Below are 57,671 nucleotides of genomic sequence, written 5' to 3' on the forward strand. Positions count from 1 at the left end.
GGGGGGGGGGGGGTTGGGGGGGGGGGGGGGGGGGGGTTTGGGGGGGAAAAACCAAAACCCCCCCCCACGACCCCCTCGCCGAACCGTGCAAATCACCCAAGTCGGACACTGTCACCGCGGAAAAAGTCCGTTATGAACAGTTGGAAGGTGCCTGGTCGGCGAGTCCCGCTCCTGCCGCCAACTCCGGAACGCCACGTTTGCCTTACCCCTCTATAACCGTCCTTAACGCTCACGAGTACATGAAGGCCAGGGGCGACCGCCGCAGAATCCGCGTAGGTAGCCAAGACACCTTGGTCACCACTCACGACCTCTGAACCGGCTACGAAAGTCGTGTCTTGTTGCTCCGATCATGCAGCCCGCGGGCGGAACCCTTGAACGGATCAGCACCATATGCTTCTATCTGCTCGATAGTCGCCGAAAAGGTGCAGTTTCGAACACGATCGACCGGGTTCAACGCCATTCCGGGAGGGCTCCGTGCGCCGTCGTACCCTGCTGAAAGCCGCTGGTGCGGCTTCCGCTTTCACCTTGCTCCCGGCGAGCGTCCGGCAGGCGCTCGCCGCCGAGGCGCCGACGGGCGGGCTCGATGTCATCGAGCATGTCGTGGTGTTCATGCAGGAGAACCGGTCGTTCGACCATTATCTGGGGACGCTGCGCGGTGTGCGGGGATTCGCCGATCCGGCCGCGATCAAACTGCCTTCCGGGGCCTCGGTCTTCCAGCAGCCCGACGGCGCGGGAACGCTGCTGCCGTACGCGATCGACGACCAGTTCATGGCCGACGTCGACCACAGCTGGTCCGGCGGGCACCGGGCGTGGAACAAGGGCCGCCACGACGCGTGGCGCGCGGCCAAGGGTGTTCGCTCGCTGACTTATCACCGGCGTTCGGCGCTGCCGTTCTATCACGAACTCGCCGACGCGTTCACGGTCTGCGATGCCTACCACTGCTCGGAAATGGGGCCGACCAACCCGAACCGGATGTATCTGTTCACCGGCAAACTCGGCTTCGAACCGGACGGCACGACCCGCGCGATCGGCAATGACGCGTGGCAGAACCCCGGGCACACCGGCTACACCTGGAAGACCTACGCCGAGCGGCTTCAGGCCGCGGGCCGCAGTTGGCGGGTGTATCAGGAATGGGACAATTACGGCGACAATTCGCTGGACTATTTCAGCAGTTTCCTTGCCGTCGGTACCAAGGCCTTGTCGAAGGTGAAGGACTCCGCGGGCAAAGCCTTCCCGAAGCTGGAGTACTTCTACTACGCCCTGGATTCGGCCTCGGCCGCCGAACGGACCCGGCTGCTCGACGGACTGGCCGCGGGGGTGGCGACCTTGACCGCGACCGAGCGCGCTCTGTACGACCGGGGCCTGGCCAGGGTCGCGCCGAAGCAGTTGCCGGTCGCCTTCAAGGCCGATGTCGACGCGGGCAGGCTGCCGTCGGTGTCGTGGATCGTCGCGCCGGAATCGCAGACCGAACATCCCGCGTGGGGGCCCAACACCGGGGCCGAGCTGGTGAAGTCGATCCTCGACACGATCGCCTCGAAACCCGGCGTGTGGAACAAGACCTTGTTCCTGCTGACCTACGACGAGGACGGCGGCTTCTTCGACCACATGCCACCGCCCGCCCCACCCGCCTCGGACGACGAGGGCAAGAGTTCCGTGGCCACGACCGACGAATTCGTCTCCGGTGAGCCGATCGGGCTGGGGGTGCGGGTGCCCATGTTCGTCATCTCGCCGTGGAGCCGGGGCGGGAAGGTGTGCTCGGAGGTCTTCGACCACACCTCGGTGTTGCGGTTCCTGGAACGGTGGAGCGGCGTCGCCGAGCCGAACATCTCGCCGTGGCGGCGCACCGTATGCGGCGACCTGACTTCGGCGCTGGACACCACGGCGCCGAACGCGACCTATCCGGCGCTGACCGAACCGGTGCCGACGAGCGGGCCCTGGAACACTCAGCCGCAGCCGCCTTCCGTGCAGAAGCTTCCGGTGCCGGAGACCGGTGTCCGGCCCGCAAGGCCCTTGCCTTACCGGTTGGCGGTTTCCGGACGAGTGACGGCCGAGCGGTTCTGGATCGACTTCGCCAACACCGGAACCGCGGGCGCCCATTTCTCCGTGTACGCCAACGCGCACCGCACCGATGGGCCTTGGCGCTACACACTCGGCGGGAACGCGACGCTCTCGGATTACTGGCAGGTGGGTTCCCCGGAGGGCGCGTACGACCTCACCGCGCACGGCCCCAACGGTTTCCTGAGGCGGTTCGCGGGCAATCGGATCACCGCGACCACCGGCGGCGCGCCGAATCCGGAAGTCGTGCTGCGGCCGGGTTCCGGCGTCGTGTACCTGACGATGACCAACGCCGGCGCGGCGTGCGAGCTGACCGTGCGCACCGGCAACCGGGGTGGCGGACCGTGGACGTACACGGTCGCCCAAGGCGCGACGGTCGAGGACTGGTTTAGCACCGAAGGCGGCATGGGCGGCTGGTACGACCTGGCCGTTCAGGGGCCGGATGGCTTCTTTCGCCGCTTCGCGGGGCATGTCGAGACGGGCGCCGAGAGCATCAGCGACCCGGTGATGGGCTCCGGGCCGCTCGCCGCCACCGTCCGCTCGGCCGACAGCCAGGAGACCGTGGGCGAGTCCGGCGCCGCCACGAACGCCGTCGACGGTGATCCCGCCACCCACTGGCACACCAAGTGGTCCGGCGGGGAAGACCCGCTGCCCCACGAAATCCAGCTCGATCTGGGCGCCGCCCGCACCGTCACCGGCCTGGCCTACCTGCCGCGCCAGGACGGTTCCGGCCACGGCCGCGTCGGTGCGTACGAGGTCTGCCTGAGCACCGACGGGTCCGCCTGGGGAAGCCCCGTCGCCACGGGTACCTTCGCCGACGACGCCGCCCGGAAGACCCTGCGGTTCTGGCCTACTCGGGCGCGCTATGTGCGGTTCCGTGCCCTCACCGAGGCGGGCGGGCGCGGCCCGTGGACATCGGCGGCGGAGGTCACCCCGCTCGGCTGGGCGTGACACGAACGGGCCCCGTCTACTCTCGATCCTGAAGCCTGCCGAGGGTTCTGGCATGTGGAAGCCGACGCGGGTGACGACCATTCCGCCGGGCCGGACCCAGCCGCTCACCGCGAACTGGCCGCCACGCATCCGGGACTTACGTGAACGGAATCCTCGCCGACCCGGCGTGAGACTTCGGCCCGGCTACGCGGTGGCTGGGTGTACACCGCCCGCGCCGAAGTCACTCCAGTGACGTGTCGCCGAAGTGTTCGAGCAGCAGCCGCAGGCCGCCGATCAGTTCGGCCCACTGCGCCGGTTTCAGATCGGGCAGGAGGTCGGCTTCGTTCTCCAGGTGGAGTACGAAGACCTCGTCGACGACTTCGCGGCCTTTGCCGGTCAGCCGGATCTTGACCGAACGGCGGTCGTCGCTGTCGCGCACCCGCTCGACCAGGCCCTTGGCCTCCATGCGATCGATCCGGTTCGTGATCGCCCCCGAGGTGACCATCGCGGCCTTGAGCAGCGCGCCGGGTGTCAGGCCGTCGGCTTCGCCTGATCGGCGGAGCGTGGTGAGCACGTCGAACTCCCACGACTCCAGGTCGTGCCGGGCGTTGAACTCCTTGAGCTTCCGGTCGAGGATCCTGGAAAGCCGCTGAACGCGGCCGATCACCTCGGCGGGCCAGAGCTTGTCTTCGAGGTCCGGCCGCTCGTGCCGCCACAGCGCGATCACCGCGTCCACCGCGTCGGCCATGACGCCTCCAATCGTCTCAACATTAAGAGACTTGACATTGACAGAAGTCACTGCTGTTATCTCAACGTTGAGATTATCAGTGAGGAGACATCATGGCGGTCATCGCCGAACGGCCTGTCGCTCCGACCGAGCAGGCGGCCGCGAAACCGACGCTCCGTGACGCCGCGCTCGCCGCACTGGCACCGGCCAGCTGGGGCACCGTGTACGTCGTCACCGCGACCCTCCTGCCCCCGGACCGGCCACTGCTGGCCGCCGCGCTGCGGGCTCTCCCGGCCGGGCTGCTCCTGCTGGCACTGACCAGACGGCTCCCGCACGGATCCTGGTGGTGGAAGACGACCGTGCTCGGAATGCTCAACTTCGGTGCCTTCCTGCCGTTGATCTTCCTCGCCGCGTATCGCCTTCCCGGCGGGGTCGCCGCGACCCTCGGCGCCCTCCAACCGCTGCTGGTCGCCTTGCTCGCGCTGCCGATGCTCCGCGTCCGGACACCGGCGCCGATCCTGCTCGCCTCGATCGTCGGCGCCGGTGGTGTCGCCCTGCTGACCCTTTCGGCGGAAGCCCGCCTGGACCCGCTCGGCCTGGCCGCCATGCTCGGCGCCGTCGGGCTCATGGCCGTTTCCCTGATCCTGACCAAGAAATGGGGCCGTCCCGAGCATCCGCTGGCGATGACCGGCTGGCAGCTGACCTTGGGCGGCGTCGTCCTGGCCCCGGCGACGCTCCTGTTCGAAGGTCTCCCGGACTCGCTGACGACCGCGAACCTGCTCGGCTACGCCTACATCGGCATCGTCACCACCGCGCTGGCCTACCCGCTGTGGTTCCACGGCATCGACCGCCTCGCCCCGGCGTCGGTCTCCCTGCTGACGCTGACCAACCCCCTCGTCGCCACGGCCGCCGGGTTCCTGGTGCTCGGCCAGACCCTCACCGGTTGGCAGCTCACCGGATTCGCCATTGCCCTCACCGCTTTGACGCTCAGCCAAACACTCAGGAGCCCCAGGTGACCGGCAACTCGTGGACGCCGTAGATGTTCATGTCGGTCTTGAGCCTGACCTCGCCGGCGGGGACGGCGAGCGCGAGCGTCGGGAAGCGGCGCAGCAATCCCTCGAAACCCGCCTTCATCTCGATCCGCGCCAGCTGCTGGCCGAGGCACTGGTGGATGCCGTGCCCGAAGGACAACAGGCCGCGGGCGTTGCGACGCAGGTCCAACGCGTCGGGATTCTGGAACCGCCGCGGGTCACGGTTGGCGGCCAGCAGCGAGATGATGACGGTCGACCCCGCGCGGATCGTTTCACCGCCGAGTTCCAGGTCTTCCGTGGCGTAGCGGAAGAAGATGTCGGCGACGGACAGGTAGCGAAGCATCTCTTCGACGGCGCCGGGCAGCAGCTCCGCGTCGGCACGCAGTTCGGCCAGCTGTTCGGGGTGTTCCAGTAGCGCGAAAGTGCCCAGCGACAACATGTTCGCGGTGGTCTCGTGGCCCGCGAGCAGCAGCAGGAAAGCGGCTCCCGTCAGCTCCTCGATGGTGAGGTCGTCGTGGCGGCCGAGGTCGGACAGGATGTCGTCGCCGGGCGTCTCGCGTTTGCGGGTGACCAGTTCGGTGAGGAAGGTGTTCATCCCGATGAACGCGGCCATCTTCTCCTCCAGCGTCTGGTCCCTGACCATGAGCTGGGCGGAGTCGGCCTGGAAGTTCTCCCGGTCCTCGTAGGGGACGCCGAGCAGTTCGCAGATCACCAGCGACGGCACCGGCAGCGCGAACTCCTTGACCAGATCGACCGGCGGGACCAGCGCGGCCATCGCGTCCAGCTGCCGTTCGGTGATCTCGACGATGTGGTCTTCGAGCTGCTTCATCCGTTTGACGGTGAAAGCGCCGGTGAGCCGCTTGCGCAACCGGCCGTGGTCCGGCGGGTCCATGGCGACGAACATGCCCGGCATCGGCGGGGAGGGCTCGGTCGGGGTGGGCATCCCCGGCGTCTCGTACGGCGCGTGGAGGATGCCGATGTCCTGGCGCGAGCTGAACCGGGTGTCGGCCAGCAGCTGCCGGGCCTCGTCGTAGCCGGTGACGAGCCAGCCCTCGTGGCCGTCGGGGAAGACCATGGGACTCACCGGGCGGGCCTCGCGCAGCCGGGTGATCTCGCTGGGCGGGTCGAAGGGGCCCGCGTCGCGGTCCATCGGGAGGCCCTGCGGGATGGGAACCGTCTGAGTCATCGCTTCGCCTTTCGTGGTGGTTGTGACCACCACTGTCGTCGCGAGCCCTGACATCGGGCTGACACGGCGCTGACACCACCCGTGTCAGCGTCGTGGCGGGGGCGTGTCAGCGTGGCCGCCCAGAGTAGTGCCCATGACAGAAACAGCGATCGCGGTTTCGGGACTGCGAAAGACCTTCGGGGACAAGGTCGTGCTCGACGGTATCGACCTGGAAGTCCCCGCCGGCACCATTTTCTCCCTGCTCGGCCCGAACGGAGCGGGGAAGACCACGACGGTGAACCTGCTGACCACACTGATGAAGTCCGACGGCGGGACGGCGAAGGTCGCCGGCCACGACCTCGTGACCGAGGCCAAGGCGGTGCGCGCGGCGATCGGGGTCACCGGCCAGTTCGCGGCGGTGGACGAACTTCTGACGGGCCAGGAGAACCTGCAGCTGATGGCGGACCTGAGCCGCGGAACCGCGGGCAAGCGGGTCGTGGCCGACCTGCTGGAACGCTTCGACCTGGTGGAATCGGCGCGGAAACCGGCGGCGGCCTACTCCGGCGGTATGCGCCGGAAACTGGATCTGGCGATGACGCTCGTCGGCGATCCGCGGATCATCTTCCTCGACGAGCCCACCACGGGACTGGACCCGCGCAGCCGTCGCACGATGTGGTCGATCATCCGTGAGCTGGTGGGCGGCGGCGTCACCGTCTTCCTCACCACCCAGTACCTCGAGGAAGCCGACCAGCTCGCCGACCGGATCGCGGTCCTCGACCAGGGCCGCCTGGTCGCACAGGGCACGCCCGACGAACTCAAGCGCCGGATGCCCGGAACGCATGTCCGGCTGCGGTTCACCACCGTCGCCGAACTCGACGCGGCCGCGCGGATCTTCCCCGGGGCCTCCCGGGACGACGAGGCGCTCGCCCTGCGGGTCCCCAGCGACGCCGGGACGAAATCGCTGCGCTCGCTGCTGGACCGGCTCGACGAGTACGCGGTCGCCGCCGAAGAGTTCTCCGTCCACACCCCTGATCTCGATGACGTTTTCCTCGCCCTGACGGGCCACAGCACGGAGGCAGTGAAGTGAAATCCGCGTCCACGGTGATGTTGCGCCGTAATTTCAAGCACCTCGTCCGCAACCCGACCTCGGTGTTCAACGCGATCCTGATGCCGGTCGTGATGATGTTGATGTTCGTGTACGTGTTCGGAGACGCGTTCAGCGTCGGCGTCGATTACGTCGACTACGCGACGCCGGGATTGATGCTGCTGGCCGTCTGCTACGGGCTCGGCGCGACCGCGACCGCGGTGAACTCCGACATGACCAAGGGCATCATCAACCGGTTCAAGGTCATGGACGTCTCCCGCGGCGCGGTGCTGAACGGGCATGTCGCCGCCAGCGTGCTGACCAACCTGCTCGCCATCGCGGCACTCACCGGGGTGGCCTTCCTGCTCGGCTTCTCCCCGGCGGCCGGTTTCCTCGACTGGCTGGGTGTGGTGGGGATCGTCGTCCTGCTCGGTTTCGCGGCGGCCTGGCTCACGGTCGCGCTGGGGCTGTCGGCGAAATCGCCGGAAACCGCGGGGATGGCCTCGGTGCCGCTGGTCATGCTGCCGTTCTTCAGCAGCGCGATCGTGCCCGCCGAGAAGATGGGACCCGGGCTCCGGGAGTTCGCCGAGTACCAGCCCTTCACGCCGATCATCGAGACCCTGCGCGGGCTGCTCAACGGGGCACCGGCCGCGGGCGACGTGCTCCCCGCCCTCGGGTGGTGCGCCGGGATCGCGCTCGCCGGATACCTGTGGGCGTCCTCGACGTTCAAGAAGCGAGCGTGACCTCGGCCAGCCGCTTCCAGTCCGCTTCGGTGCCCTCTCGCGCCGCCTCCGCGAATTTCGCTTCGCCGAGGCGGCGCAGCACGGTCTCCTCGATCCGGGTCACGTCCGGACGGGACCGGTCCGGCAGCCCGCGCAGCTCGTCGGCCGCCCCGAGCAGCCGTGCGGCCTGCTCGGGATCGTCCTGGCGCAGGGCCAGATCCGCGATCCCGACGAGCATGTGGGCGATCAGGGGCACGTGCCGCACCTCGGCGGCCGCGTGCCAGGCCGCCTGCCGGTGTTCACGGGATTTTTCGAGCTCCTCCGCGAAATAGCCGAGAAGGTCGTGGCTGATGGCGCGAACGTGGCCGAGGCCGGCTTCGTCGCCCATCACGGTCGTCGCGATGTCGAGCTGCCGCGCCGCCTCCTCGGTTTCCCCGCGCCAGTGGGCGAGTTCCGCGTGCGCGAGGGCGAGCATGCCCAGCGCGCCCGGCCAGGTGACGCGTTCGGCGTACCGCTGCGCTTCGGCCACCGCGGCCGCGCTGGCCTCCTCGTCGCCCATCAGCCAGTACAGCTGCGCCTGCCGCGACCGCAGCCGGATGAGGTCCTCCATGGAGCCGACCTCGGTCACGACCGTGACCGCCTCTTCGTAGTACGCGCACGCGGTGGCGAACTCGCCGCGAGTGGCGATGCGGTCCGCCAGTTCGGTCAGGGCGAACGAGATCCCGAATCGTTCGCCGATCGCCCGGAACTCGGCGAGCGCCTGCTCGAGATACTCGTCCGCCTCCCGGCCGGGATGGCCGAGCGTGATCCGCATCTTGCCGAGGTGCAGCCTGCCCAGCGCGCGGACCCAGTCGTTCTCGTCCTCCAGCACCGGTTCCCACGCGGACAGCGCTTCGTCCCCGGCCAGCATGCGTTCCAGCGGGACGACGAGCCCGAGCAGCGGGTGCTTGTTCTCACTGCGCGTGCCCAGCCGGTACGACTCGTGGATCCACTTCGCCGCGGTGTGTTCGTCGGCGAAACCGGAACTCACGAACAGCGAGACGAGCCCGTACACCACGGCCGCGACGTCGTCGGACACCTCGCCCGGCGTCCTGACGGCCGCGCTGACCAGCTCCATGCCTTCCGTGCGGTGCCCGCTGAGCCACCAGTACCAACCGCAGGCCGCCGCGAGCCGCATCGCCTCCGGTCCCTCGCCCGCGGTGAGGGCGCCACGCATCGCGGACGTGATGTTGTCGTGCTCGGCCTTGAGTTTGGCGAGCCATTCCAGCTGCTCGGCGCGACGGAGCATCGGCTCCGCGGCCTCGGCGAGCTCGGTGAAATAAGCGAGATGCGCGTGGCGCGCCACCACCGTTTCGCCCGCCTCGGCGAGCCGTTGCGCGGCGTACTCCTTGATCGTGCCGAGCATCCGGTAGCGCGGCGCTTCGTCGCCCGCCGCGATCAGCAGCGACTTTTCGGTCAGCGTGGTGAGCAGTTCGAGGACCTCGTACTGCTCGACCGCCTCGCTGACGCAGACCCGCTCGGCCGCTTCGAGGCTCGCCCCGCCCGAGAACACCGAGAGCCTGCACAGGACCGTCCGTTCGGCGTCGGACAGCAGCTCCCAGCTCCAGTCGACCATGGCGCGCAGCGTCCGGTGCCGGGGCAGCGCGGTCCGGCTGCCGCCGGTCAGCAGGCGGAACCGGTCGTCGAGCCGGTTCGCGAGCTGCTCGATGGACATGGTGCGCAGCCTGGCCGCGGCCAGTTCGATCGCCAGCGGCATCCCGTCCAGGATCCGGCACACGCGCGCCACGGTGGACAGAGTCGTCTCGTCAGCCACGAAATCCTTGTGTACCGCGCTCGCCCGGTCCCGCAGCAACCGGACGGCGGGGGAGGATTCGATCTCGGCGGCGCCGGCGTGCCGGTCCGGCACCGCCAGCGGCACGACATGCCACAACGTCTCGCCGGTGATACCGAGCGGCTCCCGGCTCGTCGCCAGTATCCGCAGACGGCGGCATTCCCCGAGCACACGATGGGCGAACGCCGCGGCCGCCTCGATCACGTGCTCGCAGTTGTCGAGGATCAGCAGGACTTCCCGGTCCCGGATCGCGGCGATGACCCGTTCGACGGGCTCCGCGTTCGACGAGTCGCCGAGCAGGGCGTCCCGCAGCCCGAGCGCGGCGAGAGTCGCTTGCGCGACATCATCTTCCGGGCCGATGGCCGCGAGTTCCACCAGCCATGCCCCGTCCGGCAGATCGCCGAGCAAGGTGCGCGCGGTTTCCGTGGCCAGCCGGGTCTTTCCCGAGCCGCCGGGACCGAGCAGCGTGGTGAGCCGGTGCCCGGCGACGAGGTCGCGGACCTTGGCGACGTCGGCGTCCTTGCCGACGAAGCTGGTCAGCTCGGCGCGCACGTTGGTCTTGCGGTTCTCTTCACGCCGTCCCAGCTCGCCCCGCAGCAGCGCGACGTGTACCGCGGACAGCTCCGGCGACGGATCGACGCCGAGCGCGTCGGCCAGGGCTTCCCGCGTGCGCTGGTACACGAGCAGCGCTTCGGTGTCGCGGCCCGTCGCCGCGAGGGCCCGCATCTGCGCGGCGACGAGCCGCTCGCGCAACGGATGCGCGGCCACCAGATCGGTCAGTTCGGTGACGAGGTTCGCGCCGTGGCCGAGGTCGAGTTCAGCGTCGAACCGATCCTCCAGCGCCGTCAGACGAAGCCCTTCGAGCCGGGTGACCGCCGCGTCGAAGGCGCCGCTGTCCTGCAGGCCGACGTCCTGCATGGCCGCGCCGCGCCACAGGGCGAGGGCCTCACGCAGCCGCTTCGGCTCCTCGTCGCCGCGGGCCTGGCCGACGAGACGCTCGAACCGCACGGCGTCGACGGCGTCGGGCGACACCTTCAGCCGGTAGCCGTCGGTCTGGCCCTCGACGACCCCTTCCGGCAGCACCTTGCGCAGCCGGGAAACCAAGCGCTGCAAGGCGTTCGTCGCGTCGGCGGGAGGTTGTTCGCCCCAGATCCAGTCGACGAGCGTCGCCTTCGGGACCACCCGGCCCGGTTCGAGCGCGAGCGCGATCAGCAACCCGCGCAACCGGGCACCCGGCACGTCGGCGAGACCGCCGTCGTCCGTGCGCACCTCGAAGGGCCCCAGCATCCCGATCTGCATTGGGCCGATTTTGCCACGGGTGACCAGGGGACTTACGACTCGCCGGAGATCCTCGCCGAGCCGATCGACGCCGCGGTGATCGCCCTGGCGGCGGTCCGGGTCGACGAACCGGAGTTCAGGCCGGTGAGCGACGTCTGGTCGAGGGCGTGCACGACGAACTCGTAGGTGTTCACGGTGGAGGGCGAGCACGGGCCCTGGTAGCCGTAGAGGCTCGCGCTCCCGCGGTAGTAGACCTGCCTGGAGCCGACGGGCACCGGTGGCCGGTAGACGTGCTGGACGTTCTGGGGGAGCGAGGCCGTCGTCACCGGGATGTCGTAGATGACCCAGTGGATCAGGCCGGCGTTGTCGAGGTCGCGCATGACGATCGCGTAGCTCTTGGCCCCGGCTGGAGCGCCCGACCAGGCCAACGGCGGCGACTCGTTCTTCTTGGCCGGGTCCTGCCCGCCGCCGCTGGTGCACTCGTGGACCTTGGGCATGAGGCCGCCGTCGGCGAACGCGGAACTGGACAGGGTGAACGCGGTTTGCTCCGCCGCAGCCGTCGGGGAAAGGCAGGCGGCGCCGAGGGCGAACAGGGCGCAGAACACGATTCTCGTTGCTCTCATCGGAGACTCCCGAGGACGTTTGTGGTTCCCGTGCGCGGAATTCAGCGTAGGCAGCCCGGAACGGGGCGGCTAGCGCACTTTTCCGGCCTATCGAGGTGTTTTCGCCGGATTCAGCCCGTCTCACGCGTGCTTGAGTGGCGAACTCGCGTGCTTGAGCGGCGAACTCGCGAGTTCCGGCTCTGGACGGGCGGTTCCGGTCGCTCGCCCTGTCGTGTGGTGATGCCGGCGCGGCCGACGGAGCCGATTTTACCGTGAGGAAAGGAGAAAAAGACAAAGGGGGAGCGAGTCGTGCGAAGCTCAACCGCTCGGCTGCTTCTCGACGACCCTCCTGCGGCGGGTGCGGGCGGCGCGCCACCGGGACGGATGTACTGCTGTGTCTCCCGCGCGTCTTCACGTCTCGACCTCGATCTCTGAGCCGGCGTATACGGAATGTCGGCGCCCGGTCGCTAGGCTCGCGCGGATGGTGGAACCCGCATACGATCCCGAACTCGCCGCCGTACTGCCCGTGCTCGCGGGGAATGTGCCGGTCGGCATGACGGCGGATCAGCTGGAGCGCTACCGGGCGCTGCCTTTCCCGACGATCGAAGAGCAGATCGGCGACCGTCCGGTCACCTGGACCGACCACGAGATCCCCGGGTACGACGGCGCGGAGATCACGGTCTCGGTCATCGCACGCCGGGATCATCGCGGCGGCGGGCCGGGGATCTACCACGTGCACGGCGGCGGAATGGTGATGGGCGACCGGTTCGCGTCGGTGCATCCGCTCGTCGACTGGGCCATGAAGTACGACGCCGTCGCGGTCACCGTCGAATTCCGCCGTGCGCCCGAACATCCGCATCCGGTGCCGGTGGAGGACTGCTACGCCGGACTGGAGTGGATGGCCGCGCACGCGGACGAGCTGGGCTTCGACCCTGGCAAGCTGATCATCTTCGGTGGGAGCGGCGGAGGCGGTCTCGCCGCGGGGGTCACGTTGCTGTCGCGCGACCGCGGCGGGCCGGTGCTGTCCGGTCAGCTGCTCCAGTGCCCGATGATCGACGACCGGAACGAGACCGTGTCCGCGCGCCGGTACGACGGTGTCGGCGTCTGGGACCGGACCAGCAACCTGACGGCGTGGACGATGGTCCTCGGGGACCGGCGAGGCGCCCCCGATGTCTCACCGTATGCCGCCCCGGCCCGTGCGACGGATCTCAGCGGATTGCCGCCGACCTTCATCGACGTCGGCGCTGTCGAGGTGTTCCGGGACGAGGCCGTGGCGTACGCGAGTGCGATCTGGGCCGCCGGGGGAGAGGCGGAACTGCACGTCTGGAGCGGCGCCTTCCACGGCTTCTACGATCTCGCGCCGGAAACGGCCGTCGCCCGATCGTGCCTCGCCGCCAGGGAGTCCTGGCTGGAACGGCTGCTCGCCGGACGTGAACGAATTTCTCCGAATTGCCGCGGGAACGGGGCGGTGTAACCCTGGTCATACCGAACGACACCACCACCACGAAGTACAGGAGTCGTTATGACCACCACCGAAATGCCCGCTGTCCACGAATGCACGGTCAGCGGATGCTCGTACAACCACGACGGCTGTCACGCTTTCGCCATCACGGTGGGTGGCGGCAATGGATCGGCCGATTGCGGAACGTTCGTCCCGCTCAACACCAAAGGCGGACTCGATCGAGTGACCGCGCAGGTGGGAGCCTGCTCCCGGTCCGATTGCCGCCACAATTCCGCATTGGAATGCACCGCATCGAGTGTCCGGGTAGGGCCGGGCGAGGGTGACCATGCCGCCAACTGCCTGACCTACGCACCGTAGCGGGTACGGCTGGCCCTGAGTGGCGATTCGTGAGTGAAAAGGGTCGTTAGAACGACCCTTTTCACTCACGACCACCTGACCCGACCGCGCACCCCGCCTCCGTCACGTTGCGAAAGAGGCTTTCGCAACATGCCACCTTTGCCCCCTCAATAAGCCCGAATCGCCACTCACGACCGTTCGCGGGCGACGTCAGCTCCCGGCCTGGTCGCAGGTGGCGGCGTCGGTGCCGAGCACCGGGTCGGTCACCGGGCGGTTGGTGATCGGGATGGTCTTCTGGGTGGTCAGCGCGCCGTCGCGAAGGGTGTAGACGGTGCGGGTGCCCGAGTAGGTGAGAGGGTCGGCGCCGACGTCGTCGGCTTCGGCGGCGACGGTTTCGAAGGTGCGGCCGCCTCCTTCGAGCGGGGTGCACCGGTAGCCCAGGTGGGCGGCGACGCCACCGCCTTCGGCGATCGACAGCGGCTTGCTGTCGTTGTCGACGACCTGGCTGAGGTTGCGGCCGTCGTAGTGCAGAGCGGTGAAGAAGGTGGTGTTGGCGCCGACGGACTGGGTGACGATCAGTTCGGCACGGCCATCGCCGTTGAGGTCGGTGACGCGCGGGGCCTTGAGCGGGACGGAGCTGTCGGCGCCGAGGTGGATCGAGGTGAAGGTGCCGTTCACGGTGGCGGAGACGACCTGGTCGTTGTCGCCGGTGAGCTGGGCGGTGACGGTCTCGATCTCGCCGTTGCCGTCGAGGTCGGCCACGGTGGTGACCGGGTCGCCGGAGGGCGGGGTCAGCGGATTGTTCAGCGGGCTCGCCAGCGCCGGGACGATGGCGGCCAGGCTCAGCGCGGCGGCGACGCCGGTGATGGTGGCGGTACGGACGATGCCGGTGTGCTTCATGGTGTTCTCCCTCCACGCTTTCGGTGAACGTTTCACCGAAAGTGCTCTCATGAGGGGAGACGGTTGCGGCGCGGGAGCGTGCAGTGAGAGTGTGATGTGCCACACGAAAGCAACCCGGGTGGCCCGCCCCCGAAGGAGCGGGCCGCCCGGATCAGCCGATCGACCACGACTGGAGCGCGGAACCGGTGTCGGCCCGCTGTGTGACGGCCGCACCGTCCGAAGTGGACGCCGTGGTCAGGAGCAGGCCCGAACGGACGCTGGCGAGTTTGTAGGTGCCGTCGGGCTGTTTCGCCGCGGTCCAGCGTTGGTTGGACCCGCCCGTGCACGTCCACTGGATGACGCGCGCGCCCGCGGTGGTGGCTCCGCCTTCGACGTCGGCGCACAGTTTCGAATGCGTGTTGGTCAGGGTGTAGGAACCGTCGGTCTGCCTGGTGAACAGCCACTTCTGGTTGGCGCCCTGGTTCGGCGTCCAGGTGACCAGAGGTGTGCCGGAGGCCGTCGACGAGTCCGGGTCGTCGAGGTTCTTGCCTGCCGCGGCCAGGGTGTGGACCCCGCCGAGAGTGCCGGCGCCGGCGTCGGTGAACTTCAGCGTCTGCTCGGCCGCGGTCCGGCCACCTCCGACGGCGTTCCCGGTGGTGTCTGTCCAGGAGCGCAGCGGGGTGGTCTCCGCCAGCCGCGAGGCCTTGCCGGAAAGGCCGAGCACGAGCCCGCTGTAGCGGTTCACCAGCCGGAAGGTTCCCTTGTCCGCAGTGGACGGGATGACGAACCACTGCTGCCCGACCGTCGAGGACGACGTCACGGTGGGTTTCGCGCCCCACGTCCGGCCCGCCTGCACGGCGTCGACGCCGAGGAGCTGGCCCGTGGCGGCGTTGGTGACGCGGTACGAGCCGTCGCCGTCGGACGAGAACTGCCACGCCTCGCGGTCGGAGCCGGTCGTGCTCGCGACGGACGTCGTCGCGGTTCCGGTTCCCTGCGCGAGAACCCGGCCGTCGCCGAGGCCGATGCGGTACTTGCGTGAAGTGTCCACAGGGGACGGTGCGGGCGCGGACGACGTGATGGTCTGGGTGGTGTATTCACCGCCCGCGTTGTTCGAGCACGCCACCGCGCAGTACGACCGGAACTGCTTGCCGATGATGGTCGAGTTCGTCTTGTTCGCGGCGTCCACGAACCAGCGGTACCACGACTGGTTGGTGTAGCTCCCGGTGTCGCCGATCAGCCGCCACTTCTGCGTCGTCAGATCGTCGGTCACGTAATACCGCTGGGGGACGACGCTGTCCACGGCCTCCGGCGCGCCGATGTAGAGACCGAGATGCGCGTTGTAGGCGATGTTCATGATGAACAGATCCGATTTGCGCGGCAGTTGTCCCGCGGCGATCTGCTCGCTGACGTTGCCGGTGTTGGCCGGGTCGTAGTCGTCCGCGACGGGTGTGTAACCGGTGTCGCCCGGGGCGGACACGGGGACCATGTTGCTCTCGCGGCCGCCGACACCGGGCTGGGTCCATCCGCCGTCGAACCACTTCTGCCACGAGCCGGACGCCATCTTGGCCGAGATCGGCGAGCGGGCGACGTGCGCCAGCCCGGTCATCGGGCCGCCGGCGCCCGCCTTCGGCACGATGCGCGAACCGTAGTAGACGTAGAAGTACCCGGAGGCGGTGTCGACGAACAGGCGCGGGTCGCCGTCGCCGTAGTCGAACGTCTGATGCGGGAAGGTCGACGTGTCACCGCGTTCGGTGCTGTAAGGCGAGGTGATCACGTGGTCGGAGATGGTCCAGGTCTTGCCCTGGTCCTTCGACACGGCCATGTCGATCGCGTCGTAGTGGGAGAACGAGTAGGCGCCGAACGGCTCGGGCGTGAACTCGTTGTGGATCAGGCCGTACCAGTCGCCGGTGTCCGGATCGACCCAGGTGCCGACGAGGTCACAGAAGTTGCGCTGCGAGTAGCCCGACCCGGCGGGCGGGTAGGTGGACTCCTTGCCGGTGGGGCTGTTGTTGCAGCGCCAGGTCGTGTCGTCGTTGCGGTCGGCGGGGTTGGCCGGGTTCACCGCTGTGCTGATGGGGTTCTTGGTGAAGCTGTCGAAATCGCGCCCACTGTAGAAATCCCACTCACGCGGCTGGTCCGCGCCGTAGAGCGCGGCCGCCTGCTGGAAGTAGAACGTGCCGTCCTTGTCGACATAGCTACTCGCCGGGGTGTCGGTGGTCGGGCTGAACGACTTCTTGGCGTCGACCGTGATGGTGTACGTCGCGTCCGGCGGTGCGGCGTCGGACGACACCGGTACCACCGTGATCGCCGCCACGGCCAACGCCGCGGCGCCGAGAAGAGGCAGGGTCCGCATGACTCTCTCCCAAGGGTGACCCGCACCACAGTTGGCGGGGCGGTCGCCGATGTTATGAACGTTATTGCGCGTAAGTCAACGCGTTCACTCAACTTCAAGCGTCGTTCATGCACTTATTGCGCGGAAAGTCCAAGCGGTGCCGCACGGAAGTCCAAGCTCACTCCGGCTCGTCCGTCGGCACCAGCGGCGGATCGTCGGGCGAGGGGATCCGCGAACTCCAGCCACCGGGGACGGCCTGGACGCGCGACTCGCGGAAGCGCCCGGGCGAGACCCCGACCCGGCGGGTGAAGAGCCTGCTGAAGTAGGCGGCGTCCTCGTAGCCGATCGCCTGGGCCACCTCCTGAACCGGCATCCGCGTGGTGGTCAGGAGTTCCTTCGCGCGGTTGAGACGGAGGGTCAGCAGGTGGTCCTTCAAACCGGTCTCGGTGCTCCGGCGCACGGCGGCGCGCAGTTCGGGCAGCGTCATGCCGCGGCGGGCCGCGATCTCCGCGACGCTGATCGGCAGCAGGGCGTCCCGCGCCAGCGCCTCCAGCAGGGATCCGCCGCTCGGTGTGCTGTCGGCGCCGGCCCGCCGCAAGGCCACCAGCAGGTGATGCACGGCCGCCGAAGCGTCGACCTGTGCCAGCGGGCTGCCGCCTCGCGCGCAGCGCACGATCCGGCTCACGATGTCGCGGACGACCTCGACGTCGCCCAGCGGCACCACCGGCGTCCCGGGTGTGACGTAGCCGAGTTCCACGTAGGCGTCCACGGCGCCGCCGTCGAAGTCGACGAAACATTCTTCCCAGCCGTGCGCGGGGTCGGGCGCGTAGTGGTGCCCGACCCCGGGGACGAGCCACAGCAGGGCGGGCGCGACGACCTCCTGCCGTTCCCCGCCCGCCACGGCGAACCACCCGCGCCCCTTGGACACCACGACGGCCACGTAATGGTCGAGCACGCGCGGCCCCACCACGGGCAGGACGCCGTGCTGCAGCCCGACACCGAGGCACACCAGGCCCAGCCGTCGGTGCACGGCGGACGGTGTGAAGTACCGCATCCAGGTCCGGTAACCCATCCCCGCATCTTCGCGCAATCACCCCAGAGCGGCGTCGAGGGTGACCGCGGCGTCGATGAGCGAGAGGTGAGTGAAGGCCTGCGGGAAGTTGTCGAGTTGCTCGCCACTCGGCGCGATCTCTTCGGCGTAGCGCAGCGCGCCGAAGACCGACGGTGAATCGAAGCGCGGGCTGCGGAACCAGTCGATCGACCCGCCGGTGGTGACCAGTGCGGCGGTCTGCAGATCGCCGATCAGGCCGTGATCGGCGATCGCGGTTTCGGGCATGGTGCCTCCTCGGGTATCGGGTGCGGTCTCGATCACCGCCTCATCCGTCCGGGGTGAAGTGGTTCTTATTGAGGGGTAAGGCAAAGGTGGCCTTGTTGACGAAGGCGGGGGTACGTGGTCGGTCCCCGCCCGGCCACGCCATGATCGTCCCGCCCTTGGCCCTCGCCCAATACGTAGCCGGCTACGCGGCGACGACGATGACCGTGGCCGTCAGCGTGCTCGCCGCGGACCTCGGCGCCGGACGGCGGTCACGATCACCCGCAGGGCGATGCTCAGCACCACCAGGTTCGCCACCGTCTGGACCGTCGCCAGTATCCGTGCCGTGGCCGAAACCGGTCCTATGTCACCGAAACCCACCGTGGTGAACATCGTGACCGTGAGGTACAGGGCATCCGTCCGCGTCAGCTCGGTGCCGAACGAGCCGGGCTGGTCCTGGCCGAGCACGTAGTAGCCGTCGGCGAACAGGAGCAGGAACAGCGGCACGATCAAGGCCAGCGCCTGGATCCCTTGCAGGGCGGCGAACGGTGAACGCAGGATCATCCGTACCTCGCCGACGACGATCAGTACCACGATCGCGAGGCCGCAGGCGAAGGCGGCCACGGTCCAGGCGTGCAACCCCTGGTCGACCGGGAGCAGGTAGTACAGGCACAGCAGCGCGGTGACCGTCAGCAGCGGCCGCAGCACCGCGAGGTGGAAGAACCGCCATCCGGACGCCGACGTCAAGACGAGAGCGCCTTCCGCTTGAGGACGCGGAATTCCTCCTCGTCGATGGCTCCTTGGTCCAGCAGGCGTTTCGCCTCGGCGATCCGCTCCGCGGCATCTTTGCCCACTGTGGACGAAGACCGCGAGTGCCTGCCCTGGGTGCCCAGGTAGAGCAGGACACCGACGAAGGGCAGCAAGAACACCAGCACCGTCCAGCCCGCCTTGGCCCAGCCGGACACTCCTGGCCTGCGGTAGAGGTCGCTCAGGACGAGGAACAACAGCCAGAACCAGGCGACCCAGCAGAAGAACACCAGCATCGTCCACATCAGCTCGGAGAACGGGTAGTCCGTGCTCGCCAAGGCCATGATCTCTCCTCACACCGGATCGGTCGGGTCCGCTTCACTTGACCGGAGCCAGGGCCCGCTCGCCTCACCCGGGACAGGTGAGGCGAGCGGGCGTCAGCCCGGGAAATCGGTGACCTCGATGTCCAGCAGACCGCGCCGGAGCGCGATCGCCACGGCGTCGCGCCTGGTGCGGACGTCGAGTTTCGTGTAGATCCCGCGGACGTGGGTCTTGACGGTGTTCGGCGAAACCGTCAGGTCCTGGGCGATCTCGTCGATCGACCGCTGGGTGGGCAGCAGGCGCAGGACATTGCGTTCCCGTTCGGTCAGCGGCGCCGGCATCGGCGGAGTGCACGCTTCGCGTCGCCAGGCGAGCACCTGGCCCGCGAACCGCTCACCGGTGCCCAGTTTGCCGAGTCGCGTGGTCAGGAACGCGATGACGTCGGAAGGAGCGAACACGAACGGGAACCGGACGTCACCGGGTTCGGCGGCGCGCAGGGCGTCGTCCAGCGACCGCACCGCCCGCTCCGGCGCCCCGGCCGCCAGCGCCGCCCGCACGCCGACCAGCGACGCTTCGACCCCCGCCCACGGCAACAGCATCGGCGCGTCCTCTTCCGACAGTGACCGCAGCACGGAACTCGCCGCGCCCTGTCTGCCGAGCCGTAGCTGGGTCCGGGCCCGCATCAGCAGCAGTTCGCCCGAACCGGCGATGACCGGCTGGGCCCAGCGGAAGGTCTCCCTCGCCTGAGCCGCAGCGCCGAGCCGCAGCGCCGCCCGGTGCTCCAGTAGCGCGCACCACGCCGCGTGTTCGGCGGAGAAACTCCGCCCGGTGCCAAGGCGCGTGCGTGCGCGGCGCATCCGCCGCAGTCCCGAGTGCCAGCCGCCGAGCTCGAATTCGGCCGCACCCCGCAGGGTTTCGGCGATCAGGCCCAGGTTCCGGGCCGCCCGGGCGGGTGCGTCGCCGAGCATCCGCCCGATCTGCTTCGCGTGTTCGACGCATTCGGCGGCCTCACCGCGCAGCAAGGAGCCGTAGGCGAGCTGGGCGGACACCTGGGCTCCTTCGAGCGAGCGATGCGGGTCGTGTGCCACGTGGCGGGCCCGCACCCGGCGCGCCAGCGTGTCCATCGCCCGGTAGTCGCCGTCGGACCCGGCCAGTCCGCTCAGGGTGATGAGACATTGGGTGCCGAGGAAGTGGTGCCGCGCGTTCTCGGCGGATTCGGCTACGCGTGCCAGGGCCTCCCGCGCCGAACCCCGATCACGGCGGGCGGTCAGGACGCACACCCGGTGCAGGGTCGCCAACCCGCTGAGCCCGGTGTCCGCCGCCAGGTACTCGTCGACCTGCTCGGCCGCGCGGACGGCCTGCGCCGGCCCGCGATCGACCTGGGCGAGCCGGGAGTGCACCAGCTGCCGCAGCACCGTCAGCTCCGCTTCGGGTTCTTCCGGCCAGGCCGCTTCCGCGCAGCTCAGCTGCGACTCCGCCAACGTCGGCTCGCCTCGCTCCAGGTGCAGCGCGGCCGAGATCAGTGCGAGCAGGGGGGAAGCCGCGGCCCGCCGGTTGCCGAGGACGGCGAGCGCGAGCCGCAGCACGTCGTGCTCACCGGTGAGGAACAGCGTCACCGCGTGGCGGCGCAGCAATTCGCCGACGCGCGTGGTGTTGCCGGAGCGGACGCTGTGCAATAACGCGGAGGCGGCCCGGTCGTGTTCGGCGAACCAGCGCGCCGCCGCCGCGTGCAGGGTCCTGGTTCGCTCCGGGGCCCGCCGCAGCAACTCGGCCCGCAGGTAGGTGCGCAGCAGGGGTGGCAGTCGATGGCGTGCCGGTGTCCCGCCGGAGTCCACCAACTGCCCGGCCGGTTCGCCGAGATCACGCAACATCGCCTCCGCGTCCGGCCGGTCGGCCAAGGCGGCCGCCAGTCCGGCCGGGACTTCGTCGCAGATGCTGATCGCGCGCAGCAGGTCTCGTTGCGCGGCCGTCAGGGGAGCGAGCACCTCGTCGGTCAGGTAATCGAGTACCGCCCGGTCCCGTCCGGCGAAGAAGTCGGCGAGATTTCCTTGCCGTGCCGCGGAAGCGGCGGCGAGGCGCAGTCCGGCGGGCCAGCCGCCCGTCCTGGCGACGAGCAGACCGACCTGATGCGGCGGGATCCCCGGCCCGATCGCCTCGACGAGTGCTCCGGCCTCTTCCGGTGAGAACCGCAATCGGTCCACATTCACTTCGAGAAGCCTGCCCGCGACGCGGGCGCGCACCAGCGGTAGCGGTGGCTCACTGCGGCTCGAGATCGCCAGGCGCAGTCCCGACGGCTGGTGCCGCAGGAGCGCCCGCAGCCCGCGCCACGTGCCCGGATCGGTGATCTCCTGAGCGCCGTCGAGTACGAGCAGAACGGGTTCCGGCAGCATGTCCAGCGCGTCGGCGACCTTGGCCTGGAACGCGAGGTCCGTGCCCGGGGTGGCGGGCACCGCGAGTGACCGCACCGGGTTTCCCGCCGGGATCCGGGCGCAGCCGCTGAGCGCTTCGAGGACCGCTGACCAGAAGAACAGGTCGTCGTCCTCGGCGTCGGCGGAGACCCAGGCGACCGCGCCGCGGTGGCGGGCGGCCCAGTCGGCGAGCAGCACGGTCTTGCCGTAACCGGCAGGTGCCCCGACGAACACCATGGACCGCTCTTCCGCGTTGTCGAAGGCGGTCAGCAGTCGCGGTCTGGGAACGAGATCTCCGGGGGGATCCGGGATGGTCACCTTTGTCTTCGGCACCCGTCTCCGCGGCGAAATAACTTGGTTCTCCAGCATGCGCCTGCCTCCTTCACGGTCAGTTTCACACCCCCATGGCGGATCCTGCCAGGAAATTCGGCCGTCTCACCCGCGCTGGGCGAGGAAAAGGAATACCGCGCGCAGAATCGTGTGCTCTGTGAAAGTTCGTGGAGATTCATGGAGAAAGCGGAAAACCGGAAATCGGCCGACGCTCGCATTCGTCACGATGCAGTTATTCTGGGTCGGTCCCGTCGAGTTCGTGGTACTCGACGTTCTGCGAACCGGCCGTGTCGGCACCGAGGCGATGGTGTTCTCGCTCGCCGCCTTCCTTGCCACACTGACCTCGGTGACCTCGGTTCGGCTCGCCGTCAGGGCCGGTCTCGACCTGCTCGGGCGGTCGCTCTTCCTGCCATCGCACACCTGGTCGTCGATCATGTTGGCGGTCGATCTGGCTGTGCTCGCCGCGGCGTTTTTCTCGGCGGGGCGGGCAGGCGGAGGAAAGGGGAACCGATGAGCCTGCCGATTCCGGCTCGGCGTGGACCGTTGGCGGGAGCGAATTACGTCTTCCGGGGCAGTGGTCGAATCCCCGAACAGGCGGCCAGGGTGGTAGACGATTTCCGGGGAATGCTCGTGGTCCCGGTCGGCAAGGAGATGATCGTCTTCGGCACCGTCACCGATCAGGGGAGTATCTCGCGCATTCTGCGGACGCTCGAGGCACTCGGGATGTGTGTGGAGTCCGTGCACCGGGTCAGGGAACTTCCCCTGCGGGAGATCGGCGGGCGTTTTCCGAATACGCGGTGATCCGGGAAGGTGCCGTGGCGTCCGTGAAGGCCTCCTTGAGGGACCCAGAGTCCCTCAAGGAGGCCTTCACGGACCTACCGTCCAGTGCCTGGACCGGGTCAGAGCCGTCCGGGAACGGGGAACTCGCCGAACGCGGTGCGCAGTCGTGCCTCTTCCTCGTCGGAGAGATTCGTGGTCACCAGGGTGGCACCGGTCTCCTTGAAGGGCTCCGCGACCCGATCCAGGACGGCGTCGTCCGACATCACGAACAGCGCGGACGTGCCCGGCGTGACGCGGTTCCGGACGGTGGCGATGAACTCGTCGTCGATGCCGACGCGGGAAAGTGAACCGGTCATCGCCCCGATCGTCGCCCCGACGGCCATCCCCAGCAGCGGCACCAGGAAGATCAGGCCCAACAGCAGCCCCCAGAACCCGCCGCCCAGTGCCCCGGAGCCGGTCAAGGAGCCGAGTTCCTTGGTCTTCGGCTTCTTCCGGCCTTCGGGCCAGGTGACATAGGCCGCGTCGGCGATCGAGATGAGCTGTTGCTTTTGCAGTCGTTCCAGCAGCGCGAGCGCGTTCTCCGCGCCGTCCGCGGTGGGAAAGGCCCATACGGTCAGCGAAGTCATGATGCGGTCCTCCTCGATCCGGAATCGGTGGTCCGAGCGGCACTGTGCTCCGGGCCGCCCCCGCCCCGCATCGCCCGCGCCGGATGAGCCGGTGCGGTTCCGGCAGCGCCCGATCTCACCTGACGCGGGCGAGGCCGCCGTCATGGCGAACCCATCATGATCACCCGAGTCCGCAGTCCCTCCTCCCGGAAAGAGGAATCATGAGCGAAAGAGCGCACCACCGGACAACCACGCCCGGCACCGGGCCGCCGTCCCCGCCGGATCCGGCCGCCTCCCGGTCGCGGCGGTCTGGCTGGATCTGGTTCGCCGGGTCGATCACCGTCATGGCCGGTCTGTTCACCGCCGTGGAAGGACTGGTCGCGCTGTTCGACCAGAACTACTACCTGCTCGGCCCATCGGGGTTGCTCGTCTTCGACCTCGGCGCCTGGGGATGGATCCATCTGATCGTCGGCGCCCTCGCGGTGCTCGCGGGGAGCGCGCTGTTCACCGGGGCTCCGTGGGCCCGCATCATCACCGTCGTGCTCGCCGGCTTCAACGCGTTGGCGCAGATGGTGTTCCTGTCCGCGTATCCGATCTGGGGCGTGGTCGTCATCGCTCTCGACGTCCTGGTGATCTGGGCGGTGCTGGTGCACGGGGACGAGGCCGCGGAAGAGCTCTGGTGATCCGGAGGCCACACCGCTGACCAGCACAGTCGTGGCCTCGCCGGGGTCGCGGTCCCTCGGACGATCAAGAGGTTGACTTGCCCGCTCGAACGACGTCGCGGTCCTGGCGGATGCCCGGAGCCAAGGTGATGGTGCCGCGGGTGCCGGGCATCTTCGTCCCCCGTTCCCGGCTCATGGCCCTGTTCGACCGCGCCGGCACCCGGCCGGTGACCGTGCTCCGGGCCCCGGCCGGTTCCGGGAAGACCACCGCACTGGCCGGATGGGCCCGCGATCGGCGGGACGTCGGCTGGGTGTCGCTGGACGACGACGACAACGACGAACGCCGTCTGTGGGCGGCGATCCTCCTCGCGTTGCGGCGTAGCCCCCGCCTGCCGGAGTTCCGGCTCAGGCCGCCGGTGCCCGGGCGGCGCACCGAGTTCCTGGCCGACCTCGGTGAAGTGTTCGCCGGACTGCGCGAACCGGTGTGGCTCGTACTGGACGACGTCCAGGAGATTTCCGACCCGGAGCCGTTGGAGGCGCTCGCGGCGCTGGCCCGGCATCAGCCTCCGATGTTGCGGCTGATGCTGGCCACCAGGGTCGAGCCGAAACTCCGGCTGGCCCGCCTGCACGTCGAAGGCGCGCTTTCGCGGCTCGGTGCCGCCGAACTGCGGTTCAGCGTGGAGGAGACGGCGTGCCTGTTCCGCGCCACCGGGGCCGCGGTGAGCGAAGACCTCGTCCGCGATCTGTCCGAGCGCACCGCGGGCTGGGCGGCCGCGCTCGGCTGGGCCGCTGTTTCGCTGCGCGATGCCGGGGACACGGACGGGCTCGTCGGCGCCGTCGGGGGCGACGAGCCCGCCGTGGCCCGGTTCTTCGCCGACGAGGTCCTCGCCTCGCTGCCGTCAGCGACGTCGGATCTCTTGCTGTGCATCAGTGTCTGCGACACGGTGAGCGCGAGCCTCGCGGCCCGGCTGTCGGGCTCGCCGGACGCCGGAGTGACACTGGACGAGCTGGAGCGCGAGACCGGGCTTGTCGTGCGCACACCGGCCGACACCTACCGGCTTCCCGCCCTGTCGCGGGGTTTCCTGCAGGCGGAGCTGGCGCGCCGGTCCCCGGCGCGGGTACGGCGGCTGCAGGGGATCGCGGCCCGCTGGTACGCCGGGGAAGGGCGGTTCGGGGAAGCACTGACGCACGCCATCGCGGGCGGTGACCGCCAACGTGTCCTGGGGTTGGCGCGGGACCACGCGGTGCGTCAGGTGCTGGCCGGCGACGGGGAACTCGTCCGCGGAGCGCTCGCCTACCTGGGGGAGGGGGCTTTGGTCGCGAGCCCACGGCTCCGGCTGGCGTCCGCGCTGGACCACGTCCAGCGCGGCGAGTTCACCGCCGCCGCCACCGATCTCGGCGACGACGGCCTGCGCCTGCTGGCCGTGCCCCATCTCGCGCTGGTGACGGGGAGCGGCCCACTCGAGACCGCGGTGCCCCGGGTGGCGGGGGCCCCGGAGGCAGGCGCTTGGGAGAAGCTCGATCTGGTCTGGCGGTCCCTGCATCGGGGCGCCCGGCGCCACGCCGTCACCCGCGCCGAAGAAGCGCTGCGCCTGGCCCACGGAGAACGTCTCGAACACCTCGTGCTCCACAGCAGACTCGCGCTCGCTGTCGCGACGGCGTTGCTCGGTGACCACACGGCGATGAGGCGAGCATGCATCGGAGCGCTCGCCGTCGCACGACGGCACGGGTGGCGCCGGTCACCGGGTGTCGCCGAATGCCATCTGATGCTGGCTTACGACGACTTGATGCGCTTCGAGCCGGTGGCGGCGGCAGGCGAGTTGGCCAGTGCCCCGCGAGCTGAGGTGCCCGGCTCCGCGCCGGTTCTCGGACCGCTCCGCGGGTTCTTCGAGGGCATGGTCAGCTTCGACGGCGGCGACCGGGTGGCGGGCTCGCAGGCCATGCGGACGGCACGGCGACGGCTCGCGGATCTGGACCTGCCTCGCGAGATCACGGGAATGTGCACGGTCGTGGAACATCACGCGGCGCTCGTGGTCGGCGAAGGGCTGCACGCGGCCGAGGTGTTCGCCTGGGCGCAGGAGAGATTGCCCGGCACCGCCGAGCTGGCACTGCTTCGGATACGGGCCCACCTCGCGGCCGAAGAGACCGATCTGGCCGAGAAGGCCCTGCGGGCCACCGCCGCCGCTCCCGCGTTGCTGCCCGCCACCCCGGTGGACACCTGCCTGGCGGAGACCGCGCTCGCGTTGCGTTCCCATCGGCGGACCCTGGCGCTGCACGCGCTCGACCGCGCGCTCATCCTCGCCCGGCCACATCGGCTGGTACGTCCGTTCGCGCTCGCCGAGCCGCGGGTCAGGAACCTGTTGATCGACCATTCGGGCGGGTTCGGCTCGCTGGACCGCTTCGCGCAGACGGTCCGCGGCCGTCTCGTCCCGGACACCTCGTCCAGCGAGCTGACCGATCGAGAACAGGTGGTGCTGAGGCGGTTGCCGTCCCAGCGTTCGCTGGACGAGATCGCGTCGGACCTCACGGTTTCGGTCAACACGGTGAAGACCCACGTCCGGTCCATCTACGGCAAGCTCGGGGTGAACAACCGCCGGTCGGCCGTGGTGGTCGCGCGCCATCACGGCCTGACCTGACCGCACCGGTCAGTCCTTCTCCCGGTTCGGCGCGCACAGCAGCGCCTCCGCCCACCGGGCGCGCGGATCGACGTCGATGAGCAAGGCCTTGGCCAACAGCGTCGCCGGCACGGCGAGGACGGCGCCGAGCGGACCGAGCAGCCAGGTCCAGAAGACGAGCGCCAGCACGGTGACCAAAGTGGACAGACCGACCGACTCCGCGACGAACCGGGGCTGGATCAACGACTGCACCACGAAGTTCAGCAGGACGTATACGGCGACGGTCATGAGCATGACACGCCAGCCACCGTCGAGGAGCGCGATGAGCGCGGGCGGGGCCACACCGATCACGAAGCCCACGTTGGGCACGTAGTTGGTGACGAAGGACAGCAGGCCCCACAGCACGGCCGCCGGGATGCCGAGCAGAGCGAGCGCGACGATGTCAAGCGCCGCCACCACTCCGCCGAACACCGTCGTCACGATCAGGTACCTCCTGGTGCCGAAGGCGAAACGGCGCAACGCCGCGCTCGCCCAAGGCCGATCGCGCGCGATCCGTCCGAGCCGTTGCCCGGCCCACGCCGATTCGGTACTCAGGAACAACATCAGGGCGAGCAGGAAGGCCAGGTTCGTGACCAGGCCGCCGACGCCCGCGAGCAGGGAACCGGCGAAACCGATCAGCTTCCCGGTGTCCACAGCGGACATCATTTCCCGAATCTGTGGATCGCCGATCCCGAACCGGCCGAGGAACGCCATTCCGTCCCGGAGCAGTTCGTCGGCCTGTCCGGCATAGCGGGGGAGCAGGGCGGACAACTGCGCGAGGGACACCACGATCACCAGGAACAGCACGAGCAACGCGGCGTAGACGGTGACGACCAGGACGGCGACCGTGAGCCAGCGCGGGAAACCCTTGCCGCGCAACCACGCTCGCACCGGATCGAGGGTGATCACGATGACGAGGGCGAGGAACACGGGCCCGACGAGCCAGGCGACGGCGTTCAGTCCGGCCAGCACGATGACCGCGGCGGCGGAACCGAGCAGCACCACCAGCGCGCGGGGCAGTGGCGCGCCGGTGCCCCGCAGGTCGGGAGGCGGCGACGGAACCGGTGGCGCGCCGGTGGAGAGCCCTCTCGCGAAGCGGCTGACTTCCTGTCGCTCGTCCGTTGTCCGGCGGTGGCGTGCCCATCGCGGCCGGCGGAGCGGGTGCGATGGGAAATCGTCGAATGAGATTCGCACCATGCGGCATCCTCCGGAGACGGTCTGGCGATCGGCTGTTCCACGGTGGCAGGGCATCACCGTCCGGAGGTCACCCGGCGTGGGCGAAAGCTGCCGTCCCTGAGGCGGCCGCGCCGCGCCGGCTCTCGTGAGTGGTGAGGACGGTTGGAACCGTGAAAGAGGGAATTCGGCCGATTCACCGCTTGATCGCAGCGAATTCCTCAGCCGTGCGTCGGCGCCTGCGCGCCCGCCGGAAGTTCCGGTATACGTGGAAGGGACGGCGCCGCCGGGGAGGACGGCATGGCGCTTCAAACAAGGGGGAAATCGATGTTCGACGCACGTATTGTCGCCGATCAGGTCAGTCCGCTCGCCAAGCCGAAGATCAGAATCCTGTTCTACACGGATTTTGTCGGCTTCACCGGGAACAACGGATTCTCATTGGGGATCGTCCGTGATCTGATCTTGGCGAATCAGCCGTTCTTCGCTCAGTTCGAGATTGATTTGATCAACCGGCACGAGGGCGGGCACGCCGCCAACAAACTCACTTCCGATGTCCTCGGCGGATACGAGCAGGTGTGGTTCTTCGGACTGCTGCAGTCCAACATGCCGGGGGAGCCGGAAAACGAGCTCGTGGACGCGGAGGTCGCCGCGCTGCGGGCATGGATGGACGCCGGTGGTGGCGTGCTGATCACCGGTGATCACTCGAATCCGCGTCCGCCGGGGGCGGATCCGTCGCTGCCCGAGTACCTGAACCTGGGGCGGGCGCTGGGGCACCGGGTTCCGCGCGCGGGTGAGCTGCGGGTGTGGAACGACCGGCCGGACGCGAGTATCGAGTTCAGCCACAACACCCACCAGCCGGATCCGTGGGGCAGCGACATCGACAACCCGATCCCGAACGACCTCGACCCGTACCCGCAGGAACTGATCCTGCGGAAGCGGCTCGGCAGGCCGCACGCGTTGTTCCAGGGCAGGCGGGGTCCGATCACCGTTTTCCCGGACCACATGCACGAGGGCCAGCTGCTCATTCCCGAGCGGTATCCGTCGGACGTGTGGCCGTCGGGGCGCACGGGACAGCCGAAACCCGAGATCGTCGCGCAGGGCACCGACAAGCGCAACGGTCAGGTCTACGGCGTGTCCAGTGTGTACGACGGTGTGGCCGCCGGGGTCGGGCGGATCGTCGCCGACGCCACGTGGCACCATTATTTCGACATCAACCTGTGGGGTTTCCAGAACGGCGGCGAGGTGCTCGACCGCCTCACCGAATACTACGTGAACCTCACGCTGTGGTTGGCGCCGAGGCCGGTCAAGCTGGAAGTGAACGCGCAGCTGCTGTACTGGCTTTCGCGCAACCTGAGCGTCCGCGCGGTGCTGCCGGAGGGTTTCCGGGTGCCGGGGATCACCGCGGCCGGACTGGTCCGCGAGGTCGGCGGGCAGAGTGTGCTCGACGACCTCGTCTGGCCGCTGGAAGGGAAGCCGGGGGTGCCCGAAGAATTGTTGCTCGGTGCCGTCGTCAAGGAGTCCGTCGCCGCGCTGAGCGGCGGGGACGTCGAGGCGTTCGACTCCGTGGGCGTCGTCGAACGGGGCCTGCGGGCCGGGGCCGAGGAGTACGCCGCCGAGCTGCGAGCAGCGCTCGATGACGTCGAAGGCCTGGGCGAGCGCATTTCGCAGGGTATTCGCTGACCTTCCGGGTCTACGTGAGTGGTGAGGACGGTTCTGACCCAATGCCACGTAGCTCAAGTTGATCAATCTCTTGGCCTGCGGTTTTGTCGGTGTCGACTGTCGGTGCGGCATCAGGCGGGGGTCGCGGGGTCGTGAGTGATCCGGGTCGTTAGAACGACCCTTTTCACTCACGACCCCTGTACCGACGCCACACGGCACACCCGCCACACCAGCACCGCCGAGAAGCACTCAGCGAAACGCAGGCCCCGGCCAGGACAACGAAGACACGGAATTGGGTTTCATCCTCAAGACAAGCCAAGTGGCATTGGGTTCTAACCGTCCTCACCACTCACGACCCCGCGGTCGCCCGCCCGGTCATCGGGCCTGAGTCCGAGCGCGAGGTGGAGCTGGCGCGCCCACCAGCGCACTTGCGCGGCCGAATCGTCCGACGCGGCTCCGGTGATCCCGGCGCTGCGCCGGAAATCGCTCCCGTACAGGGCCTCCGTGGCCATCGCCTGATGCAGGGCGGCGACGGCGAGCCGCGTGTCTTCGAGGGAGCAGCCGGGCGGCCGCAGCCGGTGGAGGGCGTCGACGACCGGGTCGAGCATCCCGCTGCCCGGGTCGCGCCAGCCCGCCGCGTGCAGTGCCACCGCGAGCTCGCCGTAGCCGTTCCGGTACAGATCGTGCAGCGCCTCGACGAGTTCGAGCAGGTCGGCGCCGCGGTCGAGCCAGCTCGCGAGGAGTTCCTGAAGGGCGTCCCGCAGACGGCGGCCACCGTGCCGGAGGAGTTCGGCGAGCAGTTTCTCGCGGTTGCCGAAGTGATGGGCGACGCCGGCGTCGGTCATGCCGACCCGCGCGGCAACGGCCCGCATCTGGACCGCGGCGACACCGGACTCGCCGAGCAGTGAGGCCGCGGCGTCGAGGATCAGCCGCCGGGCCTCTTCGGGAGTCCGGCGTGCTCGGGGAGTCGTCACAATCGGGATCGTACCTTGAGGTGCCAAGGTATCCGCGCTACCTTGACAGGTCAAGGTGAGGAGGGCTGTCATGAGTGCCGAAACCAGTCTTGACCTGGGCGATGTCATCCTGCGGAGCACGGTGACCGGCGCCGGTCCGACGGTTCTGCTGCTGCACGCGGGCGGGGAACGCCGCGCGGTCTGGGCGCCGGTCGCCGCGGTGCTGGCCCGGCGCGGGTTCCGGTCGGTGGCCTTCGACCTGCGTGGTCACGGGGACAGTTCCGGCCGGGCGACCACGCTCCGGGCACTGGCCGGCGACGTGGCCGGGATGATCGGGAGTCAGCCGGCGCCGATCGTCCTCGTGGGGGCCTCGGTCGGCGGTTTGGCCGCCATCGCCGCGCTGGCGGACCCCGTCGTCGCGGCCAGGGCCTCCGGGCTCGTGCTCGTCGACGTCGTACCCGACCTCGAACCGGCCCGGGTGCGTTCGTGGCTCGGCTTCCACGGGCTCGGCGGCCGCTACACCCGCCTGGTGGAGGACGTCCTCGGCTCGGGTTCCGCCCTGCTCGCGACGGCGGGGGCCCTGGACATGCCCATCCTGGTGGTGCACGGCGGGCAGGGCTCACCGCTCCGCGAAGCCGATGTGGGTCGTTTGCGCACGGCCAATCCGCGTGTCGCCGTCACCGGTGTCCCGGCGGCGGGGCACCTCGTGGCCAGAGACGCTCCGGAAGCCCTCGCGGACCTCGTGTCGGCGTGGCTTTGTGGCATCCGTCACGGGACGGTTTCGACGCCGGGGACGGGCGGGCAAGATCTGCGATAGAGCTGTACGGCGCAGGTGAAGACAACGTCGTGCACTCGGCGCTACCGGTTGGTAACTTATTGTCCGGGCATCGAAAACCCCATAAGAAGCGGCAACATCGCGCTGCCTACAATGTCGGGCATGACCTACAGCGAACCAGCGCGATCAGCTGCCCCCCGCACCGGATCGCTGGCGTCCGCCTCCTCCTCGGCCGTCTTGGCAAGGGGAATCACGATTTATGGATGCGGGCAGGACGAGGCCGCCCTGTTCCGGGAGATGGCACCTCGTTTCGGCATAATGCCGACCATTTCGGAGGAGCCGGTATCCGAGGCCAATATCGAACTGGTCTCCGGAAACAGGTGTATCAGTATCGGTCATAAGACCCAGGTCACGAATACCATTCTTCTCGCGCTCGGCAAAGCGGGCGTGAAATACATCTCCACGCGGAGCATCGGCTTCAACCACATCGATGTGGAGTACGCGGCGAGCGTCGGCATCACCGTCGGCAATGTCGCCTACTCGCCGGACAGCGTCGCCGACTTCACGCTGATGCTCATGCTGATGGCGGTGCGCGACGCCAAGTCCATCATCCGCCGCACCGAGGTCCACGACTACCGGCTGAACGAGGTGCGCGGGAAAGAGCTGCGCGATCTGACCGTCGGAGTGGTCGGAACAGGGCGTATCGGGGTCGCCGTCCTGGAGCGGCTGCGTGGCTTCGGCTGCCGGGTGCTGGCCTACGACACGGTGCTGACCGCCTCGGCCGATTACGTCCCACTCGACGAATTGCTGCAGCAGAGCGACATCGTGACACTGCACGTGCCGCTCAACACGGATACCTATCATCTCCTCGACGAGAAGAGCATCGAGCGGATGAAGGACGGCGCGTACATCATCAACACCGGACGTGGTCCGCTGATCGAAACCGAAGCCCTCATTTCGGCACTGGAAAGCGGAAAGCTGGGCGGAGCGGCGCTGGATGTCCTCGAAGGAGAGGAAGGTATCTTCTACGCCGACTGCAGGAACAAGGCGATAGAGAGCGAAACGTTGCTGCGGTTGGAAAAACTGCCGAACGTGCTCATCAGTCCGCATACCGCCTATTACACGGACCACGCGCTGAGTGACACTGTTGAAAACTCCATCATCAATTGTCTCCAATTCGAAAGCGGGAAGTAGTATGGGTAGGCTGAAAATCGGAATTCTGTTCGGCGGGCTTTCCGAAGAACATCCTATCTCCATCAAATCTGCGCGCGAGGTCCAGAAGAACCTCGACCTCGAGAAGTACGAGCCGTACTACATCGGGATCACCCGGAGCGGTTCCTGGATGCTCTGCGACGGCCCCGCCGAGGATTGGGAGAACGGGAACGTCCGCCCGGCCGTGCTGTCGCCGGACCGCGGGGTACACGGTCTGCTCGTCCTGGACGAGGGCAAGTACGAGACGATCGCCCTCGACGTGGTGCTGCCGGTCCTGCACGGCAAGTTCGGCGAAGACGGCGCGATGCAGGGCCTGCTGGAGATCTCCGGCATCCCCTACGTCGGCTGCGACCTCCCGAGCTCGGTCATGTGCATCGACAAGGCCCTCACCTATTCCGTCGTCCGCGGCGCGGGGATCGCGACGCCGACCTTCTACATCGTCACGCCGGACAATGACGTCGACCCGGATCAGCTGAACTACCCGGTCTTCGTGAAGCCCGCCCGCTCCGGCTCGTCGTTCGGCGTCAGCAAGGTCTCCGCGAAGGAAGAGCTGCCCGCCGCGCTGGCGGAGGCGCGCCAGTACGACGCGAAGGTCCTGATCGAAGAGGCCGTCATCGGCAGCGAGATCGGCTGTTCGATCCTCGGCAACGACGAAGACCTGTTCGCGGGCGAGGTCGACCGGGTCGCGCTGACCCACGGCTTCTTCAAGATCCACCAGGAGAAGAGCCCCGAGACCGGCTCCGAGAATTCGAGCTTCATCGTCCCCGCCGACATCCCGGACGAGTCGCGTGACCTCGTCCAGGAGACGGCCAAGGTCATCTACCGCGCCCTGGGCTGCCGCGGGCTCGCACGGGTCGACCTGTTCCTCAAGGAGGACGGGAGCGTGGTGCTCAACGAGGTCAACACCCTGCCCGGCCTGACCTCGTACAGTCGTTACCCGCGCATGATGGCCGCCGCCGGCCTCTCGCTCGGCGACGTGATCGACCGCCTGGTGAAGCTGACGCTGGCGGGCCGTGACGAATGAAGGATGATTTCGTCTTCGTAGACGAGGTTGTCTCCGGAATACGCTGGGACGCCAAGTACGCCACGTGGGACAACTTCACGGGCAAGCCGGTGGACGGGTACCTGGTGAACCGGATCGTCGGCACGCGGGCGTTCTGCGCGGCGCTGGAGAAGGCGCGGGACAAGGCCGAGGAACTCGGCTTCGGGCTGCTCCTGTGGGACGGGTACCGCCCGCAGCGCGCCGTGGACCGCTTCATGCGGTGGGCGGAAGAGCCCGAAGACGGCCGGAAGAAGGTCAGGCACTACCCGAACATCGACCGGCCTCAGATGTTCGAAAAGGGCTACGTGGCCACCAAGTCGGGCCACAGCCGCGGCAGCACCGTGGACCTGACGCTCTACCACCTGGACACCGGCGAACTCGCCGACATGGGTGGTGACCACGACCTGATGGACGTCGTCTCGCATCACGGGGCGGCGGGCGTCACGGAAGAGGCCGCGAAGAACCGCGCGCACCTGTGCGCGGCCATGGAGGGATCGGGCTTCAGCTCGTACGAGTGCGAGTGGTGGCACTACAGCCTGAAGGACGAGCCCTACCCGGACACTTATTTCGATTTCCCCATCGCGTAGGTGTCGCGCGTGAAGGCCCCCTTCCCTCGGCTCAGCCGAGGGAAGGGGGCCTTCGCGCGCTTCGGGGTTTGTGAAGGCACTCTCGCGGCGACAATTGCCGCGAACACCATTTCATCCTATGAATTTCCGTGCGGGGGCCGGACGGTGTGGTCCGTCCCGCGTGGTGATCGGGGGAGGTCGAACGCTGTCCTTTTCCTGTCCTGTGCGCACGAAACCTCCTTCCGGTGGATCGGTGGACGGCGCCGCCGACCATGACGGCACGGACGAACCGGGGCCGGCTTCCAGCCTGCCACGCTTCGCTTTGCTCGCGGGTGATCCCCGGCCGGGTGAGATTCCGCCCGGACCGTGGGACGCGGGCTCGGCCGTTCGTGTGAACAAGTGTCGAAGAACGGAACATGAACCGCCGGTGCTGTGATCATCCGGAGAGAAGACGAGCCGCGCGAACGGCCTAACAAGACCTGCGAACAGGCTAACCGGACGACAGGAACAAGGCTTGTACGCGGGCCCTTTACTTATGTTCGCCAAACGAGTCAATACGGCATGCGGAGTTCCGGATATTGATCTTGGGCCCCCTGTTCACTACGAAAATCACACTGTTCGTCAATTGCCGACATGGATTGTTCATGCCATGCTGCACAGGTGCGCATCAGCTGGGGCTGACATGGTGTGCACGCTTTGCTGGGGACAGAGGGGGTGCGTCGGTGACTCGCGACCACGAGCCAAACCAAAGACTTCACTCGCCGATCCTCTGAACCGAGCAGGTATGGAGTCATAAGATCGGACATGTCCGGGACTCGCGCTGAAGCGGGTGTCGGTTTCGTCAGGCTGACCAAGTGTCGGTCCTGCCGGGCCGAAGCCGTCGAGCGTTTCGTCTCGCAGATCGCCGTCGGGGCGATGGGAGGATGCCGTTCAGCTTCGGTAGTTCGTCGGAATACGCGCCAACGGTCAGCTGGGAGACCGTCGAGGCGGGCCGCCGCATGCGGTTCTGCCTGTGGCGCTTGAGGGTTCCTCACCGTCGAGGACATCCCGCCCTGCGGCCGAGGCCGGCGTCGGACGGGTTCATGGTGTCCAAGCACCGAAGCCGAGCAGTTGGACGGTGGGTTTCCGTGCCGTGTCTGAAAGTTGCTGAATCAACAGATTCAATGGGGGCTAGGTGGATCCGACGAGAGTTGACTTGTCCGCTCTCCCTGTCGTCGAAATCGAGCTGTCGAGACTGTCCACTGCTTGTTCGCCGCGCACTTCGGGCGAGGATCCAGAGCATGTCGAGACACTGTTGTCGGCGGAGTGGGAGCTACCGCCCATTCTCGTTCACCGACCGACGATGCAGGTGGTCGATGGCCTGCACCGGCTGAAGGCGGCACGAGTACGAGGCGATACGAAAATCTCCGCGAGGTTCATCGACGGCGCCGAGTCCGACGCCTTCGTGCTCGCGGTGGAAGCGAACATCCGGCACGGTCTGCCGCTTTCCCTCGCGGATCGGAAACGGGCGGCCGTCCAGATCATCGGGACACATCCGCAGTGGTCCGATCGGCGGGTGGCTTCGGCGACCGGTATTTCCGCGGGAACCGTGGCGGACCTGCGCAGGCGGGGCGGCGAAGGCGGAAACGGCGCCAGGATCGGGCGGGACGGGCGGATCCGGCCCGTCGACAGCTCGGAGCGGCGGAAGCTCGCCGCCGATCTGATCCGCAACGATCCCGGTCTTTCACTGCGTCAGGTGGCCAAGCAGGTCGGCATCTCCCCGGAGACGGTCCGGGACGTGCGCGGCAGGCTGGAGCGTGGGGAAAGCCCGACCCCGGACGGGAGCAGGAGACTGCGCACGAAGCCGGATCCGTTGAGCCTGACGGAAACCGACCTCGGTCACTCGCTGGACCGGGAACGGCTCACCGTGCTGGAGCGGCTCAAGGCCGACCCGGCGCTGCGGTTGAGCGAGGTCGGCCGGATCCTGTTGCGCATGCTCGCCATGCACTCCATGGACGGGCAGGAATGGGAACGGATCCTGCACGGTGTCCCGCCGCACCTGTACGGCGTGGTCGCCGGATTCGCCAGGGATCACGCCCGGGTCTGGGCGGGGTTCGCGGATCACCTGGAGAGCCGGGCGACCGATCTGGCCGCACGGTGATCGCGGGCGGCATCGGGTAGGCGCGAAGGGGGCTTTTCCGCACCACACGCGGAGAAGTCCTCTTCGTATTTCTCGCACGGTGCCCAGGCCGCGCGGCTCGACATCGCCGGGAGAGCGGCCTAAGAAGTAGCTGTGACCATCGAGAAGGCGCTCGTCGTCGGCACCGGCCTGATCGGCACGTCGGCCGCGTTGTCCCTGCGGGAAAAGGGTGTCACCGTCCATCTCACCGACATCGACGAACACGCCGTACGAGTGGCGCGGGAGCTCGGCGCCGGCCGCGAATGGACCGGCGAGGAAGTGGATCTGGCGGTGATCGCCGTCCCACCGCACCTCGTGGGGGAGCGGCTGGCCGCACTCCAGAAGCAGGGCGCGGCGCGGGCGTACACCGACGTCGCCAGCGTCAAAGCCGGTCCGATCGCCGACGCGGAGCGGCTCGGCTGCGACCTGATCTCTTACGTGCCAGGGCATCCGCTCGCGGGACGGGAGCGATCGGGACCGGCCGCGGCCCGCGCCGGCCTGTTCGCGGGCCGTCCGTGGGCGCTGTGCCCCGGCGTCGAAACCGGCGCCGAGGCACTACGGCTGACCTGCGAACTGGTGTCGCTGTGCGGGGCCGAGGCCGTCACCGTCGGCGCGGCCGAGCACGACTCGGCGGTGGCGCTGGTGTCGCACGCCCCGCACGTGGCGGCCTCGGCGGTGGCGGCGAGCCTGGCGAACGGCGACGACGTCGCTTTGCGCCTCGCCGGGCAGGGGTTGCGTGACGTCACCCGCATCGCGGCCGGAAATCCTTCGCTGTGGCGAAAGATTCTCGCCGGGAACGCGCTGCCGGTGGCGGCGGTCCTCGACCGGATCGCGGCCGATCTCGCCGCGGCGGCCTCGGCGCTGCGGGCGGGTGACCTGGACGACGTGACGGATCTGCTGCGGCGCGGGGTGGACGGCCACGGCCGGATCCCCGCCGGTCCGGCCGTGGCCCCGTAGGGCCGGTTCTTCTGAGAGGTAAGGCAGGCTTGGTGTGTTGCGAAAGTGGCTTTCGCGACATGAACGCGCGCCGCACCACCCTGTACAGAGTCCCTTGTGGACGGTCCGGCCGGAGATGGTCCCGGGCGCCACTCGTGGACATCGACACGATTCAGCACGATTGAACTCGCCGACTTCGTGCGTGAGAGGGATGCCCAAATGGAAGTAATGTTGCGCTTCGGGGCGTCGCCCAAGAGCGATGACGACCCCGATCCCTGGTCGAACCGGGTCCGTCCGGGGACGGTGCGCAGAGTCCTCGCGTATTTCCGCCCCCACGTCGGCAAGGTGGCGATCTTCGTCCTCATCGCCGCGATGGAGGCGTTCGTCGTCGTCGCGACTCCGTTGCTGATGAAGGAGCTCATCGACGGCGGCATCCTGAAGAACGACTTCGGGGTCGTCATCCTGATGGCGGTCCTGACCGCCGGCCTCGCCGTGGCGGGCGCGCTGCTGTCGCTGTTGTCCGCTTACGTCTCCGCGAAGATCGGGGAGGGAGTCACCTACGACCTCCGGGTGCAGGCCCTCGATCACGTCCGGCGGCTGCCGATCGCGTTCTTCACCCGCACCCAGACCGGGGTGCTGGTCGGCAGGCTGCACACCGAGCTCATCATGGCGCAGCAGGCGTTCGGTCATCTGCTGATGGCGGCCACCAGCGTGGTCACCGTCCTGCTCGTGCTGGCCGAGCTGTTCTACCTGTCCTGGCTGGTCGCCGTGGTCACGCTGGTGCTGGTCCCGCTGTTCGTCATTCCCTGGATCTGGGTGGGGCGGATCATCCAGCGCCGCACCGGAACGCTGATGGAGACGAACGCCGGGCTCGGCGGGCTCCTCCACGAGCGGTTCAACGTCCAGGGCGCGATGCTCTCGAAGCTCTTCGGCCGCCCGGACGAGGAGATGGCCGACTACCGCAAGCGTGCCGGGAAGATCCGCAACATCGGCGTGAGCATCTCCATCTGGGCCCGGATGTCCTTCGCCATGATGGCGCTGATGGCGTCGATCGCCACGGCGGTCGTCTACGGGGTCGGCGGCGGGCTCGTGATCGAGGGGGCGTTCCAGCTCGGGACGCTCATCGCCATCGCCACCCTGCTGGGGCGGCTGTTCGGGCCGATCACCCAGCTGTCCGGGCTGCAGGAGACCGCGCAGACCGTGGTGGTGAGCTTCGCGCGGATCTTCGAGTTGCTCGATCTCAAGCCACTGATCCAGGAGCGCCCGGACGCGAAGGAACTCGAGAAGAACGCGGCGCCGGGCATCGAGTTCGACGACGTGGTGTTCCGCTATCCCACCGCGGACGAGGTCTCGCTGGCGTCGCTCGAACACCTGCGGACCAAGCGGGAGAACGGGGACAAGACGGCGGACGTCCTGCGCGGCATCAGCTTCGAGGCGCCCGCCGGGACCCTCACCGCGCTCGTCGGCCCGTCCGGCGCGGGGAAGAGCACCATCACCCACCTGGTCTCCCGGCTGTACGACCCGAACGCCGGCGCGGTCCGCTTCGACGGGCACGATCTGCGCGACCTGTCCTTCGACTCGATCCGCGGCACGGTCGGGGTGGTCAGCCAGGACGCCTACCTCTTCCACGACACGATCCGGGAGAACCTGCTCTACGCCCGTCCGACCGCCACCGAGGAAGAGCTGGTCGAAGCGTGCAAGGGGGCGCAGATCTGGGACCTGATCCAGTCGCTGCCCCGCGGGTTCGACACCGTCACCGGCGACCGCGGCTACCGGATGTCCGGTGGCGAGAAGCAGCGTCTGGCCATCGCCCGGTTGCTGCTGAAGGCGCCCACGGTCGTCGTGCTGGACGAGGCCACCGCGCATCTGGACTCCGAGTCGGAGGCCGCCGTCCAGCGGGCGCTCAAGACCGCGCTGCGCGACCGGACGTCGCTGGTGATCGCGCACCGGTTGTCCACGATCCGCGAGGCCGACCAGATCCTCGTGATCGACGGCGGAACGGTCCGTGAACGCGGGACGCACGACGAGTTGCTGGCGCGGGGTGGGCTGTATTCGGAGCTCTACCACACGCAGTTCGCCAGGCCGGAGAACAACGCGCCCAAGCCGGAGCCCGAGGAAGACGAGTTCGACGAAGAGCCGGAACCGCTGGACACCGTGGTCTACGGAGGATGACGATGAGTTCCGCAGCGCAGGCCGCACCGACGGTGCTCGATCTCTTCGCCAGGCAGGTGGGCCGGGCGCCCGGCGCGGTGGCCGTGGCCGACGGGGACCGGCTCCTCACTTATCGGGAGCTCGACGAGCTGGCGGGCAGGCTGTCCGGCCGGTTGGTCGCCCTGGGCGCCCGCCGGGTCGCGGTGATGCTGGACCGCTCGGCGGATCTGCTGGTGGCGCTTCTCGCCGTCTGGAAGGCGGGCGCGGCGTACGTGCCGGTGGACGCCTCGTATCCCGCGCCGCGGGTGGCGTTCATGGTCGCGGATTCGGGCGCGTCCCTGATGCTGTGCTCGGCCGCGACGCGCGACAGCGTCCCGGACGGGATCGAGGCGATCGTCGTCACGGACGAAGCGGGTGACGTCGCGGTCGCTCCGGCGAGCCCGGAGGACCTGGCGTACGTGATGTACACGTCCGGCTCGACGGGCAAGCCGAAGGGCGTCGCCGTCCCGCATTCCAGCGTGGCGGAACTGGTGGGGGATCCCGGCTGGGCGATGGAACCCGACGACGCGGTCCTCATGCACGCGCCGCATTCCTTCGACGCGTCCCTGTGCGAGATCTGGGTGCCGCTGGTGTCGGGTGCCCGGGTGGTGATCGCCGCGCCGGGGCCGGTGGACGCCCGCCGGCTGCGGGAGGCGGTCGCGGCCGGGGTGACGCGGGCGCATCTCACCGCGGGCAGTTTCCGTGCGGTGGCGGAGGAAGCGCCGGAGTCGTTCGCGGGGCTGCGCGAGATCCTGACCGGCGGGGACCTGGTGCCCGCGCACGCGGTGGACCGGGTGCGCCACGCCGCGCCCGGCGCGCGGATCCGGCATCTGTACGGGCCGACGGAAACGACGCTGTGCGCCACGTGGCACGTGCTCGAACCGGAGGACGACCCGGTGCCGGTGCTGCCGATCGGCCGTCCGCTCGCCGGACGGCAGGCCTGGGTGCTGGACGACTCGCTGCGGCCGGTCGCCCCGGACGTGGTCGGCGAGCTGTATCTTTCCGGCGCCGGGCTGGCCGACGGCTACCTCGACCGGGCCGGGCTGACCGCCGAGCGGTTCGTGGCGGATCCGTTCGCCCCGGGCAAGAGGATGTACCGCACCGGCGACCTCGCGAAGTGGACACCGGATGGCGAACTGCTCTTCGCGGGCCGCGTCGACGACCAGGTGAAGATCCGCGGGTTCCGGATCGAACCCGGTGAGGTCGAAGCCGCGATGACCGCCCAGCCGGACGTCCACGAGGCCGTCGTGGTGCCGATCGACGGCCGCCTGATCGGCTACGTGGTGGCGGACGTGGATCCCGCGCTCGTTCGCGAGCGGCTTCAGGCGGTCCTGCCCGACTACTTGGTCCCGGCCGTGGTCATGGCGGTGGCCGCGCTGCCGCTGACCGGCAACGGCAAGGTGGACCGGGCGGCGTTGCCCGCGCCTGATTTCACGGCGAAGGCCGACGGACGCGAACCCGTCACCGAGGCGGAGCGTGTCCTTTGTGGACTGTTCGCCGAAGTGCTCGGCATCGACCGGGCGGGCGTCGACGACGGCTTCTTCGAACTGGGCGGGGATTCGATCCTCGCGGTGCGTGTCGCGGCCCGGGCGGCGAAAGCGGGCCTGCTGGTGACGCCTTCGCAGATCTTCGGGGAGCGGACCCCCGCTCGGCTGGCCGCGGTGGCGGGCGCCGTGCGGGCCGAGCGGCCCGTCGACGGCCCCTTGGTCGAGCTGACCGCGGAAGACGAGACGGAACTGGCGGCCGCGGTCCCCGACGCCGTCGAGGTCTGGCCGCTGGCGCCGCTTCAGGCGGGTCTGCTCTTCCAGACGACCCTCGACGACCAGGGTCCCGACATCTACCAGACCCAGTGGATCGTGGAGCTGACCGGGCCGCTGGACGTGGCCAGGCTGCGGTCGGTGTGGGAGGCGGTCTTCGCCCGGCACCCCGAACTCCGGCTGACGTTCCACCGGCTCGCGTCGGGCAAGGCGGTGCAGGCCGTCGCCGGACGCGTCGAGCTGCCGTGGCGCGAGGTCGACCTGACCGGCGCGAGCGATGTCGAAGAGGCTGTCAAGGCGCTGTCCGTGGAGGAACAGCGGGACCGGTTCGACCTCGCCAAGGCGCCGTTGTTCCGGCTCGTGCTGATCAAGGTCGCCGAGGATCGGCATCGACTGCTGGTCGTCAACCACCACATCCTGACCGACGGGTGGTCGGTGGCGGTGATCCTCAACGAGGTGTCGGCGGCCTATACCTCCGGCGGCTTCCCGGACCGGACGGCCGCCTCGTACCGCGACTATCTGGCGTGGTTGGACAGGCAGGACAAGGAAGCGGCGCGGGCGGCCTGGCAGGCGGAGCTCTCGGACATCGACGTGCCCGCACTGGTCGCCAAGTCGGACTCCGCGACGGAATACGACTACCGCGTCACCCATCTCGCACCGGAGCTCTACACCCGGCTGACCGCGTTCGCCCGCGACCACGGGCTGACGCTCAACACGGTGGTGCAGGGCGCGTGGGCGCTGGTGCTGGCGCGGCTCGCGCGGCGAACCGACGTCGTGTTCGGCACCACGGTCGCCTGCCGTCCCGCCGAACTCCCGGGCGTCGAGTCGATGCCGGGACTGATGATGAACACGATCCCGGTGCGCGTCTCGCTGGACGGAAAGCAGTCCGTGGCGGATATGCTCGCCGGCCTTCAGCGGCGTCAGGTCGAGCTGATGCCGCATCAGCATCTGGGGCTGACGGAGATCCAGAAGACGGCCGGACCCGGCGCGATGTTCGACACGCTGCTGGTGTTCGAGAACTACCCGCGGGACTTCGCCGACCAGTTCTCGTATCTGGGCACGGTCGAGGGGACCCACTACCCGGTGACGGTCGGGGTGATCCCGGGCGAGGAGTTCCGGATCCAGCTCGCCTACTGGCGCGGGCAGATCGACCGGGCCGTCGCCGATTCCCTGCTGGACTGGTTCTCCGGTGCCCTCGGCGCGATCGTCGAAGATCCGTCCGGTCTCGTCGGGCGGACCGGTATGGGCGAGATCCCGTTGCCCCGCTGGGAACCCGCGCTGCTGGACGGCGAGCCGCTGCCGGAGCTGATCGGGCGGATGGCGGCCGAGCGGCCGGACGCGGTGGCGGTCACGGACGGCGAAGGCGACCTGACCTACGCGGAACTGTGGGACCGGGCGACGAGGTTCGCCGCCGTACTGCGGGCGGCGGGCGTCGACCGGGAGTGCCGCGTCGGACTGGTGGCCGGACGGTCCGCGTGGTGGCTGATCGGGATGCTCGGGGTTTCACTGGCGGGCGGCGTCTTCGTCCCGGTGGATCCCGCGTACCCGGCCGAGCGGGTGAAGCTGATCTTCGGCAGCGCGGATCCGATGCTGCTGGTGTGTCAGGGAAAGACGCGCGACGCGGTGCCGGAGGAGTTCGCGGACCGGCTCGTGGTGCTCGACGAGCTGGACCTTTCGGCGGCCCCGGACGTGGTCTTGCCGAAGGTGGGGATGCGCGACGCGGCGTACGTGATCTACACGTCGGGATCGACCGGAACCCCGAAGGGCGTGATCGTCACCTACTCGGGCCTGGGCAACCTGGCGATGGCGCATATCGAACGCCTGGCCGTGACGCCGTCGTCCCGTGTCCTGCAGTTCGCGGCGCTCGGCTTCGACACCATCGTGTCCGAGGTGATGATGGCGTTGCTTTCGGGCGCGACGCTGGTGATGCCGCCGGACGAGGATCTGCCGCCGCAGGCGTCGCTGAGCGACACGCTGGAGCGGTGGGACGTCACGCACGTGAAGGCTCCGCCGTCGGTGCTGGCCACCGTCGACGTGTTCCCGGCCGGGGTCGAGACGGTGACCGCGGCGGGGGAGCTCTGCCCGCCGGGACTGGTGGACCGGCTCTCGGCCGACCGCCGGATGCTCAACGCCTACGGGCCCACCGAGACCACGATCTGCGCGACGGTGAGCATGCCGCTGGCGCCGCACGGCGAGGTGATCCCGTTCGGCGGGCCGATCGCCGGGGTGCGCGGCTATCTGCTGGACGCGTTCCTGCGTCCGTTGCCGCGCGGCGTCGTCGGTGAGCTGTACCTGGCCGGGATCGGGGTGGCGCGGGGCTATCTGGGCCGCGCGGCGCTGACGTCGGAGCGGTTCGTCGCCGATCCGTTCGTCCCCGGTGAGCGGATGTACCGGACGGGCGACCTGGCGTACTGGACGGACGAGGACGAGCTGGTGTCCGCCGGCCGGGCCGACGACCAGGTCAAGATCCGCGGGTTCCGGGTCGAGCCGCGCGAGATCGAGTTCGCGCTGTCCAACCATCCCCGGGTCACGCAGGCCACGGTGACCGTTCGCGAAGGCCGTCTGGTGGCTTACGTGTCGCCGGGCGACGTCGACCCGGAGGCGCTCCGGACCGAACTCGCCGAGCGGATGCCCGCGTACATGGTGCCCGCGGCGGTGATGGCGCTGGACGTCCTGCCGCTGACCGCGCACGGGAAGATCGACCGGAAGGCGTTGCCCGAACCGGATTTCTCGTCGAAGACGGTCGGCAGGGAGCCCGCGACCGAGGCCGAGCGGATCCTGTGCGAGGTCTTCGCCGAGGTGCTCGGGCTGGCGCGGGTCGGGGTCGAGGACAGTTTCTTCGAGCTGGGCGGGGATTCGATCTCGTCCATGCAGGTCGCGTCCCGCGCGCGTCGCGACGGCATCGCGCTGACCCCGAAGCAGGTGTTCGAACACCGGACCCCGGAACGGCTCGCGCAGCTGGTGGCGCCGGCGCCGCGGCAGGAATCGGGCAGGGCCACCGATGGCATCGGTGAAGTCGCGCTGACGCCGGTGATGCGGCTGTTCGGGGACGGCGTCGCGGCGCCGGGCTTCGCGCAGTGGATGGTTCTGGGTGCCCCGGCGGATCTGACGGAAGAAACGTTGACAGCCGGGCTCTCGGCGGTGCTGGACACGCACGACATGCTGCGGGCGCGGGTCGACGATGGACGGCTTGTGGTCGGTGAGCGCGGCTCAGCGGGGACTTTCACTCGCCTGAAGGTCGAAGGCTCGCTGGACGAGGCCGCCGACGAAGCGGCGCGGGAGGCCGTCGGACGACTGGATCCCGCTGCAGGCGTGGTCGTCCAAATTGTGTGGTTGGACGCCGGAGCGGACCGGGTCGGCCGTCTGATCGTGGTGGCGCACCACCTCGTGGTCGACGGGGTTTCGTGGCGAGTCCTGGCGGCGGATCTGCGAGCGGCGTGCGAGGCCGCGGCGGCCGGTCGGGAGCCGGAACTGGAGCCGGTGGCGGTGTCGTTCCGCCGGTGGGCGGGTCTGCTCCAGGAGTGGGCGGTCTCCGCCGAGCGGGTCGCGGAACTCCCGGCGTGGCAAGCGATTCTCGGGCGGGAGGAAAAGCCCGGACGTGCCCCGGCGGGGAAGGTGCGCTCGAAGTCGTGGGTGGTTCCTTCGGCTCAGACGTCGGTGCTGGCCGGGCGGGCTCCGGTGGTGTTCCACTGCGGCGTGCACGAGGTCCTGCTGGCCGGGCTCGCGGGAGCGGTGGCCCGGTGGAGTGCGTCGGACTCGGTGCTGGTGGACGTCGAGGGCCATGGTCGTCATCCGGCCGAGGGAATGGACCTGTCCAGGACGGTGGGCTGGTTCACCAGCACACATCCGGTGCGGCTCGACGTCTCCGGGATCGATTTGGCCGGGGTGCTCGTCGGTGACGCTGCGGCCGGGACATTGCTGAAGGCGGTCAAGGAACAGTCGCGCGCGGTGCCCGGCGACGGGCTCGGGTACGGGTTGTTGCGCCATCTCAACGCCGAGACGGAGCCGCTGCTGGCGGCGCTGCCGTCGGCGCGCATCGGGTTCAACTACCTCGGCCGGTTCGCCGCCGGTGAGAGTGGCGATGTGCGGGCGTGGCAGCAGGTCGGCGAGATCGGCGGCTCGATCGACGCGGACATGCGGCTGCCGCACGCACTCGACGTCAACGCGATCGTCCAGGACCTGCCGGACGGGCCGGAGCTGATCCTCATGCTCGAATGGTCGGACGACGTGTTCGACGAAGCCGGAATCGCACGACTGGTCCAGGAATTGCTGGATGTGTTGTCCGGACTGGCTTCCCAAGCGGAAGACCCCGCCGCGGGCGGGCACACCGCATCCGATTTCGGTCTCCTCGAATTGGACCAGGACGAGATCGAGAGCTTCGAAGCATTGGCAGCGGAACTCAGCGAAGGCCGGGCATCGTGAACACTTCGACGACAAATTCTGGATCGGCCCCTTCTGGATCGGCACTGGCCGAGGTCTGGCCGCTTTCCCCGATGCAGGCGGGCATGCTCTACCACGCCTCCTTGGACGACGAGGCGCCCGACATCCACCTCATCCAGCAGACGCAGATCATCGACGGGCCCTTGGACACGGAGCGATTCCGGAGATCCTGGGAGATCGTCCTCGCCAGGCACGCGGCGCTCCGGGCGAGCTTCCAGCGGCGGAAGAACGGCGAGACGATCCAGCTCATTCCCCGGGATGTCAAGCTTCCGTGGGCCGAACGCGATCTGTCCGATCTGTCAGAACCCGACGCGCTGGCCGAGGTGAGCGCGATCGCGGAGAAGGAGCGCTCCACGCGGTTCGACCTCACGCGGCCGCCGTTGCTACGGCTGATGCTGATCCGGCTCGGCCCGGACAAGCACTGCCTCGTGACCACGAGCCATCACCTGCTCATCGACGGCTGGTCGCGGGCGCTCATCGAGGCGGATCTCCTGGAGATCTACGCGACGGGTGGCGTCGCGCGTGCTCCCGGTTCCTACGGGAATTACCTCGCCTGGCTGGGAAAGCAGGACAAGGAGGCGGCCAAGGCGGCTTGGCGCGCGGAGCTGGACGGGGCCGACGGAACGTCGCTCGGGCTTCCCGAAACTCCCGGAAAGTCGCATGGGCTGCCGTCGAGCGAGGTGGTCCGCCATTCGCCGGAGTTCACCTCCGCGCTGGCCGAGTTCGCCCGCCGCAACGGATTGACGTTCAACACGCTCGTGCAGGGCGCGTGGTCGCTGGTGCTGGCGCGGCTGGCGCGCCGTCAGGACGTCGTGTTCGGCGCGGTGGTCTCCGGGCGGCCCGCCGGACTGCCCGGCGCGGAGCAGACCGTGGGGCTGTTCATCAACACGGTGCCGGTCCGTGTGCGGTTGGACGCCTGCCAGCCGGTCCTGCAGATGCTCACGGAACTGCAGGGGCGGCAGTCGGACCTGATGGCGCACCACCACCTCGGCCTGCCGGAGATCCAGAAGCTGGGCGAGGCGGGTTTCGACACGATCGTCGTGTTCGAGAACTACGCCGACCCCGCGACCGACTCGCCGTCCGAACTCAGCCTGACCCTGCGCGACTTCAACCAGGCGACGCCGTACGCGATGACCCTCGGCGTGATGCCGGGCGAAAGCCTGGAAATCGAACTGCAGTATCACGCTGTCGAGGCCTCGGTCGCCAAGGCGGCGCTGGACGGGCTCACCCTGGTGCTGGAGCGGATCATCGCGGCACCGGGGACGCCGGTCGGCAGGCTGGATGTGCTCGACGAGGCCGGCCGCGCGCTGGTGATCGAGCGCTGGAACGAAACGGACGACATCGTGGACGCGTCGTCAGCGGTGGAACTGTTCGGCCGCCAGGTGGAACGGACTCCGCACGCGACGGCGATCGTGGCCGCGGACCGGAAGTATTCGTTCGCGGAACTCGACGAATGGTCCGGCAAGCTCGCGACGGTGCTGACCGTGCGAGGTGTGCGGCGTGGTGACCGCGTCGGGGTCGTGGTCGAACGGTCGGCGGAACTGTTGGCGGCCTGGCTCGCGGTGTGGAAGGCCGGCGCGGTGTACGTGCCGATCGATCCGGACTATCCGGCCGAGCGGGTCGCGTTCATGCTGGAGGATTCCTCGGCGGCCGCGGTGGTGTGCCGCGCCGGGACCGCGACGCCGTCCGGGTATCCGCGGATCCACGTGGACGATCCGGTCGACGGCGAGGCGTCCCTGGTCCCGGTCGGTGCGGACGACCTGGCGTACGTGATGTACACGTCCGGCTCGACAGGAACGCCGAAGGGCGTGGCCGTCTCGCACGGCGGCGTCGCGGCGCTGCTGGGCTACCAGGTGTGGGATCTGCACCCCGGTGACGCGGTGCTGATGCACGCGCCGCATACGTTCGACCCGGCGGTGTACGAGGTCCTGGTGCCGCTCGTGGCGGGCGCGCGGGTGATCCTCGCCGGTCCGGGCGTGATCGACGCGGACACCCTCGCCGCGCACGCGGCGCGAGGCCTCACGTCGGTGAACTTCACCGCCGGCCAGTTCCGCGCGCTGGTGCAGGAGAAACCGGACTGTTTCGCGGGGCTGCGTTACTTCCAGACCGGCGGGGACGTGGTGCCGCTCGGTGCGGTGGAGCGGGTGCGGCAGGCGTGCCCGGACCTGCGCGTCCTGCACACCTACGGGCCGACGGAAACGACGTTCTGCGCGTCGTGGAAGGTGATCCGGCCCGGCGACGAGCTGGGCTCGACGCTGCCGATCGGCAAACCGCATCCGGGGCGGCGGCTGTACGTGTTGGACGTCTTCCTGCGGCCGCTGCCGCCGGGTGTCGCGGGCGACCTGTACATCGCGGGCGCCGGGGTGGCGCACGGCTACCTCGGTCGCACCGCGTTGACGGCCGAAAGGTTCGTCGCCGATCCCTTCACCCCCGGCGAGCGCATGTACCGGACGGGGGACCTGGCGTACTGGAACGACGAGGGCGAGCTGGTCTTCGCCGGACGCGCGGACACCCAGGTCAAGATCCGCGGCTATCGCGTGGAACCGGGCGAGGTCGAGGCGGTGCTGGCGGACCAGCCGGGCGTCGACCAGGCGGTGGTGGCGGTCCGCGACGGACGGCTGATCGGCTACATCGTGTCCGGCGCCGGGGTGGACCCGGTGCGGCTGCGCGACCGGATCGCCGGGCTACTGCCGGAGTACATGGTGCCGTCGGTGGTGATGGCGCTGGCCGCGCTGCCGGTGAACGCGAACGGGAAGGTGGACCGGAAAGCGCTGCCGGAGCCCGATTTCAGCGGGCATATCGCCGGCAGGGAACCGGTCACGGAGATCGAGCGGCTGCTGTGCGAACTCTTCGCCGAGATGCTCGGGCTGGACCGGGTGGGCGCGGACGACAGCTTCTTCGAGCTGGGCGGGGATTCGATCGTCTCGATGCAGCTGGCGGCGCGGGCCCGGCGTGAGGGGATGACCTTCGGCGCGCGGGAGGTGTTCGAGTACCGGACACCGGCGGGTCTCGCGTCGTTCGTCGAGCTGGGGGAGGAGCCGGACGAGGTCCCCGCGGCGCGGAAGCCCGCCGCCGACTTCGAACTGGTCGACATGGGGAAGGACGAGATCGAGGAACTCGAGTCCGAGTTCGACACCGTGTAAGGCTCGCTTTTCGCTTTGGGGTCGTGAGTGGCGTTTCGGGTTCTTACCCGAATCGCCACTCACGACCCCCTTTCGCTTTTCGGTGGTGCAGGGGGCGGTGTCGCGAAAGTGGCTTTCGCGAGACCGGGTGCCTGGGTCGCGCTGGTCGTGAGTGGCGTTTCGGGTTCTAACCCGAATCGCCACTCACGACCCCCTGTACCGCAGGAAAACGAGGCCCGTTGGACATGTTGTCCGTGCCGACCCTTCGGGCGACGATTCTGCGGGGGGACATGCCGCGTTCGACGTCGGCTCCTCGACTTCGCGCAGACGGGAACGAGGAATTCGAGGCTGGTTCGCCGAAGGACTTCGCTGATCGAGGGAGATATTGATGGCTCAGTCGCGGATCGAGGACATCTGGCCGCTGTCGCCGTTGCAGGCAGGGCTGGTCTTCCACGCGGTCTACGACGGTGAAGGGCTCGACGTCTACATCGGACATTGGATCCTGGAGCTGGACGGGCCCGTGGACGCGGCGAGGCTGCGCGCGGCGTGGGAGGCGCTGCTGGCCCGGCACGCGTCGCTGCGGGCTTGTTTCCGGCAGCGCAAAACCGGTGAGACCGTGCAGATCATCGCCAGGCAGGTCGAACTGCCGTGGCGCGAGATCGACCTGTCCCACCTCGACGACACCGCATATGCCGTGCGGGAGCTGGCCGAGGAGGACCGGACGAAACGGTTCGACCTCGCGACGGCGCCGTTGCTGCGGCTGACGTTGATCCGGCTCGGCGACGACAGCCACCGCCTCGTGGTGACCTGCCATCACGCGATCATGGACGCCTGGTCGCTGCCCATCGTGTTCGACGAGCTGTCGGCGCTGTACGCGGCGGCGGAGCTGCCGGAAGTGACGCCGTACCGCGAATATCTCGCGTGGCTGAACCGCCAGGACAAGACGAAGGCGCTCGCGGCCTGGACGAAGGAACTCGGTGATCTCGAGGCGCAGACCCTGGTGGCGCCCGCCGATCCGGGGCGGGCGCCCGGCATTCCCGAGAGCGTGACGGTCGAACTGCCCTCGGAGCTCACCCGCTCGCTGGAGGAGCTGGCCCGCGGCAACGGACTCACGCTGAACACGGTGGTGCAGGGCGCGTGGGCGCTGGTGCTCGCGCAACTGGCCGGCCGCACGGACGTCGTGTTCGGTGCGGTCGTTTCGGCGCGCCCGCCGGATCTTCCCGGCGTGGAGGGGATGGTGGGGCTCTTCCTCAACACCGTTCCGGTGCGCGCGCGGCTGCGTGGCTCGGCGCCGGTCGTCGAGATGCTGGCGGAGTTGCAGAAGCGGCAGTCAGCGCTCATCCCAGACCAGTTCGTCGGGCTGGCGGACATCCAGCAGGCGGCCGGACCCGGCGCGAGCTTCGACACCATGATCGTCTTCGAGAACTTCCCGCGTGAGCTCGGCGGGCCGGATTCCGCCGCGCCCTTCGGCATTCGCGTGAACCAGGGCCAGGAGGCCGCGCACTACCCGCTGACGCTGGTCGCCGTCCCCGGCGAATCGATGCTCGTCAAACTCGACTACCTGACGGACCTTTACGACGAGGCGGCCGCGCGAGCCATCGTCGAGCGGTTCACCGGAGTGCTGCGTCAGCTGTCGGGTGACCTCACCGTCGCCGACATCGACGTGACGAGCGCGGTCGAGCGCGAAACGGTCGGGCAGTGGGGTGTCTCGGCTGAGCCGGCACCGGACGTACTGGCGCCGGATCTGTTCTCGCGTCAGGTCGAAAGCGCGGTCGCCGTCGTCGCCGGTGACGAAACGCTGTCGTACGGGGAACTGGCCGAGCGTGCCGAACGGCTCGCGGGGTACTTGAGCGGCAAGGGAGTCCGGCGCGGCGACCGGGTCGCCGTCGTGATGGACCGGTCGCCCGATCTGATCGCGACGCTGCTCGCGGTGTGGAAGGCGGGCGCGGCGTACATCCCGCTGGACCCCGCGTACCCGGCGGAACGCGTGAAGTTCATGCTGGCGGACGCGGAGCCGTCGGCGGTCGTGTGCTCGGAAGCGCATCGGGACGCCGTCCTGGATGGTGGTCTGGAACCGATCGTCCTCGACGATCCGGAGACTCGGCGAGCGGTGGCGGAGTCCGCCCGGCTGTCGATCGGCGCCACGGCGGACGATGTCGCGTACGTGATGTACACGTCGGGCTCGACGGGAACGCCCAAGGGTGTCGCGGTGTCGCACGGCAACGTCGCGGCGCTGGTCGGTGAGCCGGGCTGGGACGTCGGTCCCGGCGACGCGGTGTTGATGCACGCGTCGCACGCTTTCGACATCTCCCTGTTCGAGATGTGGGTGCCGCTGCTGTCGGGTGCCCGGCTGGTGCTCGCCGGGTCGGGTGCGGTGGACGGCGAGGCGCTGGCCGGCTACGTGGCGGCCGGGGTCACGGCGGCCCACCTGACGGCCGGGAGTTTCCGGGTGCTGGCGGAGGAAGCGCCCGAATCGGTCGCCGGGCTGCGCGAGGTGCTGACCGGAGGCGACGCGGTGCCACCGGCGGCGGTCGAGCGGGTCCGCAAGACTTGCCCGGACGTGCGGGTGCGGCATCTCTACGGGCCCACCGAGGCCACGCTGTGCGCGACGTGGTGGCTGCTCGAACCCGGCGACGACATGGGGTCGGTGCTGCCGATCGGCCGCCCGCTCGCGGGACGGCGCGTATACGTCCTCGACGCGTTCCTGCGGCCGGTGCCCGCGGGGTTGCCCGGCGAGCTGTACGTCGCCGGAGCCGGCGTGGCGCAAGGCTATCTGGGCCGCTCGATGCTGACGGCCGAACGATTCGTCGCGGATCCGTTCGTGCCCGGCGGGCGCATGTACCGGACCGGGGACCTCGCGTCCTGGACGGAGAACGGCACGCTGGCGTTCGCCGGGCGCGCCGACGACCAGGTGAAGATCCGCGGTTACCGGGTGGAGCCCGGGGAGATCGAGGTGGCGATCGCCCGGCTGCCCGGGGTCGCTCAGGCCGTGGTGATCGCCCGTGGTGAGCAGCTGATCGGCTACGCCGTGCCCGAAGCGGGGCAGGATCTCGACCCGGCGCGCCTGAGCGGGCAACTCGCCGAGACGCTGCCCGAGTTCATGATCCCGGCCGCGATCCTCGTGCTGGACGAACTTCCGTTGACCGTCAACGGCAAAGTGGACCGGCAGGCACTTCCCGAGCCGGACTTCTCCGCGAAGGTGGCGGGCCGGGAGCCCTCGAACGAGGACGAACGAGTCCTTTGTGGAGTGTTCGCCGACGTCCTCGGCCTGGAGCGGGTCGGCGTCGAAGACAGCTTCTTCGAGCTGGGTGGCGACTCGATCTCGTCGATGCAGGTGGCCGCCCGCGCCCGGCGGGAGGGGATCTCCCTGACGCCGCGGCTGGTGTTCGAGCACCGGACGCCCGAGCGGCTGGCGGCGCTGGCCAAGGAAGCTCCGGCAAAGCCCTCCACTGTGGACACAGGCGTCGGCGAGATCCCGATGACACCGGTGATGCTCGCTCTGGGCGAGAACGCCGTGCGCCCCGGCTTCGGGCAGGCGAGGGTGATCGTCACCCCCGAGGGCTTCGACCAGGACGCGCTGGTCAAGGCCCTGCAGGCCGTGCTGGAAACGCATGATCTGCTGCGGGCGCGGGTGGAAGCGGGACGGCTGATCGTGCCCGAGCCGGGTGCGGTCGACGCGGCCGGTCTGGTGACGCGGGTCGAAGCCCGCGACCTGGACGAGGCCGCCGAACGCGCGGTCCGGACGGCGACGGGCACGCTGGACCCGGCGGCCGGGGCGATGCTGCGCGCGGTGTGGATCGACGATCCGGAATCCGGACAGGGACGGTTCGCGCTCGTGGCGCATCACCTGGCCGTGGACGCGGTCTCGTGGGGAATCCTGCTGCCCGATCTGCGCTCGGCCTACGAAGACGCGGCGCTCGAACCCGTGGCGACGCCATACCGGCAGTGGGCGCGGAGGCTGGCCGAGCAGGCGCGCGACGAGCGCACCGTGGCCGAAACCGAGCAGTGGATCGCCCTCCTCGACGGCGCGGAACCGGCCGTGGAACTGAGCCCCGGCAAGACGCACTCGTGGTCCGCGACGCTGTCCGGCGGCGTGGCGAACGACCTGCTGACCCGGTTGCCGAGCGCCTTCCACTGCGGGATCCAGGACGTCCTGCTGGCGGGTCTCGCGGGTGCGGTGACGCGGCTGCGCGGGACCGGGTGCGCGGTGCTGGTGGACGTCGAAGGCCACGGCCGCGAGGCCGCCGACGGCGAGGACCTTCTGCGCACGGTGGGCTGGTTCACCAGCGTGCACCCGGTCCGCTTCGACGTCTCGTCGGGGAATCTGCTGAAGACCGCCAAGGAACAGATCCGCGCCGTTCCCGGAGACGGGCTCGGCTACGGGCTGCTGCGTTACCTCAACCCCGAAACCGGCGCCCGGCTGGCGGAGTCGCCGTCCGCGCAGATCGGCTTCAACTATCTCGGCCGCACAAGTCTTTCCGCCAAGGACCGTGCGTGGCAGCCAGCGGGCGAAGGGCCGCTCGGTGGCGGGCCGGACATGATCCTGGCCCACCCCGTCGAGGTCGGCGCCGAGGTGCAGGACACGCCGGACGGGCCGCGGCTCGGGCTCGCCATCGACGGCCGGGATGTCGACCCCGCCACGGTGGAGCGCCTCGGCGAGGCCTGGCTGGCGACACTGAACGCGCTCGCCGACGATCCGGCCGCGGGCGGGCACACGCCGTCCGACTTCGCTCTCGTCGAGCTGGCGCAGCAGGACGTGACGGAGCTGGAAGCCGCGACGCCGGGGCTGACCGACATCTGGCCGCTCTCGCCGCTGCAGGAAGGCATGCTCTTCGAGCGAGCCGTCGCCGACGACGGCGTCGACGTCTACCAGAGCCAGCGGATCCTCGACCTCGACGGGCCGCTCGACGCCGAGCGGCTGCGCGGCGCGTGGAACCAGGTGGTCGCCCGGCACGATTCGCTCCGGACGGGTTTCCACCAGCTGGCTTCCGGCGAGCCGGTGCAGGTCGTCGCCGCCGAAGCGGAAATCCCTTGGCGTGAGGTCGATCTGTCGCACGTCGGGGAGGCGGACGCGGCCGCGGAGATCGAACGCCTGCTCGCCGAAGACCAGGCGGAGCGCTTCGACGTGACCAAGGCGCCGCTGCTCCGGCTGATGCTGATCAAGCTCAGCCCGGTGCGGCACCGGTTCGTGCTGACGTCGCACCACGTCCTCCTCGACGGCTGGTCCACACCGCTCGTCCTGGGTGAGGTGTCGATCGCGTACGCGGGCGGGCAAGCGCCGTCGAAGTCACCGTCCTATAAGGACTACCTGACCTGGCTCAGCCGCCAGGACGAGCACGCGACGCAGGCGGCGTGGCGGGCCGAACTCGCCGGTTCCGACGAGCCGACCGTGGTGGACGCCGACGCGGACAAGGCGATGGTCGTACCGGGTGAGCACGCCGAATCGCTGCCCGAAGCGGCGACGCGCGCACTCACCGGTTTCGCCCGCGGTCACGGCCTGACGTTGAGCACGATCGTGCAGGGCGCGTGGGCGCTGGTCCTGTCGCGGCTGGCCGGCCGGACGGACGTCGTGTTCGGGACGGTCGTGTCCGGGCGACCCGCGGACGTGCCGGACGTGGAGCAGATGGTGGGGATGTTCATCAACACCGTCCCGGTCCGCGTGCGCCTCGACGGCGACCTGCCGGTGCTGGAAATGCTCCAGGATCTGCAGGCCCGGCAGTCCGCGTTGACCGAGCACCAGTACCTGGGGCTCTCGCAGGTACAGCGCGCGGCGGGGGCGGGCGCGGTCTTCGACACCATCGTGATGATCGAGAACTACCCGCATGACGCCGACGGTCTCGGTGACGACGGCGGTGTCGCGATCAGCGCCGTCGAGACCAGGACCGGCACCGGTTATCCGCTGACCATGAGCGTTTCGCCCGGCAAGAGCCTGCTGATCCGCATGGCCTACCGGCCCGACCGGATCGACGCCGGAACGGCGGCGGAGGTCGCCAGGCAGGTCGTCCGGGTACTGGAGCGGGTGCCGGCGGAGGCATCGCTTCCCGTGGGACGCCTCGGCGTGACGAGCGAAACGGCACGCGAGTCCGTGGTGGACCGGTGGAACGCGACGGCCGAGGCGACGACGGGTGTCACGGTGCCGGAGCTGTTCCGGCGGCAGGCCGGGAAGTCCCCGGAGGCGGTGGCTGTCGTGGACGGCGAACGCACGCTGTCCTACGCCGAGCTCGACCGCGAATCCGATGGGCTGGCCGGGAATCTGGCCGCGCGGGGTGTCCGGCGCGGTGACCGCGTCGGCGTCGTGATGGAACGCGGCGCGGATCTGCTCATCGCGCTGCTCGCGGTCTGGAAGGCCGGTGCGGCGCAGGTCCCGGTGAACGTGGACTATCCCGCGGAACGGATCGAGCGGATGCTGGCCGATTCCGGTGCGGCGCTGGCGATCTGCGTGGCGACGAGCCGCGATTCGGTGCCGGACGGCGTCGAGCCGGTCGTCATGGGCGCGACGGAGCACGCGGCGCCGCCGGTCGTCGTCGGCGCGCACGACACGGCTTACGTGATGTACACGTCGGGATCGACCGGCGTACCGAAGGGTGTTTCGGTGCCGCACGGCAGTGTCGCGGCGCTGGCGGGTGACCCGGGCTGGTCGCAGGGCCCCGGAGATCGCGTGCTGCTGCACGCTTCCCACGCGTTCGACGCGTCGCTGGTCGAGATCTGGGTGCCGCTGGTGAGCGGGGCCGCCGTGGTGGTCGCGGAGCCGGGCGCGGTCGACGCGCAGCGGGTGCGGGAAGCGGTCGAGCGCGGTGTCACCACGATTCACCTGACCGCCGGGACTTTCCGTGTGGTGGCCGAGGAAGCACCGGAATCCTTCACCGGACTGCGGGAGATCCTGACCGGCGGCGACGCGGTGCCGCTCGCCTCCGTCGAACGGATGCGCCGCGCCTGCCCGGACGTCCGGTTCCGCCAGCTGTACGGCCCCACCGAGATCACCCTGTGCGCCACGTGGCTCGTTCTCGAACCCGGCGCCGAAACGGGCAGTGTCCTGCCGATCGGCGGACCACTGGCCGGAAGGCAGGCGTACGTACTCGACGCGTTCCTCCAGCCGGTGGCGCCGGGCGTGACCGGTGAGCTGTACCTCGCCGGTGCCGGTCTGGCGCACGGTTATCTGGGCGCTCCGACCGCGACGGCGCAACGGTTCGTCGCCAGCCCCTTCGCGGCCGGTGAGCGGATGTACCGCACGGGCGACCTCGCGCGCTGGACCGAAGACGGCGAGCTGCTGTTCGGCGGCCGGGCCGACTCCCAGGTGAAGATCCGCGGCTACCGCGTCGAACCGGGGGAGATCGAGGCGGCGTTGACCGCGCTGCCCGACGTCGCGCAGGCGGTCGTGGTGGCACGGGAAGAACGTCCCGGCGAGAAGCGGCTGATCGCCTACGTGACCGCGGAATCGGGACTGGACTCCGAGGCGCTCCGAGCGCGGCTCGCGGAGCGGCTTCCGGAGTTCATGGTGCCCGCGGTGGTGCTGGTGCTGGACGCCTTCCCGTTGACCCTCAATGGAAAGATCGACCGCGCCGCCCTGCCCGCGCCCGAATTCGCCGGCAAACCGGCGGGCCGCGAGCCGCGGACCGAAGCCGAACGCGTGATGACCGATCTCTTCGCCGAGATCCTCGGGCTGGACCGGGTCGGCGCGGACGACAGCTTCTTCGAACTGGGCGGCGACTCGATCCTCTCGATGCGCCTGGCCGCCCGTGCCCGGCGCGAGGATTTCGTCTTCGGTGCCAAGCAGGTCTTCGAGCAGAAGACCCCCGCGGGGATCGCGGCGGTCGCCGGACGCGGCGTGCGGCAGGCCGAGGTCGCCGATGGCGTCGGCGAGGTGCCGTGGACGCCGGTCGTGCGGGCGCTGCTCGAACGCGATCCCGGCGCGATGTCGCGGGGCGCTTTGGCGCAGTGGGTGACGGCGGGCGTGCCCGGCGACCTGTCGCTCAAGGCGCTGACGGCCGGTCTGGACGCGCTGATCGACACCCACGACCTGCTGCGGAGCCGAGTCACCGAGTCCCGTCTGGTCGTTGCCGAGCGGGGAACCGTGGACGCGGCGACCTTGCTCCAGCGGGTCGAGGCGGGCGACGGTGACCTCGACGAGATCGCGGAGCGCCACGCGCACGAGGCGGCCGGACGGCTCGATCCCGTCGCGGGTGTGATGTTCCAAGCCGTTTGGGTGGACGCGGGACCCGATCGGGCGGGACGGCTCGTGGTGGCCGCCCATCACCTCGCGGTCGACGTGGTGTCGTGGCGTGTCCTGCTGGCGGATCTGCAAGCGGCCTGCGAAGAACCGGTGCTCGATCCGCCGCCCGTCTCGTTCCGGCGCTGGGCGCGGACGCTGGCCGACCAGGCCGCGCAGCGGACCGGGGAACTGGAGACCTGGAAGGAAATCCTCGACGGCGCGCGGGCGCGGGTCGGCGTACTCGACCCGAAACGCGACACCATCGCGACTTCCGGACGCCGCTCGTGGACGTTGCCGCGGGACCGCGCGAGCGTCCTCGCGGAGAAGGCGACGTCGGCTTTCCACTGCGGCATCCACGAGGTGCTGCTGGCGACGCTCGCCGGTGCGGTGGCCCACTGGCGGGGCGGCACCGCCGTCGTGGTGGACGTCGAAGGCCACGGCCGTCAGCCACTCGACGGGATGGATCTGTCGCGGACGCTCGGCTGGTTCACCGATGTCCATCCCCTGAGGTTGGACACCTCCGGGGCGGACGCGCCTGGCCAGTTGTTGAAGCAGGTCAAGGAAAACGTGCGTGCGGTACCCGACGGCGGCCTCGGCTACGGGATGCTGCGGTATCTCGACGACGAAGCCGGGAAGGTGCTCGCGGCACTGCCGTCGCCGGAGATCGGCTTCAACTACCTCGGGCGGTTCTCGCCCCGGCCCGACGGCGACGCGGAACCCTGGCAGCTGGCCGGGACCATCGGCGGCACGGCGGAGGACGACCTGCCGCTGCGGCACGCCGTCGAAATCGACGCGGTGGTGCTCGACGGAGACGCCGGACCCGAGTTCACCCTGACCATCACCTGGGCGGAACGGCTGCTCACCGAAGCCGACGCCGAGTCGCTCGGCCAGGCGTGGCTGGAGATGCTGACCGGGCTCGCCATCCACGCCGAGGGCGGCGCGGGAGGACACACGCCGTCGGACTTCCCGCTCATCACGCTGACGCAGCAGGAGGTGACCGACGTCGAGGCCCTCGTCCCGAGCCTGCACGACATCTGGCCGCTTTCCCCGCTGCAGGAAGGGTTGCTGTTCCACGCGGTGGACGAGCGCGGCCCGGACGTCTACGCGGGGATCCGCGACATCATCCTCGACGGTCCGCTGGACGTCGCCCGGTTCCGTGCGGCGTGGCAGACCCTGCTCGACCGGCATCCCGCGCTACGGGCGGGTTTCCACCGCCTCGGCTCCGG

General features: G+C 69.3%; 33 protein-coding genes and 1 pseudogene (1 of these 34 only partly in view). 20 read left to right on the forward strand and 14 right to left on the reverse strand.

Going from position 1 to position 57,671, the window contains the following annotated elements; translation table 11 throughout:
- Positions 1-474: 474 nt before the first annotated feature.
- Positions 475-3,006 (forward strand): phosphocholine-specific phospholipase C, encoded by a 2,532-nt coding sequence (locus tag AC0685_RS37390; RefSeq protein WP_478229799.1) that lies wholly within the window; start codon positions 475-477, stop codon positions 3,004-3,006.
- A 220-nt stretch (positions 3,007-3,226) separates the two neighbouring features.
- Here the strand turns inward: AC0685_RS37390 and AC0685_RS37395 are convergent, their stop codons facing one another.
- Positions 3,227-3,733 carry a MarR family winged helix-turn-helix transcriptional regulator gene (locus tag AC0685_RS37395; RefSeq protein ID WP_478229800.1) on the reverse strand — a complete coding sequence of 169 codons (507 nt, stop codon included), beginning with the start codon at positions 3,731-3,733 and terminating at the stop codon, positions 3,227-3,229.
- 92 nt (positions 3,734-3,825) lie between these two features.
- Between AC0685_RS37395 and AC0685_RS37400 the strand changes: the two genes are divergently transcribed.
- A complete protein-coding gene (locus tag AC0685_RS37400) occupies positions 3,826-4,728 on the forward strand; it encodes an EamA family transporter (protein WP_478229801.1) in 903 nt (300 codons plus the stop codon).
- Here the strand turns inward: AC0685_RS37400 and AC0685_RS37405 are convergent.
- Positions 4,712-5,929, reverse strand: a complete 1,218-nt coding sequence (locus AC0685_RS37405) for a cytochrome P450 (RefSeq protein ID WP_478229802.1) — start codon at positions 5,927-5,929, stop codon at positions 4,712-4,714. The genes AC0685_RS37400 and AC0685_RS37405 overlap by 17 nt on opposite strands.
- 133 nt (positions 5,930-6,062) lie before the next feature.
- Here AC0685_RS37405 and AC0685_RS37410 point away from each other — a divergent pair, with 133 nt between their 5' ends.
- Positions 6,063-6,995, forward strand: coding sequence for an ATP-binding cassette domain-containing protein (locus AC0685_RS37410; protein ID WP_478229803.1), 933 nt, complete (start codon positions 6,063-6,065; stop codon positions 6,993-6,995).
- Positions 6,996-7,012: 17 nt separating this feature from the next.
- Complete coding sequence (locus AC0685_RS37415) at positions 7,013-7,735, forward strand: ABC transporter permease (protein WP_478229846.1); 723 nt, start codon at positions 7,013-7,015, stop codon at positions 7,733-7,735.
- Here AC0685_RS37415 and AC0685_RS37420 read toward each other — a convergent pair.
- Together AC0685_RS37420 and AC0685_RS37425 are read right to left on the reverse strand one after the other, a co-directional pair.
- On the reverse strand, positions 7,719-10,844 hold the full coding sequence (locus tag AC0685_RS37420; protein ID WP_478229804.1) for an AfsR/SARP family transcriptional regulator: 3,126 nt from the start codon (positions 10,842-10,844) through the stop codon (positions 7,719-7,721). The genes AC0685_RS37415 and AC0685_RS37420 overlap by 17 nt on opposite strands.
- Positions 10,845-10,876: 32 nt before the next feature.
- Entirely contained in the window at positions 10,877-11,446 is a 570-nt protein-coding gene (locus AC0685_RS37425) for a YbhB/YbcL family Raf kinase inhibitor-like protein (RefSeq protein WP_478229805.1), read from the reverse strand.
- Positions 11,447-11,906: 460 nt separating this feature from the next.
- Here AC0685_RS37425 and AC0685_RS37430 point away from each other — a divergent pair, with 460 nt between their 5' ends.
- Both AC0685_RS37430 and AC0685_RS37435 read left to right on the forward strand, forming a co-directional pair.
- Positions 11,907-12,899, forward strand: coding sequence for an alpha/beta hydrolase (locus AC0685_RS37430; RefSeq protein WP_478229806.1), 993 nt, complete (start codon positions 11,907-11,909; stop codon positions 12,897-12,899).
- Between the two features lie 48 nt (positions 12,900-12,947).
- The gene (locus AC0685_RS37435; RefSeq protein WP_016331847.1) at positions 12,948-13,244 is read left to right on the forward strand and encodes a DUF1540 domain-containing protein; all 297 of its coding nucleotides are present in this window, start codon (positions 12,948-12,950) and stop codon (positions 13,242-13,244) included.
- A 189-nt stretch (positions 13,245-13,433) separates the two neighbouring features.
- Here AC0685_RS37435 and AC0685_RS37440 read toward each other — a convergent pair whose 3' ends face one another.
- The 7 genes from AC0685_RS37440 to AC0685_RS37470 all read right to left on the reverse strand — a co-directional run bounded on the left by AC0685_RS37440 (position 13,434) and on the right by AC0685_RS37470 (position 21,591).
- On the reverse strand, positions 13,434-14,123 hold the full coding sequence (locus AC0685_RS37440) for a VCBS repeat-containing protein (protein WP_478229807.1): 690 nt from the start codon (positions 14,121-14,123) through the stop codon (positions 13,434-13,436).
- A gap of 151 nt (positions 14,124-14,274) precedes the next feature.
- A complete protein-coding gene (locus AC0685_RS37445; RefSeq protein WP_478229808.1) occupies positions 14,275-16,455 on the reverse strand; it encodes an RICIN domain-containing protein in 2,181 nt (726 codons plus the stop codon).
- 157 nt (positions 16,456-16,612) lie between these two features.
- Positions 16,613-17,506: a helix-turn-helix domain-containing protein gene (locus tag AC0685_RS37450; protein ID WP_478229809.1), complete on the reverse strand. Its 894-nt coding sequence runs from the start codon at positions 17,504-17,506 to the stop codon at positions 16,613-16,615.
- An 18-nt stretch (positions 17,507-17,524) separates the two neighbouring features.
- Positions 17,525-17,770: a hypothetical protein gene (locus AC0685_RS37455; protein ID WP_478229810.1), complete on the reverse strand. Its 246-nt coding sequence runs from the start codon at positions 17,768-17,770 to the stop codon at positions 17,525-17,527.
- Positions 17,771-17,980: 210 nt separating this feature from the next.
- The gene (locus tag AC0685_RS37460) at positions 17,981-18,310 is read right to left on the reverse strand and encodes an ion channel (RefSeq protein ID WP_478229847.1); all 330 of its coding nucleotides are present in this window, start codon (positions 18,308-18,310) and stop codon (positions 17,981-17,983) included.
- Between the two features lie 179 nt (positions 18,311-18,489).
- Positions 18,490-18,837 (reverse strand): SHOCT domain-containing protein, encoded by a 348-nt coding sequence (locus tag AC0685_RS37465; RefSeq protein ID WP_478229811.1) that lies wholly within the window; start codon positions 18,835-18,837, stop codon positions 18,490-18,492.
- Positions 18,838-18,930: 93 nt separating this feature from the next.
- Positions 18,931-21,591 carry a winged helix-turn-helix domain-containing protein gene (locus tag AC0685_RS37470; protein ID WP_478229812.1) on the reverse strand — a complete coding sequence of 887 codons (2,661 nt, stop codon included), beginning with the start codon at positions 21,589-21,591 and terminating at the stop codon, positions 18,931-18,933.
- 187 nt (positions 21,592-21,778) lie between these two features.
- Here AC0685_RS37470 and AC0685_RS37475 point away from each other — a divergent pair, with 187 nt between their 5' ends.
- A complete protein-coding gene (locus AC0685_RS37475; RefSeq protein ID WP_478229813.1) occupies positions 21,779-22,066 on the forward strand; it encodes a hypothetical protein in 288 nt (95 codons plus the stop codon).
- Positions 22,063-22,353: a hypothetical protein gene (locus tag AC0685_RS37480; RefSeq protein ID WP_478229814.1), complete on the forward strand. Its 291-nt coding sequence runs from the start codon at positions 22,063-22,065 to the stop codon at positions 22,351-22,353. Before AC0685_RS37475 ends, AC0685_RS37480 begins: the two co-directional genes overlap by 4 nt.
- Positions 22,354-22,451: 98 nt before the next feature.
- On the opposite strand, the gene AC0685_RS37485 is transcribed toward AC0685_RS37480, so the two are convergent.
- Positions 22,452-22,958, reverse strand: coding sequence for a DUF1269 domain-containing protein (locus AC0685_RS37485; RefSeq protein WP_478229815.1), 507 nt, complete (start codon positions 22,956-22,958; stop codon positions 22,452-22,454).
- Between the two features lie 200 nt (positions 22,959-23,158).
- Here AC0685_RS37485 and AC0685_RS37490 point away from each other — a divergent pair, with 200 nt between their 5' ends.
- Both AC0685_RS37490 and AC0685_RS37495 read left to right on the forward strand, forming a co-directional pair.
- A complete protein-coding gene (locus tag AC0685_RS37490) occupies positions 23,159-23,620 on the forward strand; it encodes a DUF7144 family membrane protein (RefSeq protein WP_478229816.1) in 462 nt (153 codons plus the stop codon).
- A 110-nt stretch (positions 23,621-23,730) separates the two neighbouring features.
- Positions 23,731-26,235, forward strand: coding sequence for a winged helix-turn-helix domain-containing protein (locus AC0685_RS37495; RefSeq protein WP_478229817.1), 2,505 nt, complete (start codon positions 23,731-23,733; stop codon positions 26,233-26,235).
- Positions 26,236-26,244: 9 nt separating this feature from the next.
- On the opposite strand, the gene AC0685_RS37500 is transcribed toward AC0685_RS37495, so the two are convergent.
- On the reverse strand, positions 26,245-27,450 hold the full coding sequence (locus AC0685_RS37500; protein ID WP_478229818.1) for an AI-2E family transporter: 1,206 nt from the start codon (positions 27,448-27,450) through the stop codon (positions 26,245-26,247).
- Positions 27,451-27,753: 303 nt separating this feature from the next.
- Between AC0685_RS37500 and AC0685_RS37505 the strand changes: the two genes are divergently transcribed.
- On the forward strand, positions 27,754-29,106 hold the full coding sequence (locus AC0685_RS37505; RefSeq protein ID WP_478229819.1) for a hypothetical protein: 1,353 nt from the start codon (positions 27,754-27,756) through the stop codon (positions 29,104-29,106).
- A gap of 311 nt (positions 29,107-29,417) precedes the next feature.
- Here AC0685_RS37505 and AC0685_RS37510 read toward each other — a convergent pair whose 3' ends face one another.
- Positions 29,418-30,059, reverse strand: a complete 642-nt coding sequence (locus AC0685_RS37510; RefSeq protein WP_478229820.1) for a TetR/AcrR family transcriptional regulator — start codon at positions 30,057-30,059, stop codon at positions 29,418-29,420.
- A 70-nt stretch (positions 30,060-30,129) separates the two neighbouring features.
- Here AC0685_RS37510 and AC0685_RS37515 point away from each other — a divergent pair, with 70 nt between their 5' ends.
- The 9 genes and pseudogenes from AC0685_RS37515 to AC0685_RS37555 all read left to right on the forward strand — a co-directional run.
- Positions 30,130-30,855 (forward strand): alpha/beta fold hydrolase, encoded by a 726-nt coding sequence (locus AC0685_RS37515; RefSeq protein ID WP_478229821.1) that lies wholly within the window; start codon positions 30,130-30,132, stop codon positions 30,853-30,855.
- A gap of 120 nt (positions 30,856-30,975) precedes the next feature.
- A complete protein-coding gene (gene vanH, locus AC0685_RS37520) occupies positions 30,976-32,007 on the forward strand; it encodes a VanH-AOV family D-lactate dehydrogenase (protein WP_478229822.1) in 1,032 nt (343 codons plus the stop codon).
- Position 32,008: 1 nt separating this feature from the next.
- Positions 32,009-33,049: a D-alanine--(R)-lactate ligase VanA-Ao2 gene (vanA-Ao2, locus tag AC0685_RS37525; protein ID WP_478229823.1), complete on the forward strand. Its 1,041-nt coding sequence runs from the start codon at positions 32,009-32,011 to the stop codon at positions 33,047-33,049.
- Positions 33,046-33,654 carry a D-Ala-D-Ala dipeptidase VanX gene (vanX, locus tag AC0685_RS37530; protein ID WP_478229824.1) on the forward strand — a complete coding sequence of 203 codons (609 nt, stop codon included), beginning with the start codon at positions 33,046-33,048 and terminating at the stop codon, positions 33,652-33,654. The genes vanA-Ao2 and vanX overlap by 4 nt, the downstream gene beginning before the upstream one ends.
- Before the next feature lie 1,321 nt (positions 33,655-34,975).
- Positions 34,976-35,773 (forward strand): helix-turn-helix domain-containing protein, encoded by a 798-nt coding sequence (locus AC0685_RS37535; protein WP_340684939.1) that lies wholly within the window; start codon positions 34,976-34,978, stop codon positions 35,771-35,773.
- A 132-nt stretch (positions 35,774-35,905) separates the two neighbouring features.
- Entirely contained in the window at positions 35,906-36,748 is an 843-nt protein-coding gene (locus tag AC0685_RS37540) for a prephenate dehydrogenase (protein ID WP_478229825.1), read from the forward strand.
- A gap of 198 nt (positions 36,749-36,946) precedes the next feature.
- Positions 36,947-38,899 carry an ABC transporter ATP-binding protein gene (locus AC0685_RS37545; RefSeq protein WP_478229826.1) on the forward strand — a complete coding sequence of 651 codons (1,953 nt, stop codon included), beginning with the start codon at positions 36,947-36,949 and terminating at the stop codon, positions 38,897-38,899.
- 56 nt (positions 38,900-38,955) lie between these two features.
- Positions 38,956-48,257 (forward strand): annotated as a pseudogene (locus AC0685_RS37550) (amino acid adenylation domain-containing protein).
- Positions 48,258-48,624: 367 nt separating this feature from the next.
- Positions 48,625-57,671 carry the 5' portion of a non-ribosomal peptide synthetase gene (locus AC0685_RS37555; RefSeq protein WP_478229827.1) on the forward strand. It continues 2,965 nt past the right edge of the window, so the window shows 9,047 of its 12,012 coding nt (coding positions 1-9,047); the start codon lies at positions 48,625-48,627; its stop codon lies beyond the right edge, outside the window.

The organism is Amycolatopsis sp. NPDC043889 (genome assembly GCF_056435645.1).

Bases quoted from the DNA above. Each gene is read 5' to 3' on its own strand.
- AC0685_RS37395 (WP_478229800.1), bottom strand. From the start codon at position 3,733: ATGGCCGACGCGGTGGACGCGGTGATCGCGCTGTGGCGGCACGAGCGG.
- AC0685_RS37400 (WP_478229801.1), top strand. From the start codon at position 3,826: ATGGCGGTCATCGCCGAACGGCCTGTCGCTCCGACCGAGCAGGCGGCC.
- AC0685_RS37405 (WP_478229802.1), bottom strand. From the start codon at position 5,929: ATGACTCAGACGGTTCCCATCCCGCAGGGCCTCCCGATGGACCGCGAC.
- AC0685_RS37410 (WP_478229803.1), top strand. From the start codon at position 6,063: ATGACAGAAACAGCGATCGCGGTTTCGGGACTGCGAAAGACCTTCGGG.
- AC0685_RS37415 (WP_478229846.1), top strand. From the start codon at position 7,013: ATGTTGCGCCGTAATTTCAAGCACCTCGTCCGCAACCCGACCTCGGTG.
- AC0685_RS37420 (WP_478229804.1), bottom strand. From the start codon at position 10,844: ATGCAGATCGGGATGCTGGGGCCCTTCGAGGTGCGCACGGACGACGGC.
- AC0685_RS37425 (WP_478229805.1), bottom strand. From the start codon at position 11,446: ATGAGAGCAACGAGAATCGTGTTCTGCGCCCTGTTCGCCCTCGGCGCC.
- AC0685_RS37430 (WP_478229806.1), top strand. From the start codon at position 11,907: ATGGTGGAACCCGCATACGATCCCGAACTCGCCGCCGTACTGCCCGTG.
- AC0685_RS37435 (WP_016331847.1), top strand. From the start codon at position 12,948: ATGACCACCACCGAAATGCCCGCTGTCCACGAATGCACGGTCAGCGGA.
- AC0685_RS37440 (WP_478229807.1), bottom strand. From the start codon at position 14,123: ATGAAGCACACCGGCATCGTCCGTACCGCCACCATCACCGGCGTCGCC.
- AC0685_RS37445 (WP_478229808.1), bottom strand. From the start codon at position 16,455: ATGCGGACCCTGCCTCTTCTCGGCGCCGCGGCGTTGGCCGTGGCGGCG.
- AC0685_RS37450 (WP_478229809.1), bottom strand. From the start codon at position 17,506: ATGGGTTACCGGACCTGGATGCGGTACTTCACACCGTCCGCCGTGCAC.
- AC0685_RS37455 (WP_478229810.1), bottom strand. From the start codon at position 17,770: ATGCCCGAAACCGCGATCGCCGATCACGGCCTGATCGGCGATCTGCAG.
- AC0685_RS37460 (WP_478229847.1), bottom strand. From the start codon at position 18,310: ATGATCCTGCGTTCACCGTTCGCCGCCCTGCAAGGGATCCAGGCGCTG.
- AC0685_RS37465 (WP_478229811.1), bottom strand. From the start codon at position 18,837: ATGGCCTTGGCGAGCACGGACTACCCGTTCTCCGAGCTGATGTGGACG.
- AC0685_RS37470 (WP_478229812.1), bottom strand. From the start codon at position 21,591: ATGCTGGAGAACCAAGTTATTTCGCCGCGGAGACGGGTGCCGAAGACA.
- AC0685_RS37475 (WP_478229813.1), top strand. From the start codon at position 21,779: ATGCAGTTATTCTGGGTCGGTCCCGTCGAGTTCGTGGTACTCGACGTT.
- AC0685_RS37480 (WP_478229814.1), top strand. From the start codon at position 22,063: ATGAGCCTGCCGATTCCGGCTCGGCGTGGACCGTTGGCGGGAGCGAAT.
- AC0685_RS37485 (WP_478229815.1), bottom strand. From the start codon at position 22,958: ATGACTTCGCTGACCGTATGGGCCTTTCCCACCGCGGACGGCGCGGAG.
- AC0685_RS37490 (WP_478229816.1), top strand. From the start codon at position 23,159: ATGAGCGAAAGAGCGCACCACCGGACAACCACGCCCGGCACCGGGCCG.
- AC0685_RS37495 (WP_478229817.1), top strand. From the start codon at position 23,731: ATGCCCGGAGCCAAGGTGATGGTGCCGCGGGTGCCGGGCATCTTCGTC.
- AC0685_RS37500 (WP_478229818.1), bottom strand. From the start codon at position 27,450: ATGGTGCGAATCTCATTCGACGATTTCCCATCGCACCCGCTCCGCCGG.
- AC0685_RS37505 (WP_478229819.1), top strand. From the start codon at position 27,754: ATGTTCGACGCACGTATTGTCGCCGATCAGGTCAGTCCGCTCGCCAAG.
- AC0685_RS37515 (WP_478229821.1), top strand. From the start codon at position 30,130: ATGAGTGCCGAAACCAGTCTTGACCTGGGCGATGTCATCCTGCGGAGC.
- vanH (WP_478229822.1), top strand. From the start codon at position 30,976: ATGACCTACAGCGAACCAGCGCGATCAGCTGCCCCCCGCACCGGATCG.
- vanA-Ao2 (WP_478229823.1), top strand. From the start codon at position 32,009: ATGGGTAGGCTGAAAATCGGAATTCTGTTCGGCGGGCTTTCCGAAGAA.
- vanX (WP_478229824.1), top strand. From the start codon at position 33,046: ATGAAGGATGATTTCGTCTTCGTAGACGAGGTTGTCTCCGGAATACGC.
- AC0685_RS37535 (WP_340684939.1), top strand. From the start codon at position 34,976: ATGCAGGTGGTCGATGGCCTGCACCGGCTGAAGGCGGCACGAGTACGA.
- AC0685_RS37545 (WP_478229826.1), top strand. From the start codon at position 36,947: ATGGAAGTAATGTTGCGCTTCGGGGCGTCGCCCAAGAGCGATGACGAC.